The following is a 55749-nucleotide window of genomic DNA, read 5'->3' as shown; positions in this document are numbered from 1 at the left end:
CTCGGCGCAGGCCGGCATCGACGTCGTGCTGGTCGATCGCGACCAGGAAAGCGCCGACAAGGGCAAGGGCCACGCCAAGACCGTGGTCGACGGCCTGATCGCCAAGGGACGGATGAAGCAGGACGCGGCCGATGCCATCTTGGCGCGGATCTCGGCCACATCAGACTACAACGTGATCTCGGACTGCGACCTCGTCATCGAGGCGGTGTTCGAGGATCGCAAGGTCAAGGCGGATACCTATGCCAAGGCCCAGCCGCTGCTGAAGCCGGGCGCGATCTTCGCCTCCAACACCTCGACCCTGCCGATCAATTCGCTGGCCGAGGAGTTCAAGGATCAGGGCAAGTTCATCGGCATCCACTTCTTCTCGCCGGTCGAGAAGATGATGCTGGTCGAGATCATCCTCGGCAAGAACACCGGCGACGTCGCGCTGGCGACCGCACTCGACTATGTCCGCGCGATCGGCAAGACGCCCATCGTGGTGAACGACTCCCGTGGCTTCTTCGCCAACCGCTGCGTGATGCGTTACATCTCCGAGGGCAACGAGATGCTGCTCGAGGGCGTGCCGCCGGCGATGATCGAGAACACCGCCAAGATGGCCGGCATGCCGGTCGGGCCGCTGTCGCTGCAGGACGAGGTCGCGCTCGATCTCGGCCTGAAGATCACCAAGGCGACCGAGGCCGATCTCGGCCCCAACGCGATCGACCAGGCGCAGAAGAAGCTGATGGTCGAGATGGTCGAGAAGCAGGGCCGCTTCGGCCGCAAGAACGGCAAGGGCTTCTACGACTATCCCGAGAAGGGCAAGGGCCAGAAGAGCCTGTGGCCGGGGCTCGCCAATCTGCAGCCCAAGCAGCTCGATCCCGACACGCTCAGCGTCGAGGAGTTGAAGCAGCGCTTCCTGGTGGTGCAGGCGGTGGAGGCCGCGCGCACCGTCGAGGATCACGTCATCACCGACGTGCGCGAGGCCGATGTCGGCTCGATCCTCGGCTTCGGCTTCGCGCCGTTCACCGGCGGCGCGCTGTCCTACATCGACTTCATGGGCACCAAGAACTTCGTCGCACTCTGCCACAGCTTCGAGAAGAAGTACGGCTCGCGCTTCACGCCGCCGAAGCTGCTCGAGGAGATGGCCGCCAAGGGCGAAACCTTCTACGGCCGCTTCCCGCCGAAGAAGCAGGCGGCGTAAACTTCTGGGGCGAACTCGCGCAGGATCAAGCCGGTCATCGATCCGACTTGATCCTGTTGCGCGACGGTCATGCGCGTCAAAGTCCCGCCACGCTCGTTCCCCACTGGCACCACGCTGCTGGCATCACTCTTGCTCGTCGATCGCCGGGGCGACGATCAGCGTGAGGGTGTCGTGCGATGAGTTCTGCGTTCAAGGAAGGTGCCGCGGAGATCGCGCCGAAGGATTCCTTGTTTTCCTTGCGGTCATCGCGGTGGCGGAAGCCGCTGCGTCTGCGGGGCAAAGGCCCGTCATGGGCCGGCCTCGCGCTACTCGTTCTGGCCGCGGATATTGTGCTCGCCGCGACGGTCTGGCAGGCCGTCAATTTCTTCCGCCATTGAGCCGTCAGTCTCCGGAGAGAGCAAGGCGCCAGCGAGATAGGCGAACTGGTTGAACGCGAGACAGGCGACGACGATCGGAGCGCCAGTGGCAAAGGAGAAGCCGTCGGATTGGAGCACGATCGCCGCGAGCACCGCGACCAGCGGCGACTCCAGCATCAATGTCCAAACCCGAAAGTACAAACTGGTTGCCAGCCCAACCAGGGTGCTGGTCAATAAAAGGGTAAAGGCGATCGTCACATTTTTAGACCAGTTGGAGCGGAGGGCGCGCCGCAGGTCATAGTCGGTCAGTTGGATCGCGCGAACAAGGACGGCCACGCCCTCAGCCGGAACTACACCGACTTAGTATTAATCGCTTTAATGCAGGTTAAATTGAGACGTTCCGCCTCCGGTGTCGAGAGAGAGGATCGGCGAACCCACAACAAAAAAGAGCCGGATCGGCCGACCCGGCTCTATCGCGGTCGCTGTGAGCGAGCTCAGGCCGCCTTGAGCAGGCCTTCCTTCTTCAGCGCCTCCTGCACCTTCGGGCGCGCCGCGACGCGGGCCTTGTAGGCGGTCACGTTCGGCAGGCCGGAGAAGTCGAAGCCGAGCCGATCCTGCGCCCACATGATCATGGTGAAGAGGTAGCCGTCGGCGACCGTGAACTGGTTGCCCATCAAATAGTCGCGTCCGGCGAGCTGGCTCTCGACATATTTGAACTTGCCCATGGCGCGGTCCTTGAAGAAGGCCTTGGCGTCGTCGGCGAGCACGGGCGAAAACATCGGGCCGAGATTCTTGTGCAGCTCGGTCGTGGTGTAGTTCAGCCATTCGAGCAGCTTGTAGCGCTCGTTGGAGTCCCGCGCCGGCGCCAGCTTCTTGTCGGCGGCCTTGTCGGCGATCATCTGGATGATGATCGGCCCCTCGGTGACCATCTCGCCGGTATCCAGCGCCAGCGCCGGCACCTGGCCCTTGGGGTTCACCTGGAGGAAATCGTCGCCGTTTTCGAGCTTCTTGGCGCGGAGATCGACCTTGACCAGGTCGTAGGGCAGCCCGGCCTCGAGCAGGGCGATATGGGGGGAGAGGGAGCAGGCACCGGGGGTGTAATAAAGCTTCATAGGGGTATTCCTTCCCTTGTTCTTGGCGTCCGGAGAGGGATTGCCTACATGCGCCTGCATGAAATAGTCAAGATTGATGCAGATGCATTCAGTGCGGTACAGTCGGTGCCGGGACCCTATGAGCTAGACCATGAAACGCAAGCTATCGAGCGAGGCGACGGCCGCCTGGATCCGCCTGATGCGGGTGCCGAGCCGGGTGCTGGACTGCGTCGAGCAGGATTTGAAGAAGGCCGGTTTTCCGCCGCTCGCCTGGTATGACGCTTTGCTCGAGCTGTCCCGCGCGCCGTCGGGCGAGCTGCGCCCGGTCGAGCTCGAGCGCCAGATGCTGATCCCGCAATATTCGACCTCGCGGCTCATAGACAAGCTGGTCGACGAGGGGCTCGCCGCCCGCCGCGAATGCAAGATCGACAAGCGCGGCCAGTTCGTCGAGATCACCGAGGCTGGACGCGAGCTGCAGAAGCGGATGTGGAACGCCTATTCCGCCGCGATCGACAAGCATGTCGGCTCGAAATTATCCGACGCCGACGCAACCAGGCTGTGCGGCCTGCTCGACCGGCTCGGCTGCGCCTGCGGCGACGCCAAAGGCGACGTCAAGAACGAGACCAAGGCTGACAGCAAGGCTGCGCCTGCGCGAGACGGCGTGCCTGCCCGATGATATTGCTGATTCCATCATCCGCAGCCGTTGTGGCTCGCGGATGTCCCTGCCACCGCGCGCCTTCGATCGAAGCGCCCTTGAGTTGGATTATCTATGGCGCGTGACCAGATCGACATGACGCCGCTGCAGTCGCGCGACGAACTCGTGGCGTGGCTTGAAGCCGGCGTGAAGCCTGAGTCCGAATTCCGGATCGGCACCGAGCACGAGAAGACTCCGTTCACGCTGGAGGGCCATCAGCCCGTGCCCTATGAAGGCGCCAAGGGCATCGGCGCGCTGCTCGAGGGCATGAAGCTCTTGCTCGGCTGGGAGCCGATCATGGAGCGCGGCAACATCATCGGCCTCTATGATGTCACCGGCGGCGGCGCGATTTCGCTCGAGCCCGGCGGGCAGTTCGAACTGTCGGGCGCGCCGGTCGAAACCGTGCATCAGACGCAGTCGGAATTGATGGCGCATCTGGCGCAGGTGCGGGAGATCGCAACCCCGCTCGGCATCGGCTTCCTCGGCCTCGGCATGACGCCGTCCTGGTCGCGCGCGCAGATCCCCATGATGCCCAAGGGGCGTTACAAGATCATGCGAAACTACATGCCGAAGGTCGGCAAATACGGCCTCGACATGATGTTCCGGACCTGCACGGTGCAGACCAATCTCGACTTCTCCTCCGAAGCCGACATGGTGAAGAAGCTGCGGGTGTCGCTGGCGCTGCAGCCGATCGCGACCGCCTTGTTCGCCAACTCGCCGTTCACCGAAGGCAAGCCCAACGGCTTCCTGTCGTTCCGTTCCGAGATCTGGCGTGACACCGACAATGCGCGCAGCGGCATGGTGCCGTTCGCATTCGAGGACGGCATGGGCTTCGAGCGCTATGTCGATTACGCGCTCGACGTTCCGATGTATTTCGTCAAGCGCGGCGAGGAATATATCGACGTCTCCGGCTCCTCGTTCCGGGATTTCTTCGCCGGCAAGAATGCCGCCTTCCCGGGCGAGCGCCCGACCTTGTCGGACTGGGCCAATCACCTCTCGACGATCTTCCCCGAGGTGCGGTTGAAGCGTTACCTCGAAATGCGCGGCGCCGACGGCGTGCCGTGGGGCCGGCTGCCGGCGCTGCCGGCGTTCTGGGTCGGGCTGCTCTACGACAATGACAGCCTCGACACCGCCTGGGACATCGTCCGCCACTGGACCGCGCCGGAGCGGCAGGCGCTGCGTGACGACGTGCCGCGTTTCGGCTTCAAGTCGCGGATCAAGGATCGCTATCTGTTCGAGATCGCCAAGGAGTGCCTGATCCTGTCGCATGCCGGATTGCGGCGGCGCGGCCGGATCGATCATCTCGGACGCGACGAGAGCCGCTTCCTCGAACCGCTCGAGCGCATCATCGAGGCCGGCCGCTCGCCGGCCGAGGAGATGCTGGAGAAGTTCAACGGTCCCTGGAAGGGCTCGGTGGAACCGGCCTATCAGGAATACGCCTTTTAGTCCCCGCTTGGATCCGATCCGGGCGTGAGGCGCGCGCGAACGGCGGTGGTGTCGCACCCGCCGTTCATCCGCCGTACAGGTTCATGGCGTTCAAATGACGCCCCGCTAAACGCGCGGGGCTGCGCGAATTTGAAAGCAATCTCATGGGGATAGGCCGCCACTTTAGGGCGTGTGTGGTGATGTTTGCGGTCCTTGCGGCCGCGGTCGTCGCGCGCCCGGCATTGGCGCAGACCAATTTCGACCGCCCCGGCGGCGACTATCTCAACGCGCCGGTGACGACGGGCGATCCGGCCGATTGCGCGCTGACCTGCGAGCGTGACCGCCGTTGCCGCGCCTGGAGCTTCAACTATCCGACCGACGCCAATAATGGGGCGGTGTGCTGGCTGAAGAGCACCGTGCCGCCACGGGTGCAGAACGTCTGCTGCGTCTCCGGGGTGCGCGGCGCGGGTGTGGTCGAGCCGCGCAACGGCGCCATCGAAACCTCGATCGACCGGCTCGGCGGCGACTACAAGAATTTCGAGCTGAAGAGCAGCGACGGCGACGAGGCCTGCCAGGCCGCCTGCACCGCCGACAACAAGTGCCGCGCCTGGACCTACGCCCGGCCCGGCTATGCCGGCCGCGACGCGCATTGCTTCCTGAAGAAAGAGATCAAGCCGCCGCGCCGCAAGGCGGGGTTCACGTCGGGCGTGGTGCGTTGATTCTGTAGCCCGGATGGAGCGAAGCGCAATCCGGGACCGCGCTCTGAACTGCACCCCTGATGTGAGACACGATAATCAGGGACAGGTGCCGAGCGCTTGAGGCGGCTGGGCGGGTTGATGGGTTACGGGCGCGATGCGGGGCTGCTGCGCAGCAGCCCTGCATCGCGGTAAACTTGCTTCGAACTCGGCTGGCGGCCGATAAGCCAGGGCCGAGTGTAGCCGTTGGCGATTGTACACCTCCTCGATGAAGGCGCCGATTGCATTTCTGGCATGCTGCGCATCGCGGTAAGTCTGGCCGTTGACCTCCTCCTGTTTGAGGGTCTTCATGAAGCTCTCCGCCTTGGCATTGTCGTAGGGATTGCCGACCCGGCTCATGCTCGGGGCAATGTCGTGCCGCTGAAGTAGGTCCGTGTAGTCGCCGCAGGCATACTGGATGCCGCGATCGGAGTGGTGGATCAGGCTACCGGGCGTCGGCTGGCGCGCCGCCAACGCCATGGAGAGCGCTGTAACCGCCAGACGCGCCTCCAGGTGCGTTTCCAGAGCCCAGCCGATCACGCGCCGGCTGAAGGCATCGAGCATGATGGCGAGATAGGCGAACTCCTCCTGCAGACGGATGTAGGTGATGTCCGCCACCCAGAGCTGGTCGAGGCCATCAGGCACCATGCCGCGGGCGAGGTTCGGTACCACGCGCCAGGGGTGGCGCGAGTCTGTCGTCACAGGCACGAACGGCCGCTGCCGCAAGCACAACAGATTGTCCTCTCGCATCAGGCGCAGCACGCGTTTGCCGTTCACCGCCAAGCCCTCACGGCGCAACTGGGCGGCGATGCGGCGATAGCCGTAATGCCGATAGGCAAGCGCCAGCCGCTGGATCGCGTCCCGCACGCCGGTTTCTTCGGCACGTGGGGCGGAAGCCGCCCAGTGCCGGTAATAGCCGGCCCGACTGACGCCAGCCAGCACGCACATCCGCTCGATCGTCAGCTCGCCTTGCCGCGGGGGCATCGTCATCGCCTGGATGACCGCGTAGACCCCGTCACGCCAGGCCCGGTGCTCGGCCGGCGTGCTTCCTTGACCCGCCGCAAGGCTTGCCGAAAAAAATCCAGTTCAATCTGCTGCTGGCCGATCTTGCGCTCAAGCTCGGCAATGCGCTCCGGCGCACCAGGGTCGGCAGTCGCAACATCGCGTGCCCGCTCCTTCACGCTCGGCGCAACCGCATCACTTTTGCGCGGCCGGCCGATCGGCCGCAGCGCCTCCGCCCCGCCGGCACGAAATAGATCGCGCCATGCATAGAGGTCCTTACGCAACACATTCAGCTCCTGGGAAAGAGCCTTTATGCGCTCACCCGCCAGAATGCGACGGACCGCCTCGAGCTTAAACTCTCGGCTGAAAACACGGGGTGATTTGTTGGACATACATTCTCCGTTAGAGAACTGTCCCTAATTTCCCGTGTCTCACTTTTGGGGTGCACTCCACTCACCGCGGACGGGCCTGCCCCGGATTTCGCTGCGCTTCATCCGGGCTACGAAGCGACGACAGGCTACTCCGCCGCCAGCACCGTGATCTCGGGCCAGAGCGCCTTCCAGCGCGCCGCCTTCGTCGCATAGTTCGCCGGCGAAAAGTTCGCGGTTCGGTTCGGCCGCACGATCATGCCGGCGACATCATCGAAACCGTTCGGCGCATAGACGTCGTAGCCGCGCGTGGTGCGGCGGATGCCGATCTGCGTGTTTTCGGTGAGGAAGCGATCGATGCCGTCGATCGAACGCGACAGCGCCGGGTAGGACAGGCCGTGCTTGTCGGGATACCAGAGATGGACGCGGGCCTGGTTGCGCACCTCGATCGCGACACCGAGATGGCCAAGCCGTGCCTTGAGTTCGCGAATCACGGCGTCCTCGCCTCCCATGAGGTATCCGGATCGAAATAGAAGATGTCGTGGTCGCTGATGCCATGATCGAGCGGCCGGCTGGTCAGCACGTTCCACACGGTCTGCACTAGGCAGCCGGCGACCAGCCACGCATCGGGCAAGCCGAGGCGGTACAACTCGTCGGTGATGGCTTGATTGGCCGGGTTGCGCAGCGCGGCTGCGAGGAATTCGTCCTGCGTCACGACGAGGCGGTCGCGTCGTAGTCCCGGACCGCCTTCTTCGACGCCAGCGTGCGCCAGTGCCGGCGCCGCAAGGGCTCGACGGTGTGACGTTTGGCCTTCGACAGGCGGATCAGGACCGTCGGGTAATCGCGGTAGTGATCGGTGAAGTAGAACACTTGGGGCTGATGCTCGACCAGCACGTCGCGTTCCTCCGGCGGCACGCCCGGCATCACCAGGCTGTCGCCGTCCTCCTTGAGCCGCACCAGCATCTTGTTGCGCACCCTCAGCGCCGGCGTGCCATAGGACGAGCCGTCCTCGACCTCCGGCCATGCCAGCGCGATGTGCCTGATGTCGTCGAAGGTCACGACTATCATCCCGCAAGGAATGTAGCCCGGATGGAGCGAAGCGAAATCCGGGACATCTTGCCGAGTGGGAGATCCCGGATTGCGCAGCGCTCCATCCGGGCTACGCGTCTACTGCACCGAGGTGAAGAAGCGCGCGAGGCGGAAGCCTGAGAGCCAGGTCCAGACCGGCTGGCTGCGGATGCCGAGGTCCCAGGAGCCGACCACGGCGTCGGCGCGGCCGATCAGATTGTCGATCGGCAAGAGGCCGACGCCGCCGTCGCGCACCGGCACGCGGCTATCGGCGGAATTGTCCCGATTGTCGCCGAGCACGAACAGTTTGCCCGGCGGCACCGTCACCTCTTGGGTGTTGTCGAGCCGGCCGTTGTCGCGAATCTTGAAGATCGCGTGGTTGACGCCGTTCGGCAGCGTCTCGATGTAGCGATACGCCTCCTCGCCGCCGCCGCGATCGTCTTCGGCGAAGCCGGTGCCGTCGGGCTTCAGCGTCGCCGCATGATCGTTGATGAAGAGCTGACCCTGCCGCATCTGGATGCGGTCGCCGGGCAGCCCGACCACGCGCTTGACCCAGGCCTGCGAGCGGTCGCCCGGCCAGCGGAACACGACAACGTCGCCGCGCTTCGGCGTCTCGCCGAACACGCGGCCGGTTTCCGGCAGCGTGATCTGGATCGGCAGCGAAGCCGCGCCGTAGCCATAGGGATATTTCGAGGCGACCAGCGCGTCGCCGATCAGCAGCGTCGGCTCCATCGATCCCGACGGCACGTAGAACGGCTCGGCGATCGCGCCCTTGGCGAGGAACACGACGGCCACGATCGCGGCCAGTTGCACGGCCTGCCCGCGCCAGCTGGTCGGCTTGGCCGTCACGACTTCGTTTCCGCTGCTCACTAGCCCGTTCCTCCGACCGTAATCCGTTCCATCCTGAGCGTCGGTTGGCCGACGCCGACCGGCACGCCCTGGCCGTTCTTGCCGCAGGTGCCGATTCCCGTATCCAGCGCAAGATCGTTGCCGATCATGGTGATCCTGTGGAGATCGGTCGGTCCGTTGCCGATCAGCATGGCGCCCTTCAGCGGCGCGCCGAGCTTGCCGTTCTCGATCTTGTAGGCTTCGGTGCACTGGAACACGTATTTGCCCGAGGTGATGTCGACCTGGCCGCCGCCGAAATTGGCGGCGTACATGCCGTTCTTCACCGAGGCGATGATCTCGGCCGGGTCGCGGTCGCCCGACAGCATGTAGGTGTTGGTCATGCGCGGCATCGGCACATGGGCATAGCTCTGCCGACGACCGTTGCCGGTCGGCTTCATGCCCATCAGCCGGGCGTTCTGGCGGTCCTGCATGTAGCCGACCAGAATGCCATCCTCGATCAGCACGGTGCGGTTGGTCGGCGTGCCCTCGTCGTCGATCGAGAGCGAGCCGCGGCGCGAGGCCATGGTGCCATCGTCGACCACGGTGACGCCCTTGGCGGCGACCTGCTGGCCCATCAGGCCGGCAAAGGCGGAGGTCTGCTTGCGGTTGAAGTCGCCCTCGAGCCCGTGGCCGACGGCCTCATGCAGCATCACGCCGGGCCAGCCGGCGCCGAGCACCACGTCCATCTCGCCGGCGGGCGCCGGCACCGATTCGAGATTGACCAGCGCCTCGCGCAGCGCGCCGTCGGCGGCGTCGCGCCAGGCCTTGGTCTCGATGAAGCGGGCATAGCCCTCGCGGCCGCCATAGCCCTTGCTGCCGCTCTCCTGGCGGTCGCCCTGGCCGGCGACGACGGAGATGTTGACGCGCACCAGCGGGCGGATGTCGCGATAGCTCTCGCCGTCGGGCCGCAGGATCTCGACCACCTGCCAGGTCGCGGTGAGGCTGGCCGAGACCTGACGCACCCGCGGGTCCTTTTCCCTGACATAGGCGTCGATCTCGCCGAGCAGCTTGACCTTGGCCTCGAACGCCGGGCCGTCCAGCGGGTTCTCGTCGCCATAGAGCTTGATGTTGGTGTGGGCGGGCGCCGCGGCGAAAGTGCCGGCATAGCCGCCGCGCACGGCCGCGACCGCATCCGCGGCGCGGATCAGCGCCGGGATCGAGACGTCGGAGGAATGCGCATAGCCGACCGCGTCGTCCTTGACCGCGCGCAGGCCGAAGCCCTGCGAGGTGTCATAGGTCGCCTGCTTCAGCCTTCCGTTGTCGAACACCAGCGCCTCGGTCTGCCCGAACTCCAGGAACAGCTCGCCGTCGTCGGCGCCTTCAAGGCCGCGGGACACCTCGCGGCGGACAGCATCGCGGTCTAGATTGGCGCGGTCGAGCAGGGAGGTCGTGGCGGGATTGGTCATGGTCACTCCGACGCAATGCGATTGCTTGGCGATTCCTCGTCATCCTTGCCTGAAGCGCAACTGATTGCCAGTGGGGAACCCGGAAGCCAAGGATTTCGGGGGATTGAAGCAGAGACGAGCGGAAAACTCATCTTACAACCCGGAAACCTGTACCGGTCCCGGTTCAGGCCCGGACGGCGATCATCAAAGATAGTGGTTGGGGTGGCAAACCGGGAGTGCCTGCGGCTATGCGGTCGATCACAGTGCCCCGTCGGGCTCGTCACCTTGTCGTCATCACCTTGAGCGCCGATCCGCCTTCCGCGGCTGGCTTTCGCGCTCGGCTGCATCGGCCGATTGCGGCTTCGGCTGCGCGGTGCCTTGTGCCGAGGTCGGAAAGCCATGCTCCTGCGCCCACCGGTACAGCTCGTCGAACACCGGCTTGAGCGCCTTGGCGGACGGCGTCATCTCGTACTCAACCCGAGGCGGCACCTCGGGATAGACCGTGCGCTTGACGAGACCGTTGGCCTCGAGATCGCGCAGCTGCGTGGTCAGCATGTGCTGGGTTACGCCGGGGATCGACTGGCGCAGCTCGCCGAATCGCCGCTTGCGCTCGACCAATTGCCAGAGGATGTCGCCCTTCCATTTCCCGGCCAGCACCGACAGCGCGCGATGAAATTGCGCGGACAGGTCGCCGTTGCACGGCTCGGACGCCACCGGAGGCTCGGCGGGCTCAATAGTCAGTTTTTTCATACTACCTCACAAAAAGCATCCTACTTGTTCTTTTCATCTTACTCCCGAATTTAGACCACCGAAAGCCGCGGGCCAGCCGCCGATCGGTCGGGTGGCCGCGGTCCGGCCTTACGAACAACTCGGGAGTCATCAATGTCAGTTGCAGTTGCCGCGGCGCCGTCGCGCTGGAAATCCGTCAGCCTCTGGGTCGTCAGGGGACTGCTCGCTTTGGCCTTTGCCGCCGCTGGCGCCGCCAAGCTCTACGGTGTGCCTATGCTGGTCGAGGAATTCGAGCATATTGGGCTCGGTCAGTGGTTCCGCTATTTCACCGGATCGCTGGAGCTGCTCGGCGCGGTCCTGATCCTGCTGCCCCCGGTCGCGGCGTTCGGCGGCGTGCTGCTGAGCTGCATCATGGTCGGCGCCACCATCACGCATCTGTTCGTGATCGGCGGCTCGCCGGTGCCCCCCCTCGTGCTGCTGACATTGAGTGTGATCGTCGCCTACGCCAAGCGTAGCCAGTTCGCCCTGCTCGCGAGCGCGCCGTGAGGCGAGCGCGATGCGCATCTCTCGCCGCACGCTGACGGTCGTGACCGGGCTGGTGCTGGCCTTCGCGGTGCCGTTCGCCGCGACAATGCTGCTCACCGGTTCGGTCGCGGCGGTCTCGAAGCCCGAGCCGAAGAAGCCCGAGCCGCGCGTGCACCAAGTTGTGCTGCCGATCAACAGCGACGACCCGACCTCGATGCGGGCGCTGATCTCGACCGCGCTCAACCTCCCGAAATATTATCGGGAGCGCAACGAGCCGTTCGAGATCGAGGTCGTCGCCTACAATGCTGGCGTCCACATGCTGCGCGCCGATACCTCGCCGGTGAAGGATCTGCTGCGGGTGGTGCGGGGGCTCACGCCCGACATCCGCTTGGTTGTCTGCGAAGCCACCAAGCTCGGCATGGAGCGCGCCGAGGGACATCCGCTGGTGCTGCTCGATCATGTCGACCTGGTGCCGAACGGGCCCGGGCGCATCATCGAATTGCAGGAAGCTGGCTGGTCCTACATCCGGTCCTGAGCGATGTGGCCATCAAGCCAAGCGGAGAACTTGTCATGACGTCAGCTCACGCACCGACGCGCCGCGCGGTCGTTGCCGGCATGATTGGCGCCGGCGCCTCGCTCGCAATGCCCACCGGAGCTGCGCGCGCAGCGTCGGGACCGCCGCAATTCGGCACCATCCGGCATCAGTTCACGCAGGTCGAAGGCGCCCGCCCGGTGCCGCCGGTCGCGATCCCGGCGCTCGCCGGCGGCGCGCTCGATCTCACGGCGTTCAAAGGCAAGATGGTGCTGGTGAACTTCTGGGCCACCTGGTGCGCGGCGTGCCGGACCGAGCTGCCGATGCTGGACCGCCTTGCCGCCAGCGGCCGTCGCGATCTCGTGGTCGTCGCTATCAGCACCGATCGCAACCGCGCGCCGGTCGCGCCCTACGTCAAGCAGCTCAAGCTGCGCCACCTCGCGATCGGCTTCGATCCCGGTGGTCTCGTCTCGCGCGTCGACGCCGCCGAGGTCGATACGCCGTTCGCGCTCTACGGCATGCCGATCTCATTTTTGATCGGCATCACCGGGCAGGTCGAAGGCTACATGACGGGTGAGGCGGACTGGCTGTCCACGGAGGCGATCGCGTTGTTCGACTATTACGCCGGCGTCCGTTGAGATGGCGTAGCCCGGATGAAGCGCAGCGCAATCCGGGACTGGTCAATCCGCGATGATGGCGGCCCCGGATTGCGCTGCGCTCCATCCGGGCTACGCTTTCCTGTGCCGCTCGGCGCCGCTAGGGCAATTTGTCATACCCCTCCGCCAGGCCATTCAGGCTGAGCGGAAAGCCAATCCCTTCCTCGGGCGTCTCGAAGATGATGAAGGTCGCGGTCTTGGCGTTCTTGAGCTGGCCGAGCAGCTTGTCGTCCATCACGACCTCGGCGACGCAGCCATTGGGCAGGCATCTCACGAAACCGGCGCGGCCGACGTCCTGATTGTCGAGCTTGAGGCCGAGGCCGGAGGGCAGCAGCACGCCGAGCGGCGCGACCACGCGCATCAGGCGGCTCTTCTGGTCGGCGGTCTTCAGCACGATCACGGTCAGGCCGGCATTGGAGCGGTCTTCCGCTACCACGCTCTGGATCAGCGCGCATTGCTCGGCCTGGGCGCCGGGCGGAGTGTCGCAGCGGATCTGCCAGTCGCCGTGGACCGAGCGCACCGCGCCTTGCGCGTTCGCCGGCTGGGTCAGGCCAAGAGAAAGGCCAAGAGAAAGGCCGAGGCAGAGGGCCAGAATCGCGAGGCCGCCGAGCCGGCTGGCCATCGTCAAACGAATGTTCGAAGCGCCCATCCGGGTCGATCCTTATAGATGTTCGGTCGGTCCGGCCGTCCGCCGGTAGCACGCGCGCCACGATGCGCTTCCCGGAAGCGAATCATGATCTCATCTTCTTGTTTGAGCATGATCTTTCGGAAAACCGGTTTCCACTCTTCCGGATCATGCTCAGGCGTCGACTGATACCGCAATGACGGCGCCTTGAAGGCGATCGTGAAGCCATTCTCGCGCCGGATTGGGGCAGCCCGCAGCGAATCAGGTTCCTGTGCGCTGCCCTGTCTGTGGGTACATCCGGTAATCCCCCTGTCAAGCGGCATGGACAATTGGTCCAAGTGCTTTCGCTTGATTTTGCGGGAAAAATCGCAAGCGGCAGCTTCATCGCAGGCGCATGGCTTTCGGCCCCACTACTGCATTGCGAGCGCCGGAGAATTATGGTTTGAGAGGCTGGATTTCGACGCGTTCTAGCGATCTGGCTCCCGTACCCACCTTGACTCAGAGACGGGTATGTCCGGAAGGCCATTTGTCAGGGCGGATCGTGCTGCATTTTCGGCCACATGCCGGGGGTGCTTTGGGGAATAATGCAAGGGAGCGCGAGCGGCATGAAGATGTCGATTGGCCGGTTGGGCAGGCAATTGCTGGGGTTGGCGGTGGCGGGTGTGGCGTCTGTCGCCGCGGGATCGGCCTTCGCCGAAATGGGGCAGCCGGCGCCGTGGGAGCACACGCTGCAGGAAGGCGTGACCCCGGTGATGGAAAACATCATCTGGTTTCACAATTTCCTGCTGGTACTGATCACCCTGATCACGCTGTTCGTGCTCGCGTTGCTCATCATCGTGGTGGTGAAGTTCAACGCCAGGGCCAACCCGGTCCCCTCCAGGACCACCCACAACACGCTGATCGAGGTGGCCTGGACGCTGATCCCGGTGCTGATCCTGGTCGGCATCGCGGTGCCGTCGTTCCGCCTGCTGTTCCTGGAGCTCGACGTGCCGAAGCCGGATCTCACGGTGAAGGTCACCGGCAAGCAGTGGTACTGGTCCTACGCCTATCCGGATAACGGCAAGTTCGAGTTCGACTCGCTGCTCGACAAGGACAAGCAGCCGCGCCTGCTCGGCGTCGACAACGAGATGGTGGTCCCGGTCAACAAGGTGGTGCGGATCCAGACCACCGGCGCCGACGTGATCCACTCCTTCGCGGTGCCGGCCTTCGGCGTGAAGATCGACTCGATCCCCGGCCGCCTCAACGAGAGCTGGTTCAAGGCCACCAAGACCGGCGTGTTCTACGGCCAGTGCTCGGAACTGTGCGGCAAGGACCATGCCTTCATGCCGATCGCGGTCAGGGTCGTGAGCGACCAGGAATTCGCGACCTGGGTCGAAGGCGCGAAGAAAAAGTTTGCGACCAACCCGGCGAATTCCTACGCCTCGGCTGGTCAGGCGGCGCAGTAAGCCTCACGGCTTACGGCGCGGATGGAATAAGGGCGACGGGACCGCAAGGTCCAAGAGGGACTGCAAGGCAGGATTTTGAACATGGCGACAGGCGCAGCGACACACGACGATCACGCCCATGACGATCACGCCCACCATCCGACCGGATGGCGGCGTTATCTCTACTCCACGAACCACAAGGACATCGGTACGATGTACCTGATCTTTGCGGTGATCGCGGGCATCATCGGCGCGGCGATGTCGATCGCGATCCGTGCCGAGTTGATGTATCCGGGCGTCCAGATATTCCACGAGACGCACACCTATAACGTGTTCGTGACCTCGCACGGCCTGATCATGATCTTCTTCATGGTCATGCCGGCGATGATCGGCGGCTTCGGCAACTGGATGGTGCCACTGATGATCGGCGCGCCGGACATGGCGTTCCCGCGCATGAACAACATCTCGTTCTGGCTGCTGCCGGCCTCGTTCGCGCTGCTGGTGATGTCCACCTTCGTCGAGGGTGAGCCGGGCGCCAACGGCGTCGGCGCGGGCTGGACCATGTATGCGCCACTGTCGACCTCGGGCCATCCGGGACCGGCGGTCGATTTCGCGATTCTCTCGCTCCATCTCGCGGGTGCCTCGTCGATCCTCGGCGCCATCAACTTCATCACCACGATCTTCAACATGCGCGCGCCGGGCATGACCCTGCACAAGATGCCGCTGTTCGTGTGGTCGATCCTGGTCACCGTGTTCCTGCTGCTGCTGTCGCTGCCGGTGCTCGCCGGTGCGATCACCATGCTGCTGACCGACCGCAATTTCGGCACCACCTTCTTTGCGGCTGACGGCGGCGGCGACCCGGTGCTGTTCCAGCATCTGTTCTGGTTCTTCGGTCACCCCGAAGTGTACATCCTGATCCTGCCCGCCTTCGGCATGATCAGCCAGATCGTCTCCACCTTCTCGCGCAAGCCCGTGTTCGGCTATCTCGGCATGGCCTACGCCATGGTGGCGATCGGCGGCATCGGCTTCGTGGTGTGGGCGCACCACATGTACACCGTCGGCATGTCCTCGGCGACGCAGGCCTATTTCGTCGCCGCCACGATGGTGATCGCGGTGCCGACCGGCGTGAAGATCTTCTCGTGGATCGCCACGATGTGGGGCGGCTCGATCGAGTTCAAGGCGCCGATGATCTGGGCGATCGGCTTCATCTTCCTGTTCACCGTCGGCGGCGTCACCGGCGTCGTGCTGGCCAATGCCGGCGTCGACCGCGTGCTGCAGGACACCTACTACGTGGTGGCGCACTTCCACTACGTGCTGTCGCTCGGCGCCGTGTTCGGCATCTTCGCCGGCTGGTACTACTGGTTCCCGAAGATGTTCGGCTACATGTACTCGGAGCGGATCGCCAAGGCGCACTTCTGGTTTACCTTCGTCGGCGTCAACCTGGTGTTCTTCCCGCAGCACTTCCTCGGCCTGTCGGGCATGCCGCGCCGTTATGTCGACTATCCGGATGCGTTCGCCGGCTGGAACCTGATCTCCTCCTGGGGCTCGTACATCTCCGGCATCGGCGTCCTGATCTTCATCTACGGCGTGATCGATGCCTTCGTCCGCAAGGAGCAGGCCGCGAACAATCCGTGGGGCGCCGGTGCGACCACGCTGGAGTGGACGCTGACCTCGCCGCCGCCATTCCACCAGTTCGAAGTGCTGCCCCGCGTGCAGTAAGTCCACGACAACGCGGCGCACTTTAAGGGTGCGCCGCGCCTTTTGAGAGAAGCGAGACCTGATCTTGTCGGTTGTCGATCACAACGCCATCGAGCTGCCCCGGATCTCCGAGGCCGAAGTGGGCGACTACATCGCGCTGTTGAAGCCGCGCGTGATGTCGCTGGTGATCTTCACCGCGCTGGTCGGGCTGATGATCGCGCCGGTGCACGTGCATCCGGTGCTGGCATTCACCTCGATCCTGTGCATCGCGGTTGGCGCCGGCGCCTCCGGCGCGCTCAACATGGCCTATGAGGGCGACGTCGACGCGCTGATGACGCGCACCGCCAACCGGCCGATTCCGCGCGGCCGCATCACGCAGACCGAGGCGGCCGCGTTCGGCATCACGCTCGCCTTCTTCTCGGTGATGACACTCGGCATTCTGGTCAACTGGGTGGCGGGTGCGCTGCTTGCCTTCACCATCTTCTTCTATGCCGTGGTCTACACGATGTGGCTGAAGCGCTGGACCGCGCAGAACATCGTGATCGGCGGCGCCGCCGGTGCCTTGCCACCGGTGGTGGCTTGGGCCGCCGCGACCGGATCGCTCTCGGTCGAGCCGATCCTCCTGTTCCTGATCATCTTCTTCTGGACTCCGCCGCACTTCTGGGCGCTGGCGCTGTTCCGCAGCGACGACTATGCCCGCGCCGGCATCCCGATGCTGCCGGTCGTCGCCGGTCCCGACGCGACCCGGCTGCAGATTCTGCTCTACACCATCGTGCTGGTCGCGATCGCGCTGGCGCCGTGGCCGCTCGGCTATTTCGACGCGATCTACGGCGTCACCTCGCTGGTGCTCGGCGCCGGCATGCTGTGGCTGGCCATCGAAGTCTATCGCCGCCGCGAGGGTACGGCTGCCAACCGCGCCACGCGCCGGCTGTTTGCCTTCTCGATCCTCTATCTGTTCGCGCTGTTTGCCGTCCTCCTCGCCGAGGTCGTGGTCCGCGCGATTGCGCCTGTCTTCATCGGATAGGGAGCCGGGGGGCGAGATGGGGGCGCATGGGATATCAATGGACGAGAAACGCGAACCAGAAGGCATCGTCCTCACCGAGGCGCAGCTCAAGAGCCGCCGCCAGCGCTCGATCGCCATCGCGCTCGCGCTCGGCATCCTGGTCGTGCTGTTCTTCGCCGTCACCCTCGTCAAGGGGCCGGCCGTGCTGGTGCGGCCGCTGTGAGTGAGATGGCCAACCAGGGACCGCAGCAGGGTGAGGGCGCCAAGGTCACGCGCCGCACGCTGACGCGCGACGCCGTGGTTGCCTCGATCTGCGGCTTCGTCGTGGTGCTGATGGTCGGCGCGTCCTACGCAGCCGTGCCGTTCTACAACTGGTTCTGCCGCACCACCGGCTTCAACGGCACCACCCAGGTCGCGACCTCGGTGCCTTCGGATGCGCCGCTCGAGCGCACTATTTCGGTCAGCTTCGATTCCAACGTCGCGCCGGGCCTGCCCTGGAAGTTCGAGCCGGAGCAGAACACGATCGACGTCAAGATCGGCCAGGTGGTCACGGTCTACTACACTGTCACCAACCAGTCGGCGCGCACCACCACCGGCCAGGCGTCCTACAATGTCGCGCCGTTGACGGTCGGCGCCTATTTCCAGAAGATCAACTGCTTCTGCTTCACCGAACAGACCATGGCGCCGGGCGAAAAGCGCGAGATGGCCGTGGTGTTCTATGTCGATCCGGCGCTGGCCAAGGACAGCGAGAACGACACGCTGAAGACGATCACCCTGTCCTACACCTTCTTCCCCGTGCGCGACGCCGCGCCGAAGCCCGTGGCGGCGGGCGAGGCGGAACAGCGCAAGGGCGGCTAGTTTTGGAATTTAAGATTTAAGACGTGCCTTGCGGCACGCGAATGGAGAGACGGCAATGGCTGAGGCGCAAGTCAAGCATCACGACTATCATCTCGTCGACCCGAGCCCATGGCCGGTGGTCGGCTCGATCTCGGCCTTCATCATGGCGTTCGGCGCGATCGGCTGGATGCACCACATGTTCTCCGCCGCCCCGATCGTGTTCGGCGTCGGCACCATCGGCGTGCTCTACACGATGGCGAGCTGGTGGGGCGACGTGATCAAGGAAGCCCAGTACAAGGGCGACCACACCCGCGTGGTGCAGATCAGCCACCGCTACGGCATGATCCTGTTCATCGCCTCCGAGGTGATGTTCTTCGTCGCCTGGTTCTGGGCCTTCTTCAATGCGGCGCTGTTCCCGGCTGACGCGGTGCATGCCACCCGCGATGCGGTGTTCGGCTGCGGCGCCGGCACGGCGATGGGCGCCTGCTCCGTTCCCGGTACCTGGCCGCCGCACGGCATCGAGACCTTCGATCCCTGGCATCTGCCGCTGCTCAACACGCTGCTGCTCCTGACCTCCGGCACCACCGTCACCTGGGCGCACCATGCGCTGCTCGAGAACGACCGCCAGGGCCTCAAGCAGGGCCTGATCCTTACCGTTATCCTCGGCGCTCTCTTCACCTGCGTGCAGGCCTATGAGTACGCCCATGCGACGTTCTCGTTCGGCGGCAACGTCTATGGCGCGACCTTCTTCATGGCGACCGGGTTCCACGGCTTCCACGTGCTGGTCGGCACCATCTTCCTGCTGGTCTGCCTGATCCGCGCCTACGCCGGCCACTTCACGCCGAAGCAGCACCTCGGCTTCGAGTTTGCCGCCTGGTACTGGCACTTCGTCGACGTGGTCTGGCTGTTCCTGTTCATCTGCATCTACGTCTGGGGCCATGGCGCCGAGACGATGGCCCACGGCGCACACTAATTGCCGGCCGACGTGCTAAAAAGGGGCGGCCGAATGGCCGCCCCTTTTTGTTTCCCTTCTGCCCTTGTGGGAGAAGGTGGCGCGGATGTAATCCGCGCCGGATGAGGGGTCTCCATCCGCGGAGACAGACCCCTCACCCGGCTACATCTCGCTCCGCTCGATTTCGCCACCCTCTCCCACAAGGGGAGAGGGGAAGGAGCCAAATGACCGATACCCCGCCGACCGTCACTGAGAGCGCACTGCGCGGCATCGCCTGCCGCTGCCCGCGCTGCGGCAAGGGCAAGCTCTATTCCGGCTTCCTGACGCTGGCGCCGCGCTGCCAGGCCTGCGGCCTCGACTTCGCCTTCATCGATTCCGGCGACGGGCCGGCGATTTTCGTCATCATGCTGGCCGGCGCGATCGTGGTCGCGGCGGCGCTGATCGTCGAGGTGAAGTACCAGCCGCCGTTCTGGGTGCATGCCGCGCTGTGGCTGCCGTTGATCCTGGTCACCACGATCCTGCCGCTACGATCGATGAAGGCACTTCTGATCGCGCTGCAATTCCACCACAAGGCCGCCGAAGGCCAATTGATCGAGCGCGACCCGAAATGAATGATGTGACGACGCGCCGGCCGAGCGCGGCCGGCTTCGGCATTTTCACGTTGATCCTGATCGCGGTATTTATCGCCCTCGGTTTCTGGCAATTGCAGCGCCGGGTCGAGAAGCACGCGCTGATCGCAGCGCTCGAGGCGCGGCTGGCCGCGCCGACCGAGGCGCTGCCGCCGCCGTCGGCATGGCCGACGCTGACCTCCGCCAAGGATGAATTCCGCCGCGTGACCCTGACCGCGACCTATGCGAAGCAGCCTGACGCGATGGTGTTCAGCTCCGGCTCCGCCGTGCGCGACGACATTTCGGGTCCCGGCACGTGGGCGTTGCTGCCGGCGACGCTCGCCAGCGGCGAGACAGTCGTGATCAACACCGGCTTTGTCCAGAACACGATGCAGGATCGCGCCTTCGAGGATCGCGTGGTCGGCCGCCTCGTCACCGGCGCGCCGGTTGAGCTCACGGGCTATATCCGCTTTCCCGAGCCACCGGGCCGGCTGACGCCGAAGGAAGATATCTCGAAGCGGCTGTGGTTCGTGCGCGACCATCGCGCGATGGCGCAAGCGCTCGGCTGGGGACAGGTCGCGCCGTTCTATATCGACCTCGAGGCGCCGGTGCCCGACAGCGGCACGCCGAAGCCCGGACCGCTCAAGGTGCGGCTCAAGGACGACCACATGCAGTACGCCATCACCTGGTTCTCGCTGGCCGCTGCGGTCACGATCGCCTTCGGCCTGTGGTGGCGCGGCCACCGGCGCCGCGCCTCTGGTCGAACCTAGTCGCATCATGGTTTGATTGACCCGCGAAGGGGACTTCGCGGCAAGCAATCAGGGTGTGCCATGGAGAAATACGGCGCCGGGCCAATCGTTGTCCTGGACTATGACCCCAACTGGCCAGCCATGTTCGAGACGGAGCGCGCGAGGATCGAGCACGCGCTCGGCTCGCTGGCCCTGGCCATCGAGCATGTCGGCAGCACCGCGGTTGAGGGCTTGCCGTCGAAGCCGATCATCGACCTGATGGTCGGTGTCCCCGGCCTCGCGGAGGCGCGGGAATGCTGCATCGAGCCGATCGAGGCGCTCGGCTACCACTACATACCGGAATACGCGGCGTGGCTGCCCGGCGAGTTGTTCTTCCGCAAGGGCCCTCCGGGGCCGTGGACCCATCATCTGCATCTGATGGAGCCATCCAATCCGCGCTGGGAAACGCTGCTGGTGTTTCGCGACTATCTTCGCGCGCACGCCGAGGTGTCCCATGCCTACGCCGAGATCAAGCAGGCCCTTGCTGCCTCCTCAAGAGAGGACATCGCGGCCTATCGCAACGGCAAAACGCGCTTCGTCGAGGAGACGACGGCGAAGGCCCGCGCGTGGCGCGCGAACCTGTCCGGTCGATAGCGCGGCCGCGCCACGCTTGCATTCTGCCGTAACGCATCCATGCCCGAGCCGGGATCAATGACCCATGGGGGCGGGGCCGCCGAGCTTGACCTTGCGCAAGGTCAGCGCCAGCGGGATCGCCGACAGCGAGATAAGCATCAGGACCCAGAACGCATCCATGTAGGACAGGAACGAGGCCTGGGTCTGCACCTGCTGTCCGATCCACTGGATCGCCTGACTGTGCGCCTGCGCCAGCGAACTGCCCTGGGCGACGAAGAAGTCGGTGACCTGGTGCAGCGTGTCCTGGTATTGCGGGCTCGACGGCGTCACCTGCTCGACCAGCCGGCTCTGGTGGAATTGCTGGCGATGCGTCAGCACGTTGGACACGATCGAGACGCCGATCGAGCCGCCGGTGTTGCGCGCCGCGTTGATCAGCGCGGAGGCCTGGTCGGTCTTCCCAGCGGGAATGCCGTCATAGGACGCCGCCATGATCGGCACGAAGATCAGTGGCAGGCCGACGCCGATCAGCATGCGTGAGCGCGCCATGAACCAGAAGCCGAGATCGCCGTAGACGTTGGTCATGCTGTACATCGAGGCGGCGATCACCAGCGCGCCGGCAACGATCAGGTATTTCGGCTGCACCCTGGTGGCGAGCCGGCCGACCGCGAACATCATCATCATGGTGACGACGCCGCCGGGCGAGAGCACGAGGCCGGCCCAGGTCGCGGTGTAGCCGAAATCCTGCTGCACCAGCTGCGGCAAGAATTGCGTGGTCGCGAGCAGGATGGCGCCGGTCGCCAGCATCACCAGGAAGCAGGCGCCGAACTGCCGGGTTGCGACCATGCGCAGGTCGATCACCGGATTGCGCCGGGTCATCTCCCACGGGATCATCAGTACGAACGCCGCAGCGCAGAACACTGCAAAGGTGATGATGAAGGGCGAGGCGAACCAGTCGTCCTCGAGGCCGCGATCGAGCACCACCTCGAGCGCGCCGAGGAAGGTCGCGACCAGCGCGAAGCCGATGAAGTCGAACCTGTTGTCCTGGGGCCGCGCTCCCTTGGCTTTCGCGGTCGCGGGCTCCTGCAGCACGGCCGCGATCAGCGCGATCGCGAACACACCGACCGGCGCGTTGATCAGGAAGCACCAGTGCCAGGAGAGGTTGTCGGACAGCCAGCCGCCGAGCGTCGGCCCGACCACCGGCGCCACCACGACGGCAATGCCGAACACCGCGAACGCCTGCCCGCGCTTGGCCGGCGGGAAGGTGTCGGCGAGAATCGATTGCGCAACCGGCACCATGCCGCCGCCGCCGAGACCCTGCAGGATACGGAACAGCAGCAGCGCGTTCAGATTGGGTGCAAAACCGCACAGGATCGAGCTGACCGTGAAGATGCCGAGGCAGATCAGGAAGAAGGTCTTGCGCCCGAGCGTGCGGGCGAGAAAGCCGGAGGCGGTCAGGATGATGGCGTTGGACACCAGATAGGTGGTGACCACCCAGGAGGCCTCGTCCTCGCTCACGCCCATGCCGCCGGCGATATAGGGCAGCGCGACGTTGGCGATGGTGGTGTCGAGCACCTCCATGAAGCTCGCGAGCGCGACCACGATGGCGATCAGCCAGGGATTGACGGTGACGCTCGGAGCCGGAATGCCTTTGGCATCGACGGCGGCGACACTCATCACAGCCTCCCGAGGCTCGACTTCTCAAGGCGCTCGAACAGGGACGGCGCGGGATTGATCCGCACCGTCGGCACCACGGACATGCCCGGGCCGAGCGCGACGTCGGCCGGCGGGTTGTCCATCACGATCTTCACCGGCACACGCTGCACGATCTTGACGTAGTTGCCGGTGGCGTTCTGCGCCGGCAGCAGCGAGAATGCGGTGCCGGAGCCCGGCTGCACGCTCTCGACATGGCCCTGGATGGTGCGTCCGGGATAGGCGTCGATCTTCATCGTCACCTTCTCGCCCGGCCGCATCTTGTCGAGCTGGATCTCCTTGAAGTTCGCGGTGACCCAGGTCTGGTCGGGCACGAACATCGTGAGGTTGGTGCCGGCCTGCGCGAACTGGCCGACCGCGGCCGACAGGCTGACGACGCGGCCCGGCTGGGCGGCGGTGACCGTCGTATAGGACAGATTGAGCTTGGCCTGGTCGCGTTGCGCCTCGGCCTGGGCGAGGTTGGCGACCGCGCTCTTGCGCTGCGCCTTCAGCGACTCGACCTGGCGCTGCGCGAGGTTGAGCGTCGCCTGCGCGCTCAACAGCGCAGCCTGCTGCTGATGCAGCTGCGAGGTGAACTGCTCGGAATTCTGCACGGTGCCGTAGCCGGATTGCTCCAGATGCTGGTAGCGCGTCGCCTGCTGCTGGGCGAACACCAGCGCCGCCTGCGCCTGGTCGACCTGCGCCTGGTTGGCAGCAATCTGCGCCTGCTGCACGTCGAGCTGCGCATCGACATTCTCGATGCTGGCGCGCGCGGCAGCGACCTGCGCCTCGGCCTGCGCCAGCGCGACGCGATAGTCGCGGTCGTCGAGCCGGGCGATCACGTCGCCGGCCGCGACATGCTGGTTGTCGGTGACCGGGACGGCGGTGATGTAGCCGGAGACCTTCGGCGCCAGCGCCGACTGCCGCGCGGCGATGAAGGCGTCGTCGGTGGATTCGAAATGCGCGCTGTAGTCCATGTAGAGATAGCCGCCGCCGATCGCTGCGGCGAGCAGCACGGCGCCGATCGCGGAGACGACCGGACGGCGGCGGAGAAAGCTGCGCCGTGTTGTCTTGCCGATGACCTCGGGCGGGATTGTTGCCGGCGGGGCGGGCTGCTTGCCCGCGGGATGCTCCTGCGCCGGAGCCCGCGCGGTGACCGCGGGCAGGTCAGGCTCATGGGAGGCCGGAGCCGAGGACGCCCCCTCGATACCCTCATGCCCCGGTTGGTCGCGCTCCAAAACAGTGTCTTCAAACATGATGGCGGCTCCTGCTGTCAGGCGAGGTCTGCAAGGCCTTCGCAAAAGGAACGGAACCGTTCCGTTCTATGCGGCAAATAGTCCCGCCGCGGTGCGCCGTCAATAGAAACGGAACTGTATCGTTCTATTTACAACCAGATGTGATAAGGCTATATTGCCTAATATTGCCGGCCTGACCGGCCCATCGAACCCGGGTCGATGCGATGACCACCAGCACCCTGAAGAAGCCGCGCGTACCGAAAACCAGGCCGGTCGAGGTGCGCGCCGGCCGGCCGCCGAAGGAACTCGCCGGCGAGGTTGATGCGCGGATTCTCGATGCCGCGCGCCAGGTCTTCCTGCAGCGCGGGTTCGAGGGCGCGAGCATCGACGAGATCGCGGAAGTCGCGCGCTCCGGCAAGCGGACGATTTATGCGCGCTTCCGCGACAAGCGGGCGCTGTTCACGGAAGTGGTGACGCGGGACATCCTAGCACGCATCGCCGAGTTCAAGGCCGATCCGCCGGTCGGCGCGACCATCGAGGAGCGCCTCACCAGCGTTGCCTCGACCCTGTTGCATTGGGGCTTCGATGCCGACCGGATCGGCCTGATGCGGCTCGCCATCGCGGAAGCGCACCGCTTCCCGGATCTCGCCGCCAACGTCAACCGCAGGGCGCGCGCGCTCAGCACCGAGCTCGGCATTCACCTGCTGCGCGACCTGACGCAATCCGACCAGCTCGGCAAGCTGCCGGCCTTCGCGCCCGAACACCTGCCGACCACGGCGCGGATGTTCCTCGACATCATCGCGGTGCCGATGCTGCTCCGGGCGCTGTTTGAGGTCGACCTGAAGGCGCTCGATCCCGAGATCGACGCCCATGTCGCGCGCGGCGTCGCGTTTTTCGTTGCTGCATGCCGGACCGGCTGGGTGGAGAATCCCAAGCCATAGGCGCGCTTAATCCGGCGCGCGCTCCACCGCGTGACGCAGCCAGACCATGCCGCCTTCCAGTGTCTCGCAATGAGTGAGCCGGAGCGATTGTCCGGCGCCGGGGCGGTCGCCGTCGGGGCCGTGATAGTCGACGATGCTTTGCGAGCCGGCGACGCCGTCGACCGCCGGAAAGATCAATGTGCTGAATTCGTCGATCAGCCCATGCTTGAGGAAGGCGCCGTTGATCCCGCCGCCGCCTTCGAGCAGCAGCGTCCTGGCGCCGAACAGCGACGCCAGCTGCGCCATCGCGCCCGGCAGATCGTCGCCCTTGGTGCCTGCAAAGATGTAGGACGCACCGTCCTCGCGCAGTTCGGCGAGATGCGCATCGGATACCTGTTCGCCGAGCACCGCGACGGCGTGATCGCCGCCGACATTGTCCTTGCCGAAATGCACGCGGCCCGACGGATCGATGCCGACAGCAAGCTTGCGGCCGTTGCGGTTGCCGAGATGCGCCTCGCGCGGCAGCCTCAGTGGGTTGGCGATATGCCGCTCGGCTCCCTTGGCCATCTCGTTCATGGTGACGCGGCCGATGATCCATCCATCGGCATCGAAGCCGTCATGGATCCGTTCGTAGTGGCCGCGCAGCACGTCGGCCGGGATGCCGGCGGCGGCCTTGGTGAAGCGGCTGGGATGAAGCCGGCCGTCGATCGACGTGCCCATGTGGCAGATGATGTGGGGGCGCATAGGCTGAACTCTTCGGTGGGGGATGACCGCGCCACAGGGGCGGGTGGGGCAGCTTCAGATTTATAGACGCGCAGGCAGGTTCTCAACGCGGATAACGCGGCGGCGTTTCAACTTCGCTTGTTTTAATCGAACCAGCCGTGCCGCTTGAACCAGAGCACCGGCAGGATGCCGCTGGCGATGATCGCGGCCCAGGCCAAGGGATAGCCGAAGGTCCAGCTCAGCTCCGGCATTTCCTTGAAATTCATACCCCAGACCCCGACCAGGATGGTCGGGGGAACGCCGACCACCGACACGATGGTCAGGATCTTGAACAGGTCGTTCTGCTGGATGTTGATGAAGCCGAGCACGGCGTCCAGCAGCAGCTGGATCTTGTCCGACAGCCGGGTCTCGTAGTCGCCGAGCGAGGCGACGTCCTTGGTGACGGCCTCGAGCCGGCGCTTCGATGCCGACGTGATCCATTCATTGCCGACGTCATCGGCGAAGCCCGCGACCCGGCCGACGCCGAGCAGCACGTCGCGCGCCTTCGCCAGGCGATCGGCGAGCTCGCCGATGTTCTCCAGCGCCTCGCGCAACCTGCGGCTGGAGCGCACCGGACGCTTGCTCCGCACCAGGCCGCCCTTGAAGACGCCCCGCGACAGCCTGTCGGTCTTGGCGCCGAGATGCTCCAGCACGTCGGCGCCGCGATCGATCATGGCCTCGAGCAGCGCGGTGAACACGCACATGCCGTTTTGCAGGCTCTTGTCGGTGCCGATCCGCTTCATGACGTCGTCGAAGGTGGTCAGCTGCGCGAACCGCACCGTGACCAGCACCTTTGGGCCGATCACGAAGCCGATATTGGTGATCTCGGCTTCATTGTTGTCGTCGAGCCGCACCGCCGGCGAGCTCAGATAGAGCCGGTCATGATCGGTGATCAGTCGGCTCGACGCCTCGATCTCGCCCAACGATCGCTCGGACGGGACGCGGATGTCGAGCGCGTGCTCGACGAACTGCTTTTCGTCCTCCGTGGGATCGAGCAGATCGATCCAGATGACCTCGGGTGGCACTTCGGCGCCGATGCTCCGCCAATCGGAGGTCGCCGACCTGTACAGCTGCAGCAATGATCGGGCTCCATGCATGGTGGGTGGTGCGTCCCACGACAATCGCGAGGGCCGCAGGACCGTTCCCTGTATTTGGAAGCCTGCCGGCCCTCACTTCAATCGATGAGAGGTTCCGCCGAGCTTTCTAAGCCGGCGCAGGTCGCTTGCGGCCTCCGAGAGCAACCAATCGCGAAACGTCACGATCTTCGGCAGGCTTGCGGTCGCCTTCGGGCAGAGGATCCAGTAGGTCTTCGACAACGGCAGCGACTGCGGAAACGGCCGCGCCAGATGGCCGTTGATGAGGTCCCACGCCGCCAGCGTGGTGCGCGCGAGCGCAATGCCTTGCCCATTGATGGCGGCATCAATCACCATGCTGGCGCGATTGAGGACCGGGCCATGCGTGGCGGCAGCATCGTCAAGTCCCGCATCCTGAAGCCAGTTCTTCCAGTCGGCGCGACTGTCCATATGGATCAGCGGAAATTTCAGGATGTCAGCGGGGTTGTTGAGGCGTCGCTTGCCGGACAACAGCTTTGGGCTGCACACCGCAAATAGCCGCTCCGGGCTCAGCCGCACCGCGTCAAGCCCCGGCCAGTTGCCGTCGCCATGGCGCACCGCGAGATCCACTTCCTCGCGCGCGAAGTCGACGTGGTGCAGCGTGGCGGAGACGCGCAGGTCGATGCCGCTATGCGCCTCAACAAAGTGGCCGAGCCGGTGCACGAGCCATTTCGCGGCAAAGTCCGGTGACGTTGATACGGTCAGCACACCGGTATTCTGCCGCTGCAACAGCCGCTCGGTGCCGATGGCGATGCGGTCGAGCGCGTCGCGCACGACAGCGAGATAGTCGCGCCCGGCCTCGGTGATGATCAGGCGCTGGCGCTCGCGGTTAAACAGCTTTATCGCGAGCTCCGCTTCCAGCGCTTTCACTTGATGGCTGACCGCGCCCTGCGTGACGCAAAGCTCTTCGGCCGCGCGCGTAAAACTCTCATGGCGCGCGGCCGCCTCGAAGGCCTTCAGGGCATTGAGCGGCGGCAGGCGTGGGCGCATCGCACAACTTCATGAGAAAAATTAGGGCAGGCACGAGAAACGATGCTTTGCGGGAAACCGCCCCGCACTATTATTGAACAGCTCCAGTGAAGCATTTCAAGCGATTTGGAGCCTGTCGTGTCCGTCCTTTTAACCGATACATCTCGGTCGATCCCGCCGGTGCCCGCCGCCGACCCGGCCACACCACTTCATCAATTCAGCTCAGGAAGGTCGCCTGGCGCTCCGCGCCCCGTATGGTGGAGCTTGCTTGACCGGCCGTTTCAGCGCATCGCGCTTCGCGCGATTGCCGATGACCCGCATCTGCTTTGCGATCTCGGCTTGACGCGCGAGCAGGCGCTGCGCGAGGCCTCCAAGCCGTTCTGGCGCTGAGACCAAATCAGAAAGGAGAAAACGGATGTCCGATCCGATCGTCTACGGTTTCCCACGCAGCAGTTTTGTCAACATCGTCCGCTTGATCCTGACGCACAAGGACGTAGCTTACCAATTCCACGACCTTGAACCGGTCATGGGCAAGCCCGATCACCTGGCGCTGCACCCGTTCAACCGTGTCCCAATTCTGAAACACGGCGATCTCACCGTCTACGAGACGAGTGCGATTGTCGCTTATGTCGACGAAGCCTTTGGCGGCGTGTCGCTGACGCCGAAAGACATCAAGGCGCGGGCGCACATGAACCAGTGGATCAGCGCTGTTAACAACTATTACTACCCCTACATGATCTATCACGTGACGCATGAGCGTCTGGTTTTCCCGGAGCTCGGCATTGCCCCCGACGAGAAGGTCGTGGCACACGCGCTACCCAAGGTCGAGACCGGGCTTGCGGTGGCCGAGCGCCAGCTTGCGCACGGCAAGGATTTTTTGCTTGGGGGCGAGCTCTCGATTGCGGATTTCTATCTGCTGCCGAGCACGTTCGCCTTCAGCCTCACCGCCGAAGGGCAGTCGATGTATCCGAAATTCCCGGCATTCTGCCGCTGGCGGGAACGCATGGACAATCTGCCCGCAACGCAGAAAGTTCGCGCGGCCGTTGAGCGCGTTCCGATCGAACACGCGCGCAAATGGGCCACTTCGCACCGGCCGAAATATTGACCGTCACGGTTCGCGTGCAGAGCATCCGGTTCCGACCGCCACGTGCAGCCAAAAGCCCGGTTGTTTCCGAACAAAGGCGATGACGGAGCGTTAGTGCAGAGCAAGAGGAAGGGACAACACCATGAAAAATTCTACATCGGTTGCGTTCATCTCCGTAGTGGCAATGACCTTCGCATTCGCCGGAAGCGATGCAAGAGCGCAGTCCACGCCTGTCCAACAGGCCCAGCCGCCTCAGCAGTCGGAGCAAACCCGCGAGCAGGATCGCAGTCGCGCCGAGGACGTCAAGATCGGGCGCGACTGGAAGGCTCAAGGCGGCGAGAAGGACCACACCGGCCAGGCATCCACCCCCGACGAACATCAAACGGTCGGCCGCGACTGGCGCGCCCATCCAGAGAGCCGGGATCGCCAGTAGCTATCGAGGCGGAATTGGCTGCGCCTGGCGCATGGCGTGACCTTCGAAGAAGGAAAGCGGAAAGCCGAAGGTCAAACCCGCACGTATCTCGTTCACCGGATGGCCACCTGTGAGCGCATGCCGAACCGCGATGTCGAAGCTGAGGTCGTCGCGCACACGATAGATCAGCCCGACCAGCCCCGAGAACGTCTCCTCTTTGCCGAACTCGTTCTCGTAGAATATCTCGGCGACGGGGCGCACCGTCCACGTCATCGGCCCCTCGACGATGGCACCCACGAACACGTCGCCATGATGGTCGCGGGTGATGGCGGTCTCGGCATTCAAGTGAATGGTGCCCCAATCCCAGCGCTGCGAGACAATGCCGGCCAAGCTTACGCCAACGCCCGAATTGCCGGTACTGTCAGGAAGAAGAACGCCAAATTCGGTCGCAATGCTCGGACCGGTCTTGTCCTGCAGGCTACCGGGTACGACCACGTGTTTGAGGAACGCCCCGGCTGCGGTCAGGCTGGTTGGGCCGGACGGAGAAAGCGACGTTTGTCCCTGGCCTTCGAAGACAGCTTCCCAATCCTCGCTCAGACCGTAGTTGAGAACCCAGGCCGGCGCGATCAGGCTTGTTCCGCTCTCGTCGCGCAAACGTCCCGCCGGCTGCAGCTCGACCTCCATCTCCCCCTTCTTGGCAACGGCGGCATCGGTGCCATCGAAGGGGCGATAGGCCGAGGCGGGGGCAGACCACGCAGTCAGTCCCAAGGCGACCATGAAGCTCGGCGCAAGGCCCATCGAGCAGCTGCGAAAGCCCCGGCTACGTTTGCACATGCGCCGTCTCCCCACAAAGTCGATCTCAAGGCATTGGCTTGAACACCCAGATTGCCGCCGGTCCCGCGGGTCCCGCGCGGACCGCAACAAACAAACGATCCATCTCCGGCACAAAGAGCGACGTTCGCGCGCCCGTCGCTGTCGGCAAGCGTGCGATCAGTCGATAGGCCGCTCCATCAATCTCAAAAACGTCGACATATCCACCGCCGCAGCTCACATAGATGCGTCCGCGCTTTGCATCTACAAAGAGGTCGTCGGCATCGCCGCAAGTGCCGGTGGCCGCAATCGCCTTGCCGTCGGTCGAAAAGGCTGCAAGCTCGGCTGGGTTGCGATACGCCAGGAGAACGCGACTTCGTTCGTGATCGATGGCCATCGCGAAATTACCGCCCTTGTCCAACGGCCAGCTGGTGAGTTGTTTCCCGGAAGCAACGTCCACCACCGCGACGGCTCGCGCGTCAGGCAGATTGACAAAGATGCGCCCACTATCGGGCTGAAGCTGGAAGCTTTCCGGATGTGCCCAAAGAGGTAGGCTCCGAACCTTGGTCCGGGTGGATGGGTCGACGACTGCCAGGCCACCATCGCCATAGCCGACGATGACGCGCTTGGCCGCCGCGTCGACCCGGATATTGTCGGCATCGCTGCCGAGTTCGATTCGCCCGGCCGCCTTGTACTCGTTGGCTTCGTACAGCTGCACCGATCCGTCGCGGGCGTTGGCGACGTAGAGGGTGTCGGTCGACGGCTCATAGCCGACGCCTTGGGGTTCGCTCAATCCGGTAATGGTTCGAAGCAAACTGCGCGCAGCCAGATCGACGACGCCGACGCTGTCATTGCCGAACTCGGCCACGAACAGTCGCTGCCGCTTCAGGTCGACCGCCAGGTGATCAATCCGACCGCGGACATCGCCGAGCAGGATCTTCGTTTCGAGCTGAAGGGGCGTCTTGTCTCCTGCCGGTTCAGTTGCCGCTGCCAGCGTCGGAATAAGGGCGTCGATGCGCCGGACGATCTGATCCCGGGCCGACTCATAATCATCGATACCCAAGGGAATGCCGGACCAGTAGGTCACGTCGGCCCGTCCGTGCCGCTCGGCGGGGATCTGATCGAACGCCACCACCTGGTCTGCCGCGGCCATGTCGTCGATGGTCAGCTGTTGCGGCGTGTTGGCCGCCTCCAGACCATCGAGTGCAAGGCCGTCCTGCACCTTGACCGGCACCGACCGATAAAGGTCGATGCCGCGTGAGACCGCCCTTATCCGCGATCCGCGCTCCTGGGCAGCCTTGTTGAAATAGGCCGCCGCCATCTGGCTGTTCACCACGCCGTGCAGGCAGACAAAGACAACGATCTTGCCATCGTCCGCCGGCGCCGGCCGAGCCGATGTCAGCGCGATCGCAAGCACCGTGGCGGCAATGCGCAGCATCACGTGGGCACTCTGAGCAGCGTGCGCCACATGGACATGACCGTGAGGCTTCGCATCGTTGATCCCTCCGAGACCAGGGTCAACTTTTTGTCGTGGCCGTCTTATCGAGCGCGGCACGCAGGCCCTTGGCGAGCTTGACGGCGTCGTCATTGGCCCAGAAATGCATGAAGAACAGGCGCGGCTGTTCGTCCAGCATGTGGCTGTGCAGCGCGGTGATGTCGATGCCGTGCGTCCGCAACGCCATGATGACGGGGTTGACCTCGTCATTTGTCAGCACGAAATCGCCGGTGATCGCCGCCTTGCCGCCGCCGGTCGGTTGGAAGTTGATGCCGATGGCGACGCCCATCGGGCCAACCGGGCTTAACGCCATGCCCTGTTCGGTGATCGGATCGCGACGGGGCACGTTGAACTGATAGACGCCGCCATTGGCCTGGCCCTTGACGCCGATGATCTGATCGAGCTGTGCAGTATCGAGATCGATGGCCGGCGGCGGCGCGGCCGGCGCCGCGGCTTTGAGCGGCGTCTTGCTTTCGGCGAGGCCATCCCGGATCGCGGCGGCGATCTTGACCGGGTCGCCGTGACCGGCGACGTGCATGTAGAAGGTGGCCGGGCTAGCGCCGAGCAAATGGTTGTGCACGGCCGTGATCTGCAGGCCGTTGCCGATCATCTTCAGCATGACGGGGTTGATTTCGGATTCGAGCAGCACCAGGTCGCCCATCGCCATGACGTCGTCGTGCATGGGTTTGAAGGCGACCCAACCGCCGAGCGCCAGCGCCGGCTTGATGGTGATGCCGTCGAGCGTCACCGTCAGATCGCTCCGCGGAAAGCCGTAGCGATGCACGTCACCGGTGACCGCGGGCTTTCTGCCCAGCATGTCGTCGACCTTCTGCCAATCGATCGCCTGCGCATGTGCCGACGAGACGAACGGCTCGGTGAACACCTGCCAGTCGATCTTTTGCGCGCTCCCGCCGGTGGCGAAGAGGCAGGCACCGACGCCGATCAGCGCCGAAATCGTATGTCGCATTGGATTGCTCCCTTGAACCTCTTTCGATGCTTCGGATCGTGGCTCTATTGCTTCGAGAGCCCGACAATGGTGCGGAACCCGGCGATGTTCTGCACCGCGATTTCGACGGGATCGCCGAAGCGGACGGCATTGAAGATCAGGCCGTCCTGGACCTTGAACGGTTCGGTCCGGTCCGGAGATAACCGGATCAGCAGCGTGTCGTTGCGTTCATCGACGCGATCGACGACGCCGCGCAGCGTCTCGCTCGCTTGCGGGTGGACCATCGCCGCTTGCATTGTAACGGCCGCGTCCTGCCGCTCATCGAGGGCGGCCGGCGCTGCCAGGGTTGCGCCCGGCCCCAGCACCGCCATGCACAGGGTCACAATTGCTCTCATCATGATTATCACTCCATCGATTAGTTGACGGCTTTCGCGCGCGCGGGCACTCAGTCCCGCTCCTTGACCTGGCCGCTGCTGTCGATCACGAGCCGCACCGGCTTGCCGTTCTTCATCGCCTTCGCCGTCGTGCCTTCGGCCGTCGACTTGACCTCGCTGATCTCGGCGTAGCCGGCGGCGCGAAGTTTTGCGACGAGTTCGTCCTGCGTCAGGGCATGGGCCGGCATGACCGCGCCCGCGATCGTCAGGACGAGAATCAAACGGGAGAGTCGTCGTGTCTGCATGGTTGTTCTCCTGGTTGTGTTGTGCTGCCCCAGGTTCTCAAGCTGCGCGCCGTTCCGCTCAGATGATGCCGACAAGGCGCAGCAGTACGCCCGTGATGCAGGAGGCGGCGAGGACGCTGAGCATCCCCGCATTGAAGCGGAAGATCGCGATCGCGGCGGCGATCGACAGCGCCATCGCTGGCCAGTCGAGGCTGGCAGGCACCGGCGCGTCGAACGACAGGCCTAGCCCGTGCACAGGGAATGTTTGCCGGAACAGCGTGTGCAGCGCGAACCAGATCGACAGATTGAGGATCACGCCGACCACGGCGGCGGTGATCGCCGAAAGCGCGCCCGCCAGCGCCTTGTTGCCGCGCAGCGCCTCGATGTAGGGCGCCCCGACGAAGATCCACAGGAAGCACGGCGTGAACGTCACCCAGGTCGCGAGCAACCCGCCGAGGGTGGCGGCCAACATCGGCGACAGCCCGCTTGCCTCGCGGAACGCGGCCATGAAGCCCACGAACTGTACCACCATGATCAGCGGTCCGGGCGTGGTCTCGGCCATGCCGAGCCCGTCCAGCATCTCGCGCGGGCTGACCCAGTGATAATAGTCGGCGGCCTGTTGCGCGACATAGGCAAGCACGGCGTAGGCGCCGCCGAACGTCACCATCGCCATCTTGCTGAAGAAGATCGCGATCTGGGTGAACACGTCGCCGGGCCCGAGCGCAATCAGCAGGGCGAACACCGGCACCAGCCAGAGCGCGAGCCAGATGGCGCCGACCCGCAAAGTGCGCGATGCGTTGGGACGGACATGGTCCGGCACCGCTTCACCGAGCATGCTGTCGATCACGGCGGAATTCTTGCCGCCATGCTCGATCGCCGCAAATTCGCTCCGGCCGAGGCGTGCGCCGACCAGCCCTATGATCGCGGCGGCGCCGACGATCAGCGGAAACGGCACGGCGAAGAAGAAGATCGCGACGAAGGCGATCGCCGCGAGCGCGATCATCACCCGGTTGCGCAGCGCGCGCTTGCCGACCCGCACCACGGCCTGGATCACGATGGCGAGCACCGCCGCCTTCAGGCCGAAGAACAGCGCCTCGACAAACCCGACATTGCCATACGCCGCGTAGATATAGCTGAGGCCCATGATGGCGAAGATGCCGGGCAGGATGAACAGCCCGCCCGCCACGATGCCGCCGAGCGTCCGATGCAGCAGCCAGCCGATATAGGTCGCCAGCTGCTGCGCCTCCGGCCCCGGCAGCAGCATGCAGTAATTGAGGGCGTGCAGGAAACGCCCCTCGGATATCCAGTTCTTCTCCTCGACCAGGATGCGATGCATTACCGCGATCTGGCCGGCCGGTCCGCCAAAGCTCAGGATGGCGACGCGTATCCAGACCAGCAGCGCCTCGTTGAAGGAGATGCCGTGCGCGGGTTCATGCCCGCGCGCTTTCGCTGTCGTTGCGACGTCGGTCATGGCTTCACCTTGCTGGTCGGCCAGTTGTGCGTCTCCTTGGTCGCGTCGCGGCACCATCGGTAGAAGGCGTCGTAGAGCAGCAGCCCGGCGCTCAACTGCTCGAGGTCGTCGTCGAACATGCGCGACAGGCCGAGCGAGGCGGCGAGCAGCCCGGGCGCCTCCGGCGAAAGCTCGAGCCGCGCGGTATCGGCCGCCCGCACCATCGTCGCGAGCCGCTCCAGCGCCGGCGTCGCGAGGCCGAATTCCTTGACCATCACGTCGAAGGTGCAGAGCTCACCGCGATGGCTCCAGAACACGTTCTCGATGTCGAACGGCGTGGCGTCGAACCGTTCGGCGACCGCCTCGACCTCCGCCGATGTGACGAACAGGAACATGGCCGCGGGATCGACGAAGCGGCGGATCAGCCATGGACAGGCGATGCGGTCGATCTTCGGCCGCGATCGCGTCACCCAGACGGTGCGGCCCCGCCCGTCGCGTTTCGGAATCTTGTCGGCGGGAACGGTCGGTAGCTCCGCTTCCCGCCAGCCGAGGTGGCCGCCCTCGAGAATCTCGGCCGCGATGTTGCTGCAGCGGAGCCAGGCGGCGGTGCCTTCCGAAAGCTTTTGTCCCTTCTGGCAGATCACGACCACGGACTGCCCGGTGAAACGGGAAGCCCAGTCCTGGACGTCGAGATGGGAGTAGCGGACCGCGCCCGGAATCAAGCGCGGATCGGCGGCGAAGTCTTCATCGAGACGAACGTCGACAAGCGTCGGCGCCTTCGCCGTGCCGATGAGACGGGACAATTTTTCTGATGAGATCGATGTGTATGACGACATGGTGCGCCCTTGGTGACAGGACGCGATTCTTGGGCATGTCGCCTCGCGGGGAGATCGCACATCCCCGTAGCCACATCAAAAACCCTGATCTCCGGGCTGTCAACCTGACTTTGCCAAATCCCGCAGCTACCGCCGATCGACAGTCACGAAAACTTCATCGCGCAGCTTGGAACAAGCATTCGTGGATCAGGCCGATGGGGTCACCTCTCCATCTCCGGCGAGTTGCGAATAGGAACATACAATTCGCTGCCGAGTTGCGCGGTGGCAGGGACCAACTCAGGTAGATGCCGACACCGCGAACGTGTCGCGCTCCCGCCTGCATTCATTGGAGCAATGCCGATTGATGGACAGTCATTGTTGGCATGCGACGCCTGTTGCCCTCGTTATGCTGCTCATCACAACAACCGGCGGCGCTCTCGCCCACGATCACCAGCACCCCGAATTGAACGGTTGGTATGAGGGCTTGCATAGCAGCAAGGGTCCCTGCTGCGATGGCACGGATGCGCAGCACATCGACGACGTCGACTGGGAAACCAGGAACGGCCATTATCGGGTGCGCATCGATGGCGAGTGGGTTGACGTACCCAACGAAGCCGTCGTGCCAGGGCCGAACCTGTCCGGCCGACCCATCGTGTGGCCCTATTACATAGACGGTCATCCGAAGGCGCGCTGCTTCATGCCTGGCAGCATGGGCTGACGCCCGCCGCTGACATCCCGCCGCCATGTCTCGATGCGCGCCCGGTTGGCCGACAGCATGGTTGACCAATATAGGATACCCCCCTATATTACTTTCATGTCGCATACCATCAAGCACAAGTCCAAGCTCGTCGGCCGGGTTCGTCGCATCAAGGGCCAGCTGGAGGCCGTCGAGCGCGCACTGGAGTCCGAGATTGGTTGTGCCGACGTGCTGATGCTGGTGGCCTCGGTCCGCGGCGCCATCAACGGGCTAACCGCGGAATTGCTCGAGGATCACATCCGCCACCACGTCGTGGATCCTGCCCGGGAAAAGGATCCGGAGAAGGCGCAGGGCGCCGCGGACCTGATCGACGTCGTTCGTACCTATTTGAAGTGAGCGCCATGACCGACCTGTCTCAGCTGCTCCAGCAGAGCAGTGCCCATGCATGGCTGTTCGTGCCCAGTGCGATCCTGCTCGGCGCGTTGCACGGGCTCGAGCCCGGCCACTCCAAGACGATGATGGCGGCCTTCATCATCGCGATCCGCGGCACGGTGGTGCAGGCGGCGCTGCTCGGCGTGGCGGCGACGATCTCGCACACCGCCATCGTCTGGCTGGTCGCGCTCGCCGGGCTTCACTTCGGCCAGCAATGGTCCGGAGAACGCAGCGAAGCCTGGCTGCAACTGGCCTCGGCGGTGATCATCATCGCGATCGCGGCCTGGATGGCCTGGCGCACCTGGCGCGAGCAGGCTGCCGAACACGATCATCACGACGAAACGCGCCAGCTGGTCCTGGCCGGACAATCGCTGTCGCTCGAGGTCTTCGAGGACGGCGTGCCGCCGCGCTGGCGGTTGCGAAGCGAGGCCGGAGCGCTGCCGGCGGCCGGCGACGTTGACGTCGTGACGATCCGCCCCGACGGCAGCGAGCAACGCTTTCGCTTCGCCGACAGGGACGGCTATCTGGAAAGCATCGACGAAATTCCGGAGCCGCATGCCTTCAAGGCGCGCGTCTCGGTGCGCGCGGACATGGTGGAAGTCCTGTTCGAGGAGCATGACCATGCGCACATGAATCTCGGCGACGAGGACGACGCGCATGCGCGCGCGCACGCCGCCGACATCCGCAAGCGCTTTGCCGGACGCACCGTCACGACATGGCAGATTATCCTGTTCGGCCTGACCGGCGGGCTGATTCCGTGTCCGGCGGCGATCACCGTGCTGCTGCTCTGTCTCCAGCTCAAGCAGTTCAGCCTCGGCTTCGTGCTGGTGCTTTGCTTCGGCATCGGGCTTGCGCTCACCATGGTCTCTGCCGGTGTTGCGGCCGCGCTCAGCCTGCGTCATGTCGAACGTCATTGGGCCGGTTTCAGCCGCTTTGCCCATCGCGCCCCCTACGTGTCGGCCGCGCTGATCGTGCTCGTCGGCCTCTACACGGGCTGGCTCGGGTTGCACGGGATCACGGCCTGATCCGGGATCACGGCGTGATCCGGGATCGTGGCCTGATCCGCTTCGCCCCACTTCCATCTTGAAACCTGCGCGCGGTGGTCTAGATTTGCCCCAAGGGGACAAGGCAGACTCCCCGTGAGACCTCGGTCCAAGCTCTGCGCGACATTCACCGTCGTGGAGCTTTCACATGGACACCCAACCACACACACGTCTTCGTTCCGAAAATCGTCGTTGCAAAATCGCCATCCTGTCGCGTGGCGACGCCGCGTCGCGCCGGGAGGCGACCCCACAAAACAGCCGTTTCGTCCGCGTCTTCGAAGCGCTCGCCGCTTCGGGCATCGCGGCCGTTCCCGTCGTCTATGACGAGACATTCGCCGATGCCGTTCGCGACCAATTGCTGACGATGGACGGCGTTCTGGTCTGGGTCGATCCGATCCATCAGGGCAAGACGCGCGCCGCCCTCGATCCGCTGCTGCGCGAGGTCGCGGCGAAGGGACCATGGGTCAGCGCGCATCCCGACGTCATCCTCAAGATGGGCGTCAAGGACGTGCTGTACCGGACGCGTCACCTCGGCTGGGGCGCCGACACCCATCGATACGCGACGGTCGATGCGTTCCGCGCCGAATTTCCCTCGCGCTTGCGCGCGGGTGGTCCGCGCGTGCTCAAACAGAACCGCGGTAATGGCGGGCAGGGCGTCTGGAAGGTGGAAACCGTGCCAAAGACCGACGCGACGATTCGCGTGCTGCATGCGCTGCGCGGCAGCCAGCCGGAGGAGATGCCGCTGGCAGACTTCATGGCGCGCTGCGAGCAATATTTCGGCTGGGGCGGCTGCATCATCGATCAGGCTTTCCAGCCGCGCCTGCCCGAGGGCATGATCCGTTGCTATGTCAGCGCAGCGAAGGTCGCAGGCTTCGGGCACCAATTGATCAAGGCCCTGATCCCGCCGCCCCCGCAAGGCCCGGATTCTCCGGAAGCCCAACCCGGACCGCGCATCATGCACGGCCCCGATGCGCCGCAATTCCAGGCACTGCGAAGGTTGATGGAGGACGAATGGATCCCGCAAATGATGGCCGCGCTGACGATCGATGAGACGTCGCTGCCGGTGATCTGGGATGCCGATTTCCTCTACGGTCCACGCGATGCTGATGGCGCCGACACCTACGTGCTCTGCGAGATCAACGCGAGCTCGTGCTTCGCGATCCCCGACGAAGCGCCGGCGGCGATCGCGCAGACGGTCAGGGATCGCATCGGTCGGAACATGGCGAGCGTGAGGTGAGCACGCCCTGCAGGCTTCCTCTTTCTACCCATTGCTCGGGGCCCATGGGTGCGATCGGCACCCGGCTTTCCCTGCGCCGTCTGTTCAAGAGAGGGCGGAAAAGAAAGACAAAACTCGGACAAATCATGTCGCGAGAATGCGGAAGTGTGTCACAGACGACGCCACACATTCGGTGTGTCGTCCCTGCGAAAGCAGGGACCCATAACCACCGATGGTCATCGTTGAGCAGTGCTGCAACGACGAGTCGCCTCCACAACAACTGCCGCGGAGTATGGGTCCCGGCCTTCGCCGGCACGACGATCGAGAGAACCGCGCACACGTTTGCGTCTCTGCCTGTCCTTTGCAGCGCGTCCGCAAACTACTTCGGCCGCATCGCTTCCGGTGTATCCGGCTGCGCGGACGGATGCGCCTTGGCGAATTCCGGCAGCGCCATGGCGGTCTCGTGGATGCGCTTCACGGTCGGCCAGGGCGACAGGCTGATCTGCTGGTTGATCGCCGCCGTGACGTGGCCGACCAGGCAGATGTCGGCAAGGGTGGGCGCATCGCCGTGACAGAACCGGCCGGTCGCCTTGTGGCCGGCGAGGTGGCCCTCGAGCGCCGCCAGCGTCTCGACCGTCCAGTGCCGCCGCCACGCGTTCTGCTGGCTGTCGCGCAGATCGAGCTCGCGGTCGAGATAGCGCCGCACCCGCGGCGTCAGCAGCGGATGGCCCTCGCAGGCGACGATCAGCGCCAGCCCGCGCACCCGGGCGCGGCCGAGCGCATCCGCCGGCAGCAGCGGTGGCGTCGGAAAAGTCTCGTCGAGCCAGTCGATGATCGCGAGCGACTGGAACAGCACCGTGCCGTCGTCGGTCACCAGCGCCGGCAGCGCCATCTGCGGATTGATCTTGCGGTAGGCATCGGTGCGATGCGCGTCCGCATCGAGATCGACGAAGACGACGTCGGCGGCGACGCCCTTGAGGTTGAGCGCGACCCGCACCCGAAAGCTCGCCAGCGAGCGCCAGAACGAGAAGAACTGCATGGAGTGCACCCCGCATTTCTTCCCCTCTCCCCTTGTGGGAGAGGGTGGACGCGATGCAAGGCATCGCGGACGGGTGAGGGGTCTGTCTCCGCGGATAGAGACCCCTCATCCGTCGCGGACTTTGTCCGCGACACCTTCTCCCACAAGGGGAGAAGGGAAGAAAGGTCTGTCTATCCAGACCCGTAGATGGGGTAACGGGCCGGCCGCCCGCTCGCTACGGCGCAATTTGGAAGCGCGCTCGCGAGCGGCCTGTTGGTTGGAAGGCGGTCGTCCCTCAAACTGATGGTGTTCAACGGAGTCGGGCAAGCCCGCTCCAAGCATCATTAAGGGACGACCATGTACCACTATGCAGGAATTGACGTGTCTTTGGAATGCTCGAGCGTTTGCCTTGTCGATGGGACAGGCAAGATTTTGCGCGAGACGAAGGTTGCGAGCGAGCCGGCGGCGCTGATCGCCTGGTTCCGGTCGCTGGGTCTGGTACTGGAACGGATCGGGCTGGAGGCAGGCCCCTTGTCGCAATGGCTGTATGCGGGTCTGCGAGACGCAGGGCTTGCGGTCGAGCTGCTGGAAACGCGGCACGTTCGCGAAGCCTTCAAGTCGATGCCGGTGAAGACGGACCGCAACGATGCCCGCCGGATCGCGCAGTTGATGCGGCTCGGCTGGTTCCGGCCGGTGCACTGCAAGTCGGTCGCGGCGCAGGAGACCCGCGCCATCCTGACGGCGCGCAAGCTGCTGCAATCCAAGCTTCGCGATGTCGAGAACAGCCTGCGCGGCATACTTCGCGGTTTTGGCCTGAAGGTCGGTGCGACCACCGAGCGCACGTTCGCCGGACGCATCCGCGAGCTCGTGACCGGCCATCCCGGACTGGAGTTGGTCGCGGCGGCGCTGCTCCAAGCCCATGCGGTGCTGCTGCGGGAGTTCAAGAGCCTGGACAAGCACACCCAGAAGCTCGCCAGGACGCATCCATCCGCCAAGCTCCTGATGACAACGCCGTCCGTTGGTCCGATCGTGGCGCTCACCTATGCCGCGGCGATCGACGACCCGAAGCGCTTCCGCTCCTCGAAGGCCACGGGAGCCCACTTTGGGCTCACCCCGAAGAAGTACCAGTCCGGTGAGACCGACTACACCGGCCGCATCAGCAAGATCGGGGATGCCTCCGTGCGCGAGGCACTCTACCAGGCAGCTCACGTCATGCTGACCAAGCCGGTCAAGAATTGCTCGGCATTGAAGAGCTGGGCGATGCGGATCGCCCGGCGCGCAGGCATGCGCAAGGCCAAGGTAGCGCTGGCTCGCAAGCTCGCCGTGATCCTGCATCGCATGCTCGCCGACACCAAACCGTTCAACCCGATGACCAAGGCCATCTAGCCAGGAGCAGCAATCGGTTCCGGGCGGGCCACGACACCAGGCTCTCCCCGAGCGAAGTCCCTCCGCTGGGACGATGGATCCGGTCAGGCCGCCATCCGGGAAGTGGCTCACGACCACGCAATCCGTAGATTGGCCGGCCGGCTCCTCAATGCACCCCATCAGGCGACGGCCTTCGCGCCGATCCCGTACAGAAGCAAGTGCCCGGCGAGTGGATGACGCGAAAAGGGATTGACTAACCAAGGCCCGTTACAGAAGCCCGGATGAAGCGCAAGCGAAATCCGGGGCCGGTCCGTCGTTCCGTCGCAGTCTATCCCGGATTACGCTTCGCTGCATCCGGGCTACGGCACTCCAATACGTCATGCCCGGGCTTGACCCGGGCATCCATCAATCTTCAGAAGTGTTTTTGAAGATGGATCGCCGGGTCAACCCCGGCGATGACACGTGTCGAGGAGGCCTACCCAGCCCCCACCTTCTTCTTGCGCCAGGCGAGATGCACGGCGCAGGTGCAGCCCTGCGGATGCGAGGCCAGCTCCGCGTCGTTGGCGGGCGTTGCGGCGGGCGCGATTGCCGATCCCTTGGCGCCGTCCTGCGAGGGGATGTAGTTCAAGACCGGCGCCAGCCAGCGCTCGATCTCGGCGACCGTCATGGCCTTGCGCGTGGCGTAGTCCTCGACCTGGTCGCGCTCGATCTTGCCGACGCCGAAGTAGAAGCTTTCGGGATGCGAGAAGTACAGGCCCGAGACCGACGAGCCCGGCCACATCGCAAAGCTCTCGGTCAGCTTCACGCCGGCGGTGTTCTCGGCATCGAGCAGCGCGAACAGCGTCCGCTTCTCGGTGTGGTCGGGCTGCGCCGGATAGCCCGGCGCCGGGCGGATGCCGTCATATTTCTCGAGGATCAGTTCGTCCGCCGACCAGGTCTCATCGGGCGCATAGGCCCAGAACTCCTTGCGCACGCGCTGGTGCATGCGTTCGGCGAAGGCTTCGGCCAGGCGATCGGCCAGCGCCTTGCACAGGATCGAGGAGTAGTCGTCATTGGCGTTCTTGAAGCGGTCGGCGACCGCATCCTCGCCGATCCCCGCGGTGACGACGAAGCCGCCGATATAGTCGGCGATGCCGGTTTCTTTCGGCGCGATGAAGTCGGACAGCGCGGCGTTGAAGCGGCCCTCGCGCTTCTCGAGCTGCTGGCGCAGCGTATGGAAGGTCGCGATCTTCTGCTTCCGCGTCTCGTCGGCATAGACCTCGATGTCGTCGCCGACGGCGTTCGCCGGCCAGAAGCCGACGGTGGCGCGGGCGGTGAACCACTTCTCCTTGATGATGGTGTTCAGCATCTTGCGCGCGTCGGCATAGAGCGAGCGGGCGACTTCGCCGACCTTGGGGTCGTCGAGGATCGCCGGGAAGCGGCCGGTCAGCTCCCAGGTCTGGAAGAACGGCGTCCAGTCGATGTAGTCGGCGAGCTCGGCGAGATCGTAGGCGTCGAAGCTCTTCAGCCCGAAGAAGGCCGGCTTTTTCGGCGGCGCCGCCGCAAAATCGATCGCGACCTTGTTGGCACGGGCCTCGCCAAGCTTCAGCCGCTTCTTGTCGGCCTGGGCGCGGAAATGCGCCGTCGAGATTTTTGCGTATTCGGCGCGTACCTCGGCGGCGTAGGCCTGCCTCCTCTCGGCCGACAGCAGCGAGGAGGCAACGCCGACGGCACGGCTCGCGTCATTGACGTGCACGACCGGGCCGCCCGGATAGTTCGGGTCGATCTTCACGGCGGTGTGCACGCGGCTCGTGGTGGCGCCGCCGATCAAAAGCGGCAGGTTCATGCCCTGCCGTTGCAGCTCGCCGGCGAGGAAGCTCATCTCGTCGAGCGAGGGCGTGATCAGGCCGGACAGGCCGATGATGTCGGCGCCTTCGGCCTTCGCGGTCTCGATGATCTTGTTGGCAGGCACCATGACGCCGAGGTCGATGACCTCGAAATTGTTGCACTGGAGCACGATGCCGACGATGTTCTTGCCGATGTCGTGGACGTCGCCCTTCACCGTCGCGAGCACGATCTTTCCCGCGGCGTTGCGGCCGCCGGTGATGCCGTTGGCGAGGTTGCGCGCCTTCTCCTCCTCCATGAACGGCATCAGATAGGCGACCGCCTGCTTCATCACGCGGGCCGACTTCACGACCTGCGGCAGGAACATCTTGCCGTCGCCGAACAGGTCGCCGACCACGTTCATGCCGGCCATCAGCGGCCCCTCGATGACGTCGAGCGGACGGGACGCGTTCTGGCGGGCGGCCTCGGTGTCCTGCTCGATGAACTCGGTGATGCCGTGCACCAACGCGTGGGACAGCCGCTTCTCGACCGGCCATTCGCGCCAGGCGAGATCTTGCTCCTTGGTCTGCTTCTCCTTGCCGCGGAATTTCTCGGCCAGCGCCAAGAGCCGCTCGGAGGCGCCGGGATCGCGGTTGAGGATGACGTCCTCGCAGGTCTGGCGCAGCTCGGGATCGATGTCGTCGTAGACGATCATCTGCCCGGCATTGACGATGCCCATGTCCATGCCGGCATGGATCGCGTGATACAGGAACACCGAGTGCATCGCCTCGCGCACCGGTTCGTTGCCGCGGAACGAGAACGACAAATTGGAGACGCCGCCGGAGATGTGGGCGCCCGGCAGGTTCGCCCGGATCCAGCGCGCCGCCTCGATGAAGTCGACGCCGTAATTGTTGTGCTCCTCGAGGCCGGTCGCGATCGCAAAAATGTTCGGATCGAAGATGATGTCCTCGGGCGGGAAGTCGAGCCGGTCGACCAGGATGTCGTAGGCGCGCTTGCTGATCTCGGTCTTGCGCTTGAACGTGTCGGCCTGGCCGGTCTCGTCGAACGCCATCACCACCACGGCGGCGCCGTGGCGCCTGGCGACGGTCGCCTCATGGATGAACTTCTCCTCGCCTTCCTTGAGCGAGATCGAGTTCACGATCGGCTTGCCCTGGATGCATTTCAGGCCGGCCTCGATGACGTGGAATTTCGAGGAATCGACCATCACGGGCACGCGCGCGATGTCGGGCTCGGCGGCGACGAGGTTGAGGAACGTCACCATCGCCGCTTCGGAATCGAGCAGGCCCTCGTCCATGTTGACGTCGATGACCTGGGCGCCGTTCTCGACCTGGTCGCGCGCGACCTGCAGCGCGGCGGTGTAGTCGCCGGCGGTGATCAGCTTGCGGAAGCGCGCCGAGCCGGTGACGTTGGTGCGCTCGCCGACATTCACGAACGGGATCGCGTCGGTCAGCGTGAACGGCTCGAGGCCGGAGAGCCTGAGCCGCGGTGCGATCTCGGGCACCACGCGCGGCTTGTGCGGGGCGACCGCCTTGGCGATCGCCGCGATATGGTCGGGCGTGGTGCCGCAGCAGCCGCCGACGATGTTGACGAGGCCGGCGGCCGCGAATTCGCCGATCAGCCGCGCCATGTAGTCCGGCGTCTCGTCATACTGGCCGAATTCGTTGGGCAGGCCGGCGTTCGGGTATGCACACACGAGCGTGTCGGCGACGCGGCCGATATCGGCGATATGCGCGCGCAGATCCTCGGCGCCGAGCGCGCAGTTGAAGCCGATCGTGATCGGCCTTGCGTGCCGCACCGAATGCCAGAACGCCTCCGGCAACTGGCCGGAGAGCAGGCGGCCGGACTTGTCAGTGATGGTGCCGGAAATCATCACGGGCACGTCGATGCCGCGCTCCTCGATGATCTCGGAAATCGCGTACAGCGCCGCCTTGGCGTTCAGCGTGTCGAAGATGGTCTCGACCAGCAGCAGATCGGCGCCGCCGTCGAGCAGGCCCTTGGCCTGTTCGCCATAGGCCTTGCGCAGATCGTCGAAGGTCACCGCGCGATAGCCGGGATTGGAAACGTCGGGCGAGATCGAGGCGGTGCGGTTGGTCGGGCCGAGTGCGCCGGCGACAAAGCGCGGCTTGCCGTCCTCGGCGCTCACCCGCTCGGCGGCGGTGCGCGCCAGGCGGGCGCCCTGCAGGTTCAGCTCATAGGCGAGGTCCGACATGTCGTAGTCGGCCTGCGCGATCGAGGTCGAGGAGAAGGTGTTGGTCGCGACGATGTCGGCACCGGCGCGCAGATATGCGGCGTGGATGTCCGTGATCGCATCGGGCTGGGTCAGGATCAGTAGATCGTTGTTGCCCTTGATGTCGCGGTGGAAGTCCGCAAACCGCGCGCCGCGGAAGGCGGCTTCGTCGAACTGCAGGCCCTGGATCATCGTGCCCATGGCGCCGTCGAGCACCAGGATGCGCTCGCGGGCAGCCGCGAGCAAAGCGTTACGCTTGGGGGAAACGGGAACGGACATGTGTCAGGCAGCTTTCTGGGCACCGTTCGGCCGGATGCCGAGCAGGTGGCTGATCGCGAACACGAGGTCCGCGCGGTTCATGGTGTAGAAGTGGAAGGTGTCGACGCCGTGCTTGAACAGCTTCTGCACCTGGCCGGCGGCGACGGTGGCGGCAACCAGCTTGCGAGTCTCGGCGTCGTTGTCGAGGCCCTCGAACTTCTCGGCGAGCCAGTCCGGCACGCTGGTGCCGGCGCGCGTCACGAAATTGCGCGCCTGCTTGAAATTGTGCATCGGCATGATGCCCGGCACGATCGGAATCTCGATGCCGCGCGCGCGCACCCGGTCGACATAGCGGTGGTAGAGGTCGTTGTCGAAGAACACCTGGGTGATCGCGCGCGTCGCGCCGGCGTCGACCTTGGCCTTCAGCGTGTCGATGTCGGCGTCGAAATCCTTCGCTTCCGGATGCTTCTCGGGATAGGCGGACACCGAAATCTCGATGTCGGCGTGGCGCCTCTTGATCCCGGTGACGAGTTCGGCCGAACTCTGGTAGCCGTCCGGATGGGTGAAGTAGGGCGTGCCGATGCCGCCGGGCGGATCGCCGCGCAGCGCGACGATGTGACGGACGCCGACCTCATGATAGCGGTCGACGATGTCGTCGATCTCGCCGCGCGAGGCGCTGACGCAGGTCAGATGCGCGGCCGGCAGCAGATCGGTCTCGCGCAGGATGCGGGTGATGGTCGAATGGGTGCGCTCGCGGGTCGAGCCGCCGGCGCCGTAGGTGACCGAGACGAAGTTCGGCGTCAGCGGCGCCAGGCGATTGATGGTCTCCCAGAGATTGCGCTCCATCTCCTCGGTCTTCGGCGGGAAGAACTCGAAGGAGATTTTCGGCGCTTTGGGCGCACGTGGTGCGTTCGGCACGGAGGAAATGGTCTCGGTCATGATACGCAAAGGCTCCGCAACTGGAGGGCAGACATCCGGCCTGGATATGAAGGCCCCAAGATAAGCCAAACGCGTCGGATCAAACAGCCCATCGGATATGGGAAATTGCCCATTCGTGGCGCAGATTCGGCAAAAATTGACTATCTGGAACGTTCGGTGGGCAGTCGCCGACTTCGCCGAAAATGAAATTAACGTATTGAAAAATATAAATAAAGGAAATGGCTTGCAATTGATTGGAGAGCGAAATCGATTGTGGGTAGCGTGGTACAATGATGAATCATTGCGTATCGTCCCAAAGCCGACGGCTGCCGGCGCCGGCGTTCCGCCGCGGGACTGGTCTGCGCGGCCGGGGCCTTTGTCGCCTCGTGGCGCCACACTAGGTTGACGGCCATGATTCCGCTCTCCGTCCTCGACCTGTCCGTCGTCACCACCGGCACCAGGCCGGCCGCTGCGCTCCGCAACAGCATCGATCTGGCGCGCCATGTCGATGGCCTTGGCTACGTCCGCTACTGGCTCGCCGAGCACCACAACCTCGCTTCAGTCGCGAGCCCGGCGCCTGATCTGATGATCGGGCAGATCGCGGCGGTGACGGAGCATATCCGTGTCGGTTCCGGCGGCGTGATGCTGCCCAACCACGCGCCGCTGGTCGTCGCCGAGCGCTTCAAGATGCTGGAGGCGCTGTTTCCCGGCCGCATCGATCTCGGCCTCGGCCGCGCGCCCGGCACCGACGGCGCCACCGCCTACGCACTGCGCAGCCGGCTCGATCGCCGCGAAGGCGATGATTTCCTCGAGCGGCTGCACGAGCTGACCTTGTGGGAGACGCGCGATTTCCCGCCCGGCCATCCCTACAACAATGTGGTGGCGATGCCGGATGATTCGCCGCTGCCGCCGATCTGGTTGCTCGGCTCGAGCGACTATTCCGCCGAACTCGCGGCCCAGGTCGGGATGGGCTTTGCATTCGCGCATCATTTTGCCACTCACGATGCAATTGCGGCGATGACGAACTACCGCGCGCATTTCAAGCCGTCGGGCTGGCGTGCGACGCCGCAGGCGATTCTGGCGGTTGCGGTTGTTGCGGCGGAGACCGACGCTGGAGCCGAGCGGCTTGCGCTGTCGATGGATCTCAACCGGCTGCGCCGCGACCGCGGCCAGTATCTGCCGCTGCCGAGCGTCGAGGAGGCAGAGGCCTATCCCTATACCGACGCCGAGCGCGCCTCGATCAAGCGCAACCGCGCCCGCCTCTTCGTCGGCAGCCCCGCAACCGTGATGACGAAGCTGGAGCCGCTGATCGCGGCGACCCAGGCCGACGAGCTGATGGTGATATCAGCGGTCTACGACCATGCCGCGCGGAAGAAGTCGTACAGCCTGCTCGCCGAGGCGTTCGGGCTTGCGAAGACGGCGGCGGAATGACTGCGTCAATCCTGCGTCTCGCTGAAAGTCGCGCGGAACGGATGGCCGGGATAGACGCCGACGATGCGGAATTCGCGCGAGAAGAATTTCAATTCCTCGATCGCGAACGCGAGGCCGCGCTCATCGGGGTGACCGTCGACATCGGCATAGAATTGCGTGGCGAAGAAATTGCCGTCGACCATGTAGCTTTCGAGCTTGGTCATGTTGACGCCGTTGGTGGCAAAGCCGCCCAGCGCCTTGTACAGCGCGGCGGGCAAATTGCGCACCCGGAAAACGAAAGTCGTGACCAGCGGCCCCGAACCCTGCGTGGCCCACTTGGCCTCGCGCGCCAGCACCACGAAGCGGGTGGTGTTGTGGGCCTCGTCCTCGATGTCCTCGGCGAGAATGTCGAGACCGTAGATGTCGGCGGCGAGGCGGGAGGCGATCGCCGCCACGCTCTTGTCGCCGCGCTCGGAGATGTCGCGGGCGCTGCCGGCGGTGTCGGCGGCGACGATCGGCTTGATGCCGAGCTTGCGGATGACGCGGCGGCACTGGCCGAGCGCGTGGACATGGCTCTCCACGCTCTTGATGTCGGCGAGCTTGGTGCCCTTGATCGCCATCAGCTGATGGCGGATCGGCAAGAACCATTCGCCGACGATGAACAGGCCCGAAGCGGGCAACAGATGGTGGATGTCGGCGACGCGGCCGGCGACCGAATTCTCGATCGGGATCATGCCGAGATCGGCCTCGCCCGAGGAAATCGCGGCCAGCGCGTCCTCGAAGGTCGGGCAGGGCATCGGCTCGGCGTCGGGATAGGCCTCGACGATCGCGATATGGGAATTGGCGCCAGGCTCGCCCTGGAACGCGATTTTCAGCTTCTTGGTCATGGGTGGCCTTTTACCAGCCGGTCAGGCGTTGGAAAGTATTCTGCGGGCGGTTTCGAGATCGGCCGGGGTGTCGACGCCGCGCGGGACGGTATCGACGATGGTGACGTCGATCCGCATCCCGGCCTCCAGCGCGCGGAGTTGCTCGAGCTTTTCCTGCTGCTCCAGCGGCGAGGGCGGCAGCGCCACGAACCGCTCCAGCGCGGCGCGGCGGTAGGCGTAGAGGCCGATATGATGGTAGCGCGGCCCGTCGCCATAAGGCGCGGTGGCGCGGGTGAAATACAGCGCGCGCAACCGGTTCGGCCCGATCGGCGAGCCGACTGCCTTGACGACGCTGGGGGCCTGATCCTCCTCCTCGGTATGGATGCGCGAGGCCAGGGTCGAGATGTCGACTGCGGGATCGTCGAGCGCCGGCATCACGCTGCGGATGGTCTCGGGGCTGATGGTCGGGAAATCGCCCTGCAGATTGACCACGATCTCGGCATGGCCGTCGGGGTCGAGGGTCGTCATCGCTTCATAAATCCGGTCCGAGCCGGACGGATGGTCGGGACGGGTCATTACGACCTCGCCGCCCGCAGCCTTCACCGCTGCAGCGATCTCGGCCGTGTCGGTCGCAACCGCAACCCGGCCGATGCCCGCCGCCTCGGCCCGCCGCAGCACATGGACGATCATCGGCACGCCGGCGATCTCGAGCAGCGGCTTTCCCGGAAGGCGAGTGGCGGCCATGCGGGCCGGAATCAGCACCAGGGTACGGGGTTGGGTCATTCGTGTCGGAGCCCGTCCGGCCTGCGGAAATTGCCGGGGAGGAGGTTGAATTCGGCGCGTTTATACGGGTTGCCAGAGCGCGGGCAAACCGATATCTCAACCCTGCTTGGGGCGGTGCGATAAGGCCGATTCCCAGGTCTTTCCCCGCGGCCGTATTCCCGGCCTGAAGTCGACATTCAAGGCCCGGAGCCTGACCCAAAATGGACTCCTTCGAACTCAACAAAATCCTCGGTGCGGTTCTCGGCACCTGCATCGTCGTCCTGGTGATGAGCTTTGCCGCCAGCGCGAAATTCGCGCCGAAGCTGCCGGAGAAGCCGGGTTTTGAGATCGCTGTGAAGGAAGAGTCCCATGGCGGTGGCGGCGAGGCCGCTGCGGCCGCATCCGAGCCGATCGAGAAGCTGCTGCAGACCGCTTCCGTCGAGAAGGGCGCGGCGGCCGCCAAGAAGTGCCAGGCCTGCCACACCTTCGAGAAGGGCGGTCCCAACCGCGTCGGTCCGAACCTGTTCGGCGTCGTCGGCGAGAAGAAGGGCGAGGGCCGTGGCTTCAATTTCTCGGCCGCGATGAAGGGCAAGGGCGGCGAATGGTCGTTCGACGACCTCAACAAGTTCCTGACCAACCCTAAAGGCTTCATCCCGGGCACCGCGATGGGCTTTGCCGGCGTGCCGAAGGACAGCGAGCGCGCCGACATCATCGCCTATCTGAATTCGAACTCGGAGCACCCGGCTCCGCTCCCGACCGCCTCGAAGTAACGATTTGCTTCGCGCAAGCATGTGGATGAAACGGCCAGGCAATGCCTGGCCGTTTTCGCATGGGGAATCCGCTGTCGCGGGGTTGTTATCGGGACGTTTCGCCGCACCGATATTGTTCCCGGGCCAATATCATGAGGAAAAAGCAACGTAATTTGTCGAACCGTTGCCTTATATTGGGTCCCATGTAAGCGGGGCCGCAAGCAGGAAGACCGAATTTGGCGATCACCCGACGACACCTCCTTCAAGGCAGCGCACTGGCGGCAATGGCTCCGGCGCTCGGACTCACCCCCGGCCTGTCGGCGATCACGCCGGCCTTCGCCGACGAAGCCCCCAACGGGCTGAAATGGCGGCACGGCCTCTCGACCTACGGCGAAATCAAATATCCCGCCGACTTCAAGCGCTACGACTATGTCAAGCCGGACGCGCCGAAGGGCGGCGTGGTGCGGCTGTTCCAGCCCGGCACCTATGACAGCTTCAACCTGGTCGTTGCGGGGTTGAAGGGCACGGTCGCCTCTTCCGTCACCCGCATCTACGATTCGCTGATGGAGGCCTCGCTCGACGAGCCCGATACGTATTACGGCGAACTCGCCGAGGCGGCAGCCTTCCCCGACGATTTCTCCTACGTGATCTACCGCCTGCGGCCCGGCTCACGCTGGCACGACGGCAAGCCGGTCACGCCGGAGGACGTGATCTTCTCGTTCGAGGCGTGGAAGGCGAACAGCCCGATGTTCAGCGCCTACTACCGGCACATCGAAAAGGCCGAGAAGGTCGGCGATCGCGACATCAAGTTCACCTTCGACAGCCCGGGCAACCGCGAGCTGCCGATGATCACCGGTCAGCTCGTCATCCTGCCCAAGCATTGGTGGGAAGGCACCGACGCGCAGGGCAAGAAGCGTGACATCACCGCGAGCACGCTGGAGCCGCCGCTTGGCTCGGGTCCCTACCGGATCAAGGAGTTCGTTGCCGGACGATCGGTGGTGCTCGAGCGCGTCAAGGACTACTGGGGCAAGGATATTCCGATCGCGATCGGACAGAACAATTTCGACGAGCTGCGCTACGAATATTTCCGCGACGACACCGTCGCGCGCGAGGCGCTGAAGGCCGACCAGTTCGATTGGTACGGCGAGCGCAGCGCGAAGGAGTGGGCGTCGGCCTACGACGTTCCGCCGGTGCGTGAGAAACGGCTGCTCAAGGAGCTCTTCACCGTCCGCAATCAAGGCCGGATGCAGGGCTGGGTGTTCAACCTGAGGCGCCCGAAATTCGCCGACCCCAGACTGCGCCGCGCCTTCAACTGTGCGTTCGATTTCGAAGAGATGAACCGCGTGCTTTCGACCGGCGACTATCATCGCGATTCAAGCTATTTCGACGGCATCCCCGATTTGATGGCGACCGGCCTGCCGGAGGGCAAGGAGCTCGAGATCCTGGAGACGCTACGCGACAAGGTGCCGCCGGAAGTCTTCACGACGCCCTACAAGGATCCGGTCGGAGGCACGCCGGAAAACGTGCGCGCCAATCTGCGCGAGGCGACGCGGCTGTTGAAGGAAGCCGGCTTCGAGATCCGCGACCGCAAACTGGTGGATTCCTCAGGCCAGCCGTTCACGGTCGAGATCCTCGGCAACAGTGGCGATTCCGGCATGGAGCGGATCGCACTGTTCTACAAGCCGAGCCTGGAGCGCCTCGGCATCACCGTTAATCTGCGCGCGGTCGACACGGTGCAGTATCAGAACCGGGTGCGCGATTTCGATTTCGAGATGGTGACCCAGGTCTGGGGACAATCGATCTCGCCCGGCAACGAGCAGCGCGACAATTTCGGTTCGCAGGCGGCCGACCGGCCCGGCTCGAACAATCTTCCCGGCATCAAGAATCCGGCGGTCGATGCCATCATCGAACGCATCATCTTCGCCACCAGCCGCGCCGATCAGGTCGCCGCCGCGAAGGCGCTGGATCGGGTTTTGCTCTGGAACTTCTATCTTGTTCCACACTTCAATTACGACAAGCAGCGCTATGTCTATTGGGATCGCTTCAGCCATCCCGACCCGCTGCCGAAATACGCTGTTTCGGGATTCCCAAATCTTTGGTGGTACGACGCCGACAAGGCGGCCAAGCTCAAGCGTTCATAAAACTCAAGGATTCGCGCATGGCGCTATTCTCCCGTCGGCACGCACTCGGCCTCGGCATCGGTGCGTTGAGTGCTGCAGGCTTGCGTGCTGCGCCGGCGGTGGCCGACAACGGAACCGAGATGCACGGCATGTCGGTGTTCGGCGACCTGAAATATCCGGCGGATTTCAAGATCTTCGACTACGTCAATCCGAAGGCGCCGAAGGGCGGGGCGTTCTCAATGATCCCTTCGACCCGTGCCTACAACCAGTCCTTCTTTACGTTCAGTTCGTTCAACGCGTTCATCCTCAAGGGTGAAGGCGCGAAGGGCATGGAGATGACCTTCGATTCGTTGATGGCACGCGCGGGTGATGAGCCTGACGCGATGTACGGCCTGGCCGCAAGATCGGTCTCGATTTCTCCCGACAAGCTCACCTACCGCTTCACGATGCGGCCCGAGGCTCGCTTTCACGACGGCTCGAAGCTGACTGCGCAGGATGTCGCGTTCTCGCTCAATACGCTGAAGGAGAAGGGGCATCCGTTGATCGTGGTGCAACTGCGCGATTTCGTGAAGGCCGAGGCGCCCGACGACGGCACCGTGATCGTGACCTTCGCGCCTAATCGCGCGCGCGACGTGCCGCTTTATGTTGCGGGTCTGCCGATCTTCTCGAAGGCCTATTACGCGAAGCGGCAGTTTGATGAGTCCACGCTCGAAGTTCCGCTCGGCTCCGGGCCGTACATGGTCGGCAAGTTCGAGGTCAATCGTTACGTCGAGTATAACCGCCTCAAGGATTGGTGGGCAGCCGACTTGCCGGTCAATCGCGGCAGTTACAATTTCGACACCGTGCGCTACGAGTTCTACCGTGATCGCGATGTCGCGTTCGAAGGCTTCACAGGCAAAAATTATCTGTTTCGCGAGGAATTCACGTCCCGTGTCTGGGCGACGCGGTACGATTTCCCGGCTATCAAGGACGGGCGGGTCAAGCGCGAGACATTGCCGGACGAAACACCGTCCGGTGGGCAGGGTTGGTTCATTAACACCCGTCTCGACAAGTTCAAAGACCCGCGCGTTCGCGAAGCGCTAATCTATGCCTTCGATTTCGAATGGACCAACAAGACCATCATGTACGACGCTTACGCGCGCAGCGTCTCGCCTTTCCAGAATTCGGACATGGTGGCTAGTGGACTACCTTCGCCCGAGGAATTGAAACTGCTCGAACCATTCCGCGGCCAAGTGCCGGATGAGGTGTTCGGCGAGCCCTTTGTGCCGCCGGTGTCGGATGGATCGGGACAGGACCGCGCACTGCTGCGAAAGGCGACGCAGTTGCTCAACGATGCAGGATGCGTCGTCAAGGATGGCAAGCGGCGATTGCCTAACGGCGACCCGCTTACGATCGAGTTCCTGCTAGATGAGCCGACTTTCCAGCCGCATCACGCCAGCTTCATCAAGAATCTCAAGCCGCTTGGCATCGATGCCAACATCAGGCAGATCGACGCAGTGCAGTATCGTGCGCGTGTTGAGGCTTTCGATTTTGAGGTGACGACCCAGCGTATATCCATGTCGGCGACGCCGGGTGACAGCCTGAGGCCTTACTTCTCGTCCCAGGCTGCGACCACCAAGGGCTCCTACAATCTGGCGGGCGTTGCCAACCCGGCGATCGACGCATTGATCGAAAAAGCTATCGCTGCCGAGACGCGGGCGGACTTAACCTTTGCCTGCCGCGCGCTCGATCGCGTCTTCCGTGCCGGCCGCTATTGGGTGCCACAATGGTATTCTAACAAGCACCGTGTCGCCTATTGGGACCAGTTCGGGCATCCGGAGAAGCCGGCGAAATATGCGGGCGTCGGCGCCCCGGAGAACTGGTGGTATGATGCGGCCAAGGCCGCGAAGCTCGAGCAGGCGAAGTAGCCGATGAGCGCCTATATCGCCCGACGTATCTTCCTGATGCTGCCGACGCTGCTTGGCATCCTGTTCGTCTCCTTCGTGGTCGTGCAGTTTGCTCCCGGCGGTCCGGTCGAGCGCGTCATCGCGCAGATCAACGGCGCCGACACCGGCGGCACATCGCGCGTGTCGGGAGGCGGCGGCGATTTCGGCGCGCAGCGCGGCCAGGGCGCGGGCGCAGGCGCGGCCATCAATTCGAAATACCGCGGCGCGCAGGGGCTCGACCCGGATTTCATCAAGAAGCTCGAGGTGCAGTTCGGCTTCGACAAGCCGGCGCCCGAGCGGTTCGCGTTGATGGTCTGGAATTTCGCGCGGTTCGATTTCGGCAACAGCTATTTCCGCAGTGTCAGCGTGCTGCAGTTGATCAAGGAGAAGCTGCCGGTCTCGATGTCGCTCGGCATCTGGATGACGCTGCTGACCTATCTTATCTCGATCCCGCTCGGCATCCGCAAGGCGGTGCAGGACGGCTCGCGGTTCGATACCTGGACCTCGGCGGTGATCATCATCGGCTTTGCGATCCCGGGCTTCCTGTTCGCGATCCTCCTGATCGTGCTGTTTGCCGGCGGCTCGTTCCTCAACATCTTCCCGCTGCGCGGCCTGACCTCGGACGGCTGGTCGCAATTCCCCTGGTACTGGAAGATTATCGACTATTTCTGGCACCTGACGCTGCCGCTGGTGTCGATGGCGCTCGGCGCCTTCGCCACCATGACCCTGCTGACCAAGAATTCGTTTCTCGACGAGATACGCAAGCAATATGTGATGACCGCGCGCGCCAAGGGTTGCAGCGAGCGCCAGGTGCTGTACGGCCACATCTTCCGCAACGCCATGCTGATCGTGATCGCAGGCTTCCCGGGCGCGTTCATTCACGCGTTCTTCTCCGGCTCGCTCTTGATCGAAACCATCTTCTCGCTCGACGGGCTCGGCCTGCTTGGCTTCGAGAGCGTGTTGAACCGCGACTATCCGGTGGTGTTCGGGACGTTGTTCATCTTCTCGCTGGTCGGACTGGTGGTCAATCTGCTCTCCGATCTCGCCTATATGTGGATCGATCCCAGGATCGACTTCGAAGCGCGGGAGGTCTGATGACGATGCTCGCGCCCCAGCCGGTCGAGACCACGACGCAATCGCCGCTCGGCGAAACGGTGCCCGCCACGCACCACGCCTTTTCGCCGTCGCCGCTGAACAAGCGACGCTGGCAGAACTTCAAGGCCAATCGCCGCGGCTACTGGTCGTTCTGGATCTTCCTCGTGCTGTTCGTGGCGTCGCTGTTTGCCAATTTCATCGCCAACGACAAGCCGCTGGTCGTCAAATATGACGGCCGTCTCTACTGGCCGGTGGTGTTCACCTATGCCGAGACCACCTTCGGAGGCGACTTCGAGACCGCGGCCGATTATCGCGATCCCTACCTG

General features: G+C 64.5%; 58 protein-coding genes and 1 pseudogene (2 of these 59 only partly in view). 31 read left to right on the top strand and 28 right to left on the bottom strand.

Annotation, left to right across the window (positions count from 1 at the left end):
- Positions 1-1180 carry the 3' portion of a 3-hydroxyacyl-CoA dehydrogenase NAD-binding domain-containing protein gene (locus J2R80_RS02505; RefSeq protein ID WP_076832368.1) on the top strand. It extends 1034 nt beyond the left edge of the window, so only the last 1180 of its 2214 coding nucleotides appear in the window; the start codon falls outside the window, past its left edge; the stop codon is at positions 1178-1180.
- Between the two features lie 305 nt (positions 1181-1485).
- Here J2R80_RS02505 and J2R80_RS02500 read toward each other — a convergent pair whose 3' ends face one another.
- Both J2R80_RS02500 and gstA read right to left on the bottom strand, forming a co-directional pair.
- The gene (locus J2R80_RS02500) at positions 1486-1872 is read right to left on the bottom strand and encodes a hypothetical protein (RefSeq protein WP_229191373.1); all 387 of its coding nucleotides are present in this window, start codon (positions 1870-1872) and stop codon (positions 1486-1488) included.
- Between the two features lie 158 nt (positions 1873-2030).
- On the bottom strand, positions 2031-2648 hold the full coding sequence (gstA, locus tag J2R80_RS02495; RefSeq protein ID WP_057016067.1) for a glutathione transferase GstA: 618 nt from the start codon (positions 2646-2648) through the stop codon (positions 2031-2033).
- Positions 2649-2778: 130 nt separating this feature from the next.
- On the opposite strand from gstA, the gene J2R80_RS02490 reads away from it, so the two are divergent.
- From J2R80_RS02490 to J2R80_RS02480, 3 genes are all read left to right on the top strand, one after another.
- Complete coding sequence (locus J2R80_RS02490) at positions 2779-3303, top strand: MarR family winged helix-turn-helix transcriptional regulator (RefSeq protein WP_016847103.1); 525 nt, start codon at positions 2779-2781, stop codon at positions 3301-3303.
- Positions 3304-3396: 93 nt separating this feature from the next.
- A complete protein-coding gene (locus tag J2R80_RS02485) occupies positions 3397-4767 on the top strand; it encodes a glutamate--cysteine ligase (protein WP_253637915.1) in 1371 nt (456 codons plus the stop codon).
- Between the two features lie 143 nt (positions 4768-4910).
- The gene (locus tag J2R80_RS02480; protein ID WP_076832364.1) at positions 4911-5465 is read left to right on the top strand and encodes a PAN domain-containing protein; all 555 of its coding nucleotides are present in this window, start codon (positions 4911-4913) and stop codon (positions 5463-5465) included.
- 75 nt (positions 5466-5540) lie between these two features.
- Here the strand turns inward: J2R80_RS02480 and J2R80_RS02475 are convergent, their stop codons facing one another.
- The 7 genes and pseudogenes from J2R80_RS02475 to J2R80_RS02445 form a co-directional block, all read right to left on the bottom strand.
- Positions 5541-6470 (bottom strand): IS3 family transposase, encoded by a 930-nt coding sequence (locus J2R80_RS02475; protein ID WP_253625568.1) that lies wholly within the window; start codon positions 6468-6470, stop codon positions 5541-5543.
- Positions 6467-6874 (bottom strand): helix-turn-helix domain-containing protein, encoded by a 408-nt coding sequence (locus J2R80_RS02470; protein WP_168857970.1) that lies wholly within the window; start codon positions 6872-6874, stop codon positions 6467-6469. The genes J2R80_RS02475 and J2R80_RS02470 overlap by 4 nt, the downstream gene beginning before the upstream one ends.
- Before the next feature lie 125 nt (positions 6875-6999).
- A pseudogene (locus J2R80_RS02465) lies at positions 7000-7565 on the bottom strand (nucleotidyltransferase family protein).
- Positions 7562-7909 carry an MmcQ/YjbR family DNA-binding protein gene (locus tag J2R80_RS02460; protein ID WP_076832832.1) on the bottom strand — a complete coding sequence of 116 codons (348 nt, stop codon included), beginning with the start codon at positions 7907-7909 and terminating at the stop codon, positions 7562-7564. The pseudogene J2R80_RS02465 and the gene J2R80_RS02460 overlap by 4 nt, the downstream one beginning before the upstream one ends.
- Before the next feature lie 108 nt (positions 7910-8017).
- Entirely contained in the window at positions 8018-8788 is a 771-nt protein-coding gene (gene lepB, locus J2R80_RS02455) for a signal peptidase I (RefSeq protein ID WP_016847099.1), read from the bottom strand.
- Complete coding sequence (gene tldD / locus J2R80_RS02450) at positions 8788-10212, bottom strand: metalloprotease TldD (RefSeq protein ID WP_076832361.1); 1425 nt, start codon at positions 10210-10212, stop codon at positions 8788-8790. Before tldD ends, lepB begins: the two co-directional genes overlap by 1 nt.
- A gap of 273 nt (positions 10213-10485) precedes the next feature.
- Positions 10486-10941, bottom strand: coding sequence for a helix-turn-helix domain-containing protein (locus J2R80_RS02445; protein WP_083715159.1), 456 nt, complete (start codon positions 10939-10941; stop codon positions 10486-10488).
- Positions 10942-11073: 132 nt separating this feature from the next.
- Here J2R80_RS02445 and J2R80_RS02440 point away from each other — a divergent pair, with 132 nt between their 5' ends.
- The 3 genes from J2R80_RS02440 to J2R80_RS02430 are packed head-to-tail and all read left to right on the top strand — an operon-like array spanning position 11074 to position 12615.
- Positions 11074-11466, top strand: a complete 393-nt coding sequence (locus J2R80_RS02440; protein ID WP_076832358.1) for a DoxX family protein — start codon at positions 11074-11076, stop codon at positions 11464-11466.
- Between the two features lie 10 nt (positions 11467-11476).
- Positions 11477-11980 (top strand): DsrE family protein, encoded by a 504-nt coding sequence (locus tag J2R80_RS02435; RefSeq protein ID WP_076832355.1) that lies wholly within the window; start codon positions 11477-11479, stop codon positions 11978-11980.
- Positions 11981-12015: 35 nt separating this feature from the next.
- Entirely contained in the window at positions 12016-12615 is a 600-nt protein-coding gene (locus J2R80_RS02430; protein WP_210262973.1) for a TlpA disulfide reductase family protein, read from the top strand.
- Positions 12616-12733: 118 nt separating this feature from the next.
- Here J2R80_RS02430 and J2R80_RS02425 read toward each other — a convergent pair whose 3' ends face one another.
- Both J2R80_RS02425 and J2R80_RS02420 read right to left on the bottom strand, forming a co-directional pair.
- Positions 12734-13282, bottom strand: coding sequence for an invasion associated locus B family protein (locus J2R80_RS02425; protein ID WP_076832351.1), 549 nt, complete (start codon positions 13280-13282; stop codon positions 12734-12736).
- A complete protein-coding gene (locus J2R80_RS02420) occupies positions 13258-13581 on the bottom strand; it encodes a hypothetical protein (protein WP_141341606.1) in 324 nt (107 codons plus the stop codon). The genes J2R80_RS02425 and J2R80_RS02420 overlap by 25 nt, the downstream gene beginning before the upstream one ends.
- A 282-nt stretch (positions 13582-13863) precedes the next feature.
- On the opposite strand from J2R80_RS02420, the gene coxB reads away from it, so the two are divergent.
- The 9 genes from coxB (at position 13864) to J2R80_RS02375 (ending at position 21162) form a co-directional block, all read left to right on the top strand.
- A complete protein-coding gene (coxB, locus tag J2R80_RS02415; RefSeq protein WP_026191935.1) occupies positions 13864-14703 on the top strand; it encodes a cytochrome c oxidase subunit II in 840 nt (279 codons plus the stop codon).
- 81 nt (positions 14704-14784) lie between these two features.
- Positions 14785-16401, top strand: a complete 1617-nt coding sequence (gene ctaD, locus J2R80_RS02410; protein ID WP_057016079.1) for a cytochrome c oxidase subunit I — start codon at positions 14785-14787, stop codon at positions 16399-16401.
- A gap of 64 nt (positions 16402-16465) precedes the next feature.
- Complete coding sequence (locus J2R80_RS02405) at positions 16466-17404, top strand: heme o synthase (RefSeq protein ID WP_028334631.1); 939 nt, start codon at positions 16466-16468, stop codon at positions 17402-17404.
- A 37-nt stretch (positions 17405-17441) separates the two neighbouring features.
- The gene (locus J2R80_RS02400) at positions 17442-17606 is read left to right on the top strand and encodes a hypothetical protein (RefSeq protein ID WP_028334632.1); all 165 of its coding nucleotides are present in this window, start codon (positions 17442-17444) and stop codon (positions 17604-17606) included.
- A 5-nt stretch (positions 17607-17611) separates the two neighbouring features.
- A complete protein-coding gene (locus tag J2R80_RS02395; RefSeq protein WP_076832349.1) occupies positions 17612-18241 on the top strand; it encodes a cytochrome c oxidase assembly protein in 630 nt (209 codons plus the stop codon).
- Positions 18242-18296: 55 nt separating this feature from the next.
- On the top strand, positions 18297-19193 hold the full coding sequence (locus J2R80_RS02390) for a cytochrome c oxidase subunit 3 (protein ID WP_057016083.1): 897 nt from the start codon (positions 18297-18299) through the stop codon (positions 19191-19193).
- Positions 19194-19396: 203 nt separating this feature from the next.
- On the top strand, positions 19397-19783 hold the full coding sequence (locus J2R80_RS02385; RefSeq protein WP_026191934.1) for a DUF983 domain-containing protein: 387 nt from the start codon (positions 19397-19399) through the stop codon (positions 19781-19783).
- Complete coding sequence (locus J2R80_RS02380; RefSeq protein WP_076832346.1) at positions 19780-20550, top strand: SURF1 family protein; 771 nt, start codon at positions 19780-19782, stop codon at positions 20548-20550. Before J2R80_RS02385 ends, J2R80_RS02380 begins: the two co-directional genes overlap by 4 nt.
- A 60-nt stretch (positions 20551-20610) precedes the next feature.
- A complete protein-coding gene (locus J2R80_RS02375; RefSeq protein WP_076832343.1) occupies positions 20611-21162 on the top strand; it encodes a GrpB family protein in 552 nt (183 codons plus the stop codon).
- A gap of 54 nt (positions 21163-21216) precedes the next feature.
- Here J2R80_RS02375 and J2R80_RS02370 read toward each other — a convergent pair whose 3' ends face one another.
- Positions 21217-22815: a DHA2 family efflux MFS transporter permease subunit gene (locus J2R80_RS02370; protein ID WP_076832341.1), complete on the bottom strand. Its 1599-nt coding sequence runs from the start codon at positions 22813-22815 to the stop codon at positions 21217-21219.
- A complete protein-coding gene (locus tag J2R80_RS02365; RefSeq protein WP_371852174.1) occupies positions 22815-24086 on the bottom strand; it encodes a biotin/lipoyl-binding protein in 1272 nt (423 codons plus the stop codon). The genes J2R80_RS02370 and J2R80_RS02365 overlap by 1 nt, the downstream gene beginning before the upstream one ends.
- A gap of 203 nt (positions 24087-24289) precedes the next feature.
- Between J2R80_RS02365 and J2R80_RS02360 the strand changes: the two genes are divergently transcribed.
- Complete coding sequence (locus tag J2R80_RS02360) at positions 24290-25006, top strand: TetR/AcrR family transcriptional regulator (RefSeq protein ID WP_076832338.1); 717 nt, start codon at positions 24290-24292, stop codon at positions 25004-25006.
- A gap of 6 nt (positions 25007-25012) precedes the next feature.
- On the opposite strand, the gene J2R80_RS02355 is transcribed toward J2R80_RS02360, so the two are convergent.
- The 3 genes from J2R80_RS02355 to J2R80_RS02345 all read right to left on the bottom strand — a co-directional run bounded on the left by J2R80_RS02355 (position 25013) and on the right by J2R80_RS02345 (position 27849).
- The gene (locus J2R80_RS02355; protein ID WP_063790063.1) at positions 25013-25729 is read right to left on the bottom strand and encodes a dihydrofolate reductase family protein; all 717 of its coding nucleotides are present in this window, start codon (positions 25727-25729) and stop codon (positions 25013-25015) included.
- A 122-nt stretch (positions 25730-25851) separates the two neighbouring features.
- Positions 25852-26826 (bottom strand): magnesium transporter CorA family protein, encoded by a 975-nt coding sequence (locus J2R80_RS02350; protein ID WP_076832335.1) that lies wholly within the window; start codon positions 26824-26826, stop codon positions 25852-25854.
- 90 nt (positions 26827-26916) lie between these two features.
- A complete protein-coding gene (locus J2R80_RS02345) occupies positions 26917-27849 on the bottom strand; it encodes a transcriptional regulator GcvA (protein ID WP_076832333.1) in 933 nt (310 codons plus the stop codon).
- 243 nt (positions 27850-28092) lie between these two features.
- Between J2R80_RS02345 and J2R80_RS43220 the strand changes: the two genes are divergently transcribed.
- The 3 genes from J2R80_RS43220 to J2R80_RS02335 all read left to right on the top strand — a co-directional run bounded on the left by J2R80_RS43220 (position 28093) and on the right by J2R80_RS02335 (position 29345).
- Positions 28093-28218, top strand: coding sequence for a hypothetical protein (locus J2R80_RS43220; RefSeq protein WP_256521239.1), 126 nt, complete (start codon positions 28093-28095; stop codon positions 28216-28218).
- A 25-nt stretch (positions 28219-28243) separates the two neighbouring features.
- A complete protein-coding gene (locus J2R80_RS02340; protein ID WP_076832330.1) occupies positions 28244-28933 on the top strand; it encodes a glutathione S-transferase family protein in 690 nt (229 codons plus the stop codon).
- Between the two features lie 121 nt (positions 28934-29054).
- Positions 29055-29345 (top strand): hypothetical protein, encoded by a 291-nt coding sequence (locus J2R80_RS02335; RefSeq protein ID WP_076832327.1) that lies wholly within the window; start codon positions 29055-29057, stop codon positions 29343-29345.
- On the opposite strand, the gene J2R80_RS02330 is transcribed toward J2R80_RS02335, so the two are convergent.
- From J2R80_RS02330 to J2R80_RS02300, 7 genes are all read right to left on the bottom strand, one after another.
- Positions 29346-30158: a hypothetical protein gene (locus tag J2R80_RS02330; RefSeq protein WP_244558946.1), complete on the bottom strand. Its 813-nt coding sequence runs from the start codon at positions 30156-30158 to the stop codon at positions 29346-29348.
- Between the two features lie 25 nt (positions 30159-30183).
- Positions 30184-31572, bottom strand: coding sequence for a hypothetical protein (locus J2R80_RS02325; RefSeq protein WP_076832324.1), 1389 nt, complete (start codon positions 31570-31572; stop codon positions 30184-30186).
- 79 nt (positions 31573-31651) lie between these two features.
- Positions 31652-32596: a DUF1259 domain-containing protein gene (locus tag J2R80_RS02320; RefSeq protein WP_076832321.1), complete on the bottom strand. Its 945-nt coding sequence runs from the start codon at positions 32594-32596 to the stop codon at positions 31652-31654.
- Positions 32597-32640: 44 nt separating this feature from the next.
- Positions 32641-32946: a hypothetical protein gene (locus tag J2R80_RS02315; RefSeq protein WP_057016094.1), complete on the bottom strand. Its 306-nt coding sequence runs from the start codon at positions 32944-32946 to the stop codon at positions 32641-32643.
- Positions 32947-33020: 74 nt separating this feature from the next.
- A complete protein-coding gene (locus J2R80_RS02310; protein ID WP_057016095.1) occupies positions 33021-33254 on the bottom strand; it encodes a hypothetical protein in 234 nt (77 codons plus the stop codon).
- Between the two features lie 58 nt (positions 33255-33312).
- The gene (gene chrA / locus J2R80_RS02305) at positions 33313-34704 is read right to left on the bottom strand and encodes a chromate efflux transporter (protein ID WP_076832318.1); all 1392 of its coding nucleotides are present in this window, start codon (positions 34702-34704) and stop codon (positions 33313-33315) included.
- Positions 34701-35519, bottom strand: a complete 819-nt coding sequence (locus J2R80_RS02300) for a sulfurtransferase/chromate resistance protein (RefSeq protein ID WP_076832316.1) — start codon at positions 35517-35519, stop codon at positions 34701-34703. Before J2R80_RS02300 ends, chrA begins: the two co-directional genes overlap by 4 nt.
- A gap of 343 nt (positions 35520-35862) precedes the next feature.
- Between J2R80_RS02300 and J2R80_RS02295 the strand changes: the two genes are divergently transcribed.
- The 4 genes from J2R80_RS02295 (at position 35863) to J2R80_RS02280 (ending at position 38907) form a co-directional block, all read left to right on the top strand.
- Positions 35863-36216: a hypothetical protein gene (locus J2R80_RS02295; protein ID WP_233475790.1), complete on the top strand. Its 354-nt coding sequence runs from the start codon at positions 35863-35865 to the stop codon at positions 36214-36216.
- Positions 36217-36312: 96 nt separating this feature from the next.
- On the top strand, positions 36313-36591 hold the full coding sequence (locus J2R80_RS02290) for a metal/formaldehyde-sensitive transcriptional repressor (RefSeq protein WP_016847064.1): 279 nt from the start codon (positions 36313-36315) through the stop codon (positions 36589-36591).
- A 5-nt stretch (positions 36592-36596) separates the two neighbouring features.
- Positions 36597-37652 (top strand): nickel/cobalt efflux transporter, encoded by a 1056-nt coding sequence (locus tag J2R80_RS02285; RefSeq protein WP_057016098.1) that lies wholly within the window; start codon positions 36597-36599, stop codon positions 37650-37652.
- A gap of 166 nt (positions 37653-37818) precedes the next feature.
- Positions 37819-38907, top strand: coding sequence for a Cj0069 family protein (locus tag J2R80_RS02280; RefSeq protein WP_076832313.1), 1089 nt, complete (start codon positions 37819-37821; stop codon positions 38905-38907).
- 358 nt (positions 38908-39265) lie between these two features.
- On the opposite strand, the gene maiA is transcribed toward J2R80_RS02280, so the two are convergent.
- On the bottom strand, positions 39266-39925 hold the full coding sequence (gene maiA / locus J2R80_RS02275) for a maleylacetoacetate isomerase (protein WP_076832309.1): 660 nt from the start codon (positions 39923-39925) through the stop codon (positions 39266-39268).
- Between the two features lie 336 nt (positions 39926-40261).
- Here maiA and J2R80_RS02270 point away from each other — a divergent pair, with 336 nt between their 5' ends.
- Positions 40262-41290 carry an IS110 family transposase gene (locus tag J2R80_RS02270; protein ID WP_057016162.1) on the top strand — a complete coding sequence of 343 codons (1029 nt, stop codon included), beginning with the start codon at positions 40262-40264 and terminating at the stop codon, positions 41288-41290.
- A 454-nt stretch (positions 41291-41744) separates the two neighbouring features.
- Here the strand turns inward: J2R80_RS02270 and metH are convergent, their stop codons facing one another.
- Together metH and metF are read right to left on the bottom strand one after the other, a co-directional pair.
- Positions 41745-45599 (bottom strand): methionine synthase, encoded by a 3855-nt coding sequence (gene metH, locus J2R80_RS02265; RefSeq protein WP_076824861.1) that lies wholly within the window; start codon positions 45597-45599, stop codon positions 41745-41747.
- Between the two features lie 3 nt (positions 45600-45602).
- A complete protein-coding gene (gene metF / locus J2R80_RS02260; RefSeq protein ID WP_057016102.1) occupies positions 45603-46517 on the bottom strand; it encodes a methylenetetrahydrofolate reductase [NAD(P)H] in 915 nt (304 codons plus the stop codon).
- Positions 46518-46907: 390 nt separating this feature from the next.
- On the opposite strand from metF, the gene J2R80_RS02255 reads away from it, so the two are divergent.
- Entirely contained in the window at positions 46908-47927 is a 1020-nt protein-coding gene (locus J2R80_RS02255; protein ID WP_253637914.1) for an LLM class flavin-dependent oxidoreductase, read from the top strand.
- A gap of 5 nt (positions 47928-47932) precedes the next feature.
- Here the strand turns inward: J2R80_RS02255 and J2R80_RS02250 are convergent, their stop codons facing one another.
- Positions 47933-48793, bottom strand: coding sequence for a prephenate dehydratase (locus J2R80_RS02250; protein WP_076824865.1), 861 nt, complete (start codon positions 48791-48793; stop codon positions 47933-47935).
- A 21-nt stretch (positions 48794-48814) separates the two neighbouring features.
- On the bottom strand, positions 48815-49555 hold the full coding sequence (locus tag J2R80_RS02245; RefSeq protein WP_076824867.1) for a 3-deoxy-manno-octulosonate cytidylyltransferase: 741 nt from the start codon (positions 49553-49555) through the stop codon (positions 48815-48817).
- 200 nt (positions 49556-49755) lie between these two features.
- Between J2R80_RS02245 and J2R80_RS02240 the strand changes: the two genes are divergently transcribed.
- From J2R80_RS02240 to J2R80_RS02220, 5 genes are all read left to right on the top strand, one after another.
- Positions 49756-50304: a cytochrome c family protein gene (locus J2R80_RS02240; RefSeq protein WP_028342300.1), complete on the top strand. Its 549-nt coding sequence runs from the start codon at positions 49756-49758 to the stop codon at positions 50302-50304.
- Positions 50305-50567: 263 nt separating this feature from the next.
- Positions 50568-52424, top strand: coding sequence for an extracellular solute-binding protein (locus tag J2R80_RS02235; RefSeq protein WP_076824869.1), 1857 nt, complete (start codon positions 50568-50570; stop codon positions 52422-52424).
- Between the two features lie 17 nt (positions 52425-52441).
- Positions 52442-54310, top strand: a complete 1869-nt coding sequence (locus J2R80_RS02230) for an extracellular solute-binding protein (RefSeq protein WP_076824871.1) — start codon at positions 52442-52444, stop codon at positions 54308-54310.
- A gap of 3 nt (positions 54311-54313) precedes the next feature.
- On the top strand, positions 54314-55423 hold the full coding sequence (locus J2R80_RS02225; RefSeq protein ID WP_057016107.1) for a microcin C ABC transporter permease YejB: 1110 nt from the start codon (positions 54314-54316) through the stop codon (positions 55421-55423).
- Positions 55423-55749 carry the beginning of an ABC transporter permease gene (locus tag J2R80_RS02220; protein ID WP_057016108.1) on the top strand. The gene runs 858 nt beyond the window's last position, so the window shows 327 of its 1185 coding nt (coding positions 1-327); the start codon lies at positions 55423-55425; its stop codon lies beyond the right edge, outside the window. The genes J2R80_RS02225 and J2R80_RS02220 overlap by 1 nt, the downstream gene beginning before the upstream one ends.

Origin of the sequence: Bradyrhizobium sp. USDA 4541 (assembly GCF_024171085.1) — a bacterium.
Classification (GTDB): Bacteria; Pseudomonadota; Alphaproteobacteria; order Rhizobiales; family Xanthobacteraceae; genus Bradyrhizobium; species Bradyrhizobium australafricanum.
Note: the sequence above shows the minus strand (reverse complement) of the source record. Positions and strands in the feature narration are given on the sequence as shown.

Coding starts and splice junctions, on each gene's coding strand:
- J2R80_RS02310 (WP_057016095.1), bottom strand. CDS start 33,254: ATGCAGACACGACGACTCTCCCGTTTGATTCTCGTCCTGACGATCGCG.
- J2R80_RS02480 (WP_076832364.1), top strand. CDS start 4,911: ATGGGGATAGGCCGCCACTTTAGGGCGTGTGTGGTGATGTTTGCGGTC.
- metF (WP_057016102.1), bottom strand. CDS start 46,517: ATGACCGAGACCATTTCCTCCGTGCCGAACGCACCACGTGCGCCCAAA.
- J2R80_RS02240 (WP_028342300.1), top strand. CDS start 49,756: ATGGACTCCTTCGAACTCAACAAAATCCTCGGTGCGGTTCTCGGCACC.
- J2R80_RS02420 (WP_141341606.1), bottom strand. CDS start 13,581: ATGCCGCTTGACAGGGGGATTACCGGATGTACCCACAGACAGGGCAGC.
- J2R80_RS02385 (WP_026191934.1), top strand. CDS start 19,397: ATGACCGATACCCCGCCGACCGTCACTGAGAGCGCACTGCGCGGCATC.
- J2R80_RS02290 (WP_016847064.1), top strand. CDS start 36,313: ATGTCGCATACCATCAAGCACAAGTCCAAGCTCGTCGGCCGGGTTCGT.
- J2R80_RS02475 (WP_253625568.1), bottom strand. CDS start 6,470: ATGACGATGCCCCCGCGGCAAGGCGAGCTGACGATCGAGCGGATGTGC.
- J2R80_RS02335 (WP_076832327.1), top strand. CDS start 29,055: ATGAAAAATTCTACATCGGTTGCGTTCATCTCCGTAGTGGCAATGACC.
- J2R80_RS02330 (WP_244558946.1), bottom strand. CDS start 30,158: ATGTGCAAACGTAGCCGGGGCTTTCGCAGCTGCTCGATGGGCCTTGCG.
- J2R80_RS02295 (WP_233475790.1), top strand. CDS start 35,863: ATGGACAGTCATTGTTGGCATGCGACGCCTGTTGCCCTCGTTATGCTG.
- maiA (WP_076832309.1), bottom strand. CDS start 39,925: ATGCAGTTCTTCTCGTTCTGGCGCTCGCTGGCGAGCTTTCGGGTGCGG.
- J2R80_RS02400 (WP_028334632.1), top strand. CDS start 17,442: ATGGACGAGAAACGCGAACCAGAAGGCATCGTCCTCACCGAGGCGCAG.
- J2R80_RS02245 (WP_076824867.1), bottom strand. CDS start 49,555: ATGACCCAACCCCGTACCCTGGTGCTGATTCCGGCCCGCATGGCCGCC.
- J2R80_RS02315 (WP_057016094.1), bottom strand. CDS start 32,946: ATGGCGGTGCTGGGGCCGGGCGCAACCCTGGCAGCGCCGGCCGCCCTC.
- J2R80_RS02340 (WP_076832330.1), top strand. CDS start 28,244: ATGTCCGATCCGATCGTCTACGGTTTCCCACGCAGCAGTTTTGTCAAC.
- gstA (WP_057016067.1), bottom strand. CDS start 2,648: ATGAAGCTTTATTACACCCCCGGTGCCTGCTCCCTCTCCCCCCATATC.
- ctaD (WP_057016079.1), top strand. CDS start 14,785: ATGGCGACAGGCGCAGCGACACACGACGATCACGCCCATGACGATCAC.
- J2R80_RS02430 (WP_210262973.1), top strand. CDS start 12,016: ATGACGTCAGCTCACGCACCGACGCGCCGCGCGGTCGTTGCCGGCATG.
- J2R80_RS02255 (WP_253637914.1), top strand. CDS start 46,908: ATGATTCCGCTCTCCGTCCTCGACCTGTCCGTCGTCACCACCGGCACC.
- J2R80_RS02235 (WP_076824869.1), top strand. CDS start 50,568: ATGGCTCCGGCGCTCGGACTCACCCCCGGCCTGTCGGCGATCACGCCG.
- tldD (WP_076832361.1), bottom strand. CDS start 10,212: ATGACCAATCCCGCCACGACCTCCCTGCTCGACCGCGCCAATCTAGAC.
- metH (WP_076824861.1), bottom strand. CDS start 45,599: ATGTCCGTTCCCGTTTCCCCCAAGCGTAACGCTTTGCTCGCGGCTGCC.
- J2R80_RS02280 (WP_076832313.1), top strand. CDS start 37,819: ATGGACACCCAACCACACACACGTCTTCGTTCCGAAAATCGTCGTTGC.
- chrA (WP_076832318.1), bottom strand. CDS start 34,704: ATGACCGACGTCGCAACGACAGCGAAAGCGCGCGGGCATGAACCCGCG.
- coxB (WP_026191935.1), top strand. CDS start 13,864: ATGAAGATGTCGATTGGCCGGTTGGGCAGGCAATTGCTGGGGTTGGCG.
- J2R80_RS02300 (WP_076832316.1), bottom strand. CDS start 35,519: ATGTCGTCATACACATCGATCTCATCAGAAAAATTGTCCCGTCTCATC.
- J2R80_RS02425 (WP_076832351.1), bottom strand. CDS start 13,282: ATGGGCGCTTCGAACATTCGTTTGACGATGGCCAGCCGGCTCGGCGGC.
- J2R80_RS02395 (WP_076832349.1), top strand. CDS start 17,612: ATGGCCAACCAGGGACCGCAGCAGGGTGAGGGCGCCAAGGTCACGCGC.
- J2R80_RS02490 (WP_016847103.1), top strand. CDS start 2,779: ATGAAACGCAAGCTATCGAGCGAGGCGACGGCCGCCTGGATCCGCCTG.
- J2R80_RS02355 (WP_063790063.1), bottom strand. CDS start 25,729: ATGCGCCCCCACATCATCTGCCACATGGGCACGTCGATCGACGGCCGG.
- J2R80_RS02380 (WP_076832346.1), top strand. CDS start 19,780: ATGAATGATGTGACGACGCGCCGGCCGAGCGCGGCCGGCTTCGGCATT.
- J2R80_RS02370 (WP_076832341.1), bottom strand. CDS start 22,815: ATGAGTGTCGCCGCCGTCGATGCCAAAGGCATTCCGGCTCCGAGCGTC.
- J2R80_RS02360 (WP_076832338.1), top strand. CDS start 24,290: ATGACCACCAGCACCCTGAAGAAGCCGCGCGTACCGAAAACCAGGCCG.
- J2R80_RS02390 (WP_057016083.1), top strand. CDS start 18,297: ATGGCTGAGGCGCAAGTCAAGCATCACGACTATCATCTCGTCGACCCG.
- J2R80_RS02365 (WP_371852174.1), bottom strand. CDS start 24,086: ATGTTTGAAGACACTGTTTTGGAGCGCGACCAACCGGGGCATGAGGGT.
- J2R80_RS02320 (WP_076832321.1), bottom strand. CDS start 32,596: ATGCGACATACGATTTCGGCGCTGATCGGCGTCGGTGCCTGCCTCTTC.
- J2R80_RS02345 (WP_076832333.1), bottom strand. CDS start 27,849: ATGCGCCCACGCCTGCCGCCGCTCAATGCCCTGAAGGCCTTCGAGGCG.
- J2R80_RS02470 (WP_168857970.1), bottom strand. CDS start 6,874: ATGTCCAACAAATCACCCCGTGTTTTCAGCCGAGAGTTTAAGCTCGAG.
- J2R80_RS02445 (WP_083715159.1), bottom strand. CDS start 10,941: ATGAAAAAACTGACTATTGAGCCCGCCGAGCCTCCGGTGGCGTCCGAG.
- J2R80_RS02375 (WP_076832343.1), top strand. CDS start 20,611: ATGGAGAAATACGGCGCCGGGCCAATCGTTGTCCTGGACTATGACCCC.
- J2R80_RS02285 (WP_057016098.1), top strand. CDS start 36,597: ATGACCGACCTGTCTCAGCTGCTCCAGCAGAGCAGTGCCCATGCATGG.
- J2R80_RS02270 (WP_057016162.1), top strand. CDS start 40,262: ATGTACCACTATGCAGGAATTGACGTGTCTTTGGAATGCTCGAGCGTT.
- J2R80_RS02440 (WP_076832358.1), top strand. CDS start 11,074: ATGTCAGTTGCAGTTGCCGCGGCGCCGTCGCGCTGGAAATCCGTCAGC.
- J2R80_RS02485 (WP_253637915.1), top strand. CDS start 3,397: ATGGCGCGTGACCAGATCGACATGACGCCGCTGCAGTCGCGCGACGAA.
- J2R80_RS02250 (WP_076824865.1), bottom strand. CDS start 48,793: ATGACCAAGAAGCTGAAAATCGCGTTCCAGGGCGAGCCTGGCGCCAAT.
- J2R80_RS02225 (WP_057016107.1), top strand. CDS start 54,314: ATGAGCGCCTATATCGCCCGACGTATCTTCCTGATGCTGCCGACGCTG.
- J2R80_RS02435 (WP_076832355.1), top strand. CDS start 11,477: ATGCGCATCTCTCGCCGCACGCTGACGGTCGTGACCGGGCTGGTGCTG.
- J2R80_RS02325 (WP_076832324.1), bottom strand. CDS start 31,572: ATGCTGCGCATTGCCGCCACGGTGCTTGCGATCGCGCTGACATCGGCT.
- J2R80_RS02230 (WP_076824871.1), top strand. CDS start 52,442: ATGGCGCTATTCTCCCGTCGGCACGCACTCGGCCTCGGCATCGGTGCG.